Annotated in this window: 57 protein-coding genes, 2 pseudogenes and 1 riboswitch (2 of these 60 cut by a window edge); of the genes and pseudogenes, 34 read left to right on the forward strand and 25 right to left on the reverse strand. The window is 59.3% G+C overall.

All coding sequences use genetic code 11. From position 1 onward, the window contains the following. Positions 1-282, reverse strand: partial view of an Eco57I restriction-modification methylase domain-containing protein gene (locus H6M51_RS19070; RefSeq protein ID WP_185811408.1) — the 5' portion only. Its footprint begins 1,332 nt before the window's first position; 282 of the gene's 1,614 nt are visible here — the first part of the coding sequence; it begins with the start codon at positions 280-282; the stop codon falls past the left edge of the window. A gap of 11 nt (positions 283-293) precedes the next feature. Then, the gene (locus H6M51_RS19075) at positions 294-596 is read right to left on the reverse strand and encodes a HigA family addiction module antitoxin (protein WP_185811409.1); all 303 of its coding nucleotides are present in this window, start codon (positions 594-596) and stop codon (positions 294-296) included. A 460-nt stretch (positions 597-1,056) separates the two neighbouring features. Here H6M51_RS19075 and H6M51_RS19080 point away from each other — a divergent pair, with 460 nt between their 5' ends. From H6M51_RS19080 to H6M51_RS19095, 4 genes are all read left to right on the forward strand, one after another. Further along, positions 1,057-1,740, forward strand: coding sequence for an SOS response-associated peptidase (locus tag H6M51_RS19080; RefSeq protein WP_185811410.1), 684 nt, complete (start codon positions 1,057-1,059; stop codon positions 1,738-1,740). A gap of 24 nt (positions 1,741-1,764) precedes the next feature. Beyond that, positions 1,765-2,064, forward strand: a complete 300-nt coding sequence (locus H6M51_RS19085) for an I78 family peptidase inhibitor (RefSeq protein ID WP_246780578.1) — start codon at positions 1,765-1,767, stop codon at positions 2,062-2,064. 106 nt (positions 2,065-2,170) lie between these two features. Next, positions 2,171-2,512 carry a hypothetical protein gene (locus H6M51_RS19090; RefSeq protein ID WP_185811411.1) on the forward strand — a complete coding sequence of 114 codons (342 nt, stop codon included), beginning with the start codon at positions 2,171-2,173 and terminating at the stop codon, positions 2,510-2,512. A 568-nt stretch (positions 2,513-3,080) separates the two neighbouring features. Then, a complete protein-coding gene (locus tag H6M51_RS19095) occupies positions 3,081-3,245 on the forward strand; it encodes a hypothetical protein (protein WP_164855740.1) in 165 nt (54 codons plus the stop codon). 525 nt (positions 3,246-3,770) lie between these two features. On the opposite strand, the gene H6M51_RS19100 is transcribed toward H6M51_RS19095, so the two are convergent. The 3 genes from H6M51_RS19100 to H6M51_RS19110 all read right to left on the reverse strand — a co-directional run bounded on the left by H6M51_RS19100 (position 3,771) and on the right by H6M51_RS19110 (position 6,435). After that, on the reverse strand, positions 3,771-5,042 hold the full coding sequence (locus H6M51_RS19100) for a Y-family DNA polymerase (protein ID WP_185811412.1): 1,272 nt from the start codon (positions 5,040-5,042) through the stop codon (positions 3,771-3,773). After that, positions 5,039-5,470: a LexA family transcriptional regulator gene (locus H6M51_RS19105; protein WP_246301846.1), complete on the reverse strand. Its 432-nt coding sequence runs from the start codon at positions 5,468-5,470 to the stop codon at positions 5,039-5,041. Before H6M51_RS19105 ends, H6M51_RS19100 begins: the two co-directional genes overlap by 4 nt. A 125-nt stretch (positions 5,471-5,595) precedes the next feature. Next, positions 5,596-6,435 carry a hypothetical protein gene (locus H6M51_RS19110; protein ID WP_176951715.1) on the reverse strand — a complete coding sequence of 280 codons (840 nt, stop codon included), beginning with the start codon at positions 6,433-6,435 and terminating at the stop codon, positions 5,596-5,598. 162 nt (positions 6,436-6,597) lie between these two features. Between H6M51_RS19110 and H6M51_RS19115 the strand changes: the two genes are divergently transcribed. Further along, a complete protein-coding gene (locus H6M51_RS19115; RefSeq protein ID WP_176951714.1) occupies positions 6,598-6,945 on the forward strand; it encodes a hypothetical protein in 348 nt (115 codons plus the stop codon). Positions 6,946-7,409: 464 nt separating this feature from the next. On the opposite strand, the gene H6M51_RS19120 is transcribed toward H6M51_RS19115, so the two are convergent. After that, positions 7,410-7,871, reverse strand: coding sequence for a helix-turn-helix domain-containing protein (locus H6M51_RS19120; RefSeq protein WP_185811413.1), 462 nt, complete (start codon positions 7,869-7,871; stop codon positions 7,410-7,412). A 740-nt stretch (positions 7,872-8,611) separates the two neighbouring features. Between H6M51_RS19120 and H6M51_RS19125 the strand changes: the two genes are divergently transcribed. The 8 genes from H6M51_RS19125 to H6M51_RS19160 all read left to right on the forward strand — a co-directional run bounded on the left by H6M51_RS19125 (position 8,612) and on the right by H6M51_RS19160 (position 15,367). Beyond that, the gene (locus H6M51_RS19125) at positions 8,612-9,067 is read left to right on the forward strand and encodes a DUF3846 domain-containing protein (protein ID WP_185811414.1); all 456 of its coding nucleotides are present in this window, start codon (positions 8,612-8,614) and stop codon (positions 9,065-9,067) included. Beyond that, positions 9,064-10,062 carry a hypothetical protein gene (locus tag H6M51_RS19130; protein WP_246780579.1) on the forward strand — a complete coding sequence of 333 codons (999 nt, stop codon included), beginning with the start codon at positions 9,064-9,066 and terminating at the stop codon, positions 10,060-10,062. The genes H6M51_RS19125 and H6M51_RS19130 overlap by 4 nt, the downstream gene beginning before the upstream one ends. Positions 10,063-10,090: 28 nt before the next feature. After that, positions 10,091-10,327 (forward strand): hypothetical protein, encoded by a 237-nt coding sequence (locus H6M51_RS19135; protein WP_185811415.1) that lies wholly within the window; start codon positions 10,091-10,093, stop codon positions 10,325-10,327. Between the two features lie 49 nt (positions 10,328-10,376). Then, positions 10,377-10,682, forward strand: coding sequence for a hypothetical protein (locus H6M51_RS19140; protein ID WP_185811416.1), 306 nt, complete (start codon positions 10,377-10,379; stop codon positions 10,680-10,682). A gap of 628 nt (positions 10,683-11,310) precedes the next feature. Continuing rightward, a complete protein-coding gene (locus H6M51_RS19145; RefSeq protein ID WP_185811417.1) occupies positions 11,311-12,915 on the forward strand; it encodes an RcgA family putative transporter in 1,605 nt (534 codons plus the stop codon). Next, a complete protein-coding gene (locus H6M51_RS19150) occupies positions 12,905-13,921 on the forward strand; it encodes a S9 family peptidase (RefSeq protein WP_185811418.1) in 1,017 nt (338 codons plus the stop codon). The genes H6M51_RS19145 and H6M51_RS19150 overlap by 11 nt, the downstream gene beginning before the upstream one ends. A 321-nt stretch (positions 13,922-14,242) precedes the next feature. Then, positions 14,243-14,321, forward strand: a riboswitch (SAM riboswitch). Positions 14,322-14,820: 499 nt separating this feature from the next. Further along, positions 14,821-15,018, forward strand: a complete 198-nt coding sequence (locus H6M51_RS19155) for a hypothetical protein (RefSeq protein ID WP_052642493.1) — start codon at positions 14,821-14,823, stop codon at positions 15,016-15,018. Between the two features lie 175 nt (positions 15,019-15,193). Continuing rightward, positions 15,194-15,367, forward strand: a complete 174-nt coding sequence (locus H6M51_RS19160; RefSeq protein WP_185811419.1) for a hypothetical protein — start codon at positions 15,194-15,196, stop codon at positions 15,365-15,367. On the opposite strand, the gene ligD is transcribed toward H6M51_RS19160, so the two are convergent. Continuing rightward, positions 15,364-16,419 (reverse strand): non-homologous end-joining DNA ligase, encoded by a 1,056-nt coding sequence (ligD, locus tag H6M51_RS19165; protein WP_185811420.1) that lies wholly within the window; start codon positions 16,417-16,419, stop codon positions 15,364-15,366. The two genes, H6M51_RS19160 and ligD, sit on opposite strands and share 4 nt — an antisense overlap. Before the next feature lie 110 nt (positions 16,420-16,529). On the opposite strand from ligD, the gene H6M51_RS19170 reads away from it, so the two are divergent. Beyond that, a complete protein-coding gene (locus tag H6M51_RS19170) occupies positions 16,530-16,736 on the forward strand; it encodes a hypothetical protein (RefSeq protein WP_185811421.1) in 207 nt (68 codons plus the stop codon). A 312-nt stretch (positions 16,737-17,048) separates the two neighbouring features. Here the strand turns inward: H6M51_RS19170 and H6M51_RS19175 are convergent, their stop codons facing one another. Then, positions 17,049-17,576, reverse strand: coding sequence for a GNAT family N-acetyltransferase (locus tag H6M51_RS19175; RefSeq protein WP_185811422.1), 528 nt, complete (start codon positions 17,574-17,576; stop codon positions 17,049-17,051). A 311-nt stretch (positions 17,577-17,887) separates the two neighbouring features. Here H6M51_RS19175 and H6M51_RS19180 point away from each other — a divergent pair, with 311 nt between their 5' ends. After that, positions 17,888-19,222: a ParB/RepB/Spo0J family partition protein gene (locus H6M51_RS19180; RefSeq protein ID WP_185811423.1), complete on the forward strand. Its 1,335-nt coding sequence runs from the start codon at positions 17,888-17,890 to the stop codon at positions 19,220-19,222. Here H6M51_RS19180 and H6M51_RS19185 read toward each other — a convergent pair whose 3' ends face one another. Beyond that, positions 19,223-22,189 carry a Tn3 family transposase gene (locus tag H6M51_RS19185; protein WP_185811454.1) on the reverse strand — a complete coding sequence of 989 codons (2,967 nt, stop codon included), beginning with the start codon at positions 22,187-22,189 and terminating at the stop codon, positions 19,223-19,225. 165 nt (positions 22,190-22,354) lie between these two features. Here H6M51_RS19185 and H6M51_RS19190 point away from each other — a divergent pair, with 165 nt between their 5' ends. After that, on the forward strand, positions 22,355-22,936 hold the full coding sequence (locus H6M51_RS19190; RefSeq protein WP_024897959.1) for a recombinase family protein: 582 nt from the start codon (positions 22,355-22,357) through the stop codon (positions 22,934-22,936). A gap of 52 nt (positions 22,937-22,988) precedes the next feature. Next, positions 22,989-24,095 (forward strand): annotated as a pseudogene (locus H6M51_RS19195) (Tn3 family transposase); the annotation flags it as partial. Positions 24,096-24,115: 20 nt separating this feature from the next. Here H6M51_RS19195 and H6M51_RS19200 read toward each other — a convergent pair. From H6M51_RS19200 to H6M51_RS19240, 9 genes are all read right to left on the reverse strand, one after another. Beyond that, positions 24,116-24,316 carry a hypothetical protein gene (locus tag H6M51_RS19200; protein ID WP_185811424.1) on the reverse strand — a complete coding sequence of 67 codons (201 nt, stop codon included), beginning with the start codon at positions 24,314-24,316 and terminating at the stop codon, positions 24,116-24,118. A 24-nt stretch (positions 24,317-24,340) separates the two neighbouring features. Next, complete coding sequence (locus H6M51_RS19205) at positions 24,341-25,486, reverse strand: site-specific integrase (protein ID WP_185811425.1); 1,146 nt, start codon at positions 25,484-25,486, stop codon at positions 24,341-24,343. After that, entirely contained in the window at positions 25,483-25,890 is a 408-nt protein-coding gene (locus H6M51_RS19210; RefSeq protein ID WP_185811426.1) for a type II toxin-antitoxin system VapC family toxin, read from the reverse strand. The genes H6M51_RS19205 and H6M51_RS19210 overlap by 4 nt, the downstream gene beginning before the upstream one ends. Beyond that, the gene (locus H6M51_RS19215; protein WP_185811427.1) at positions 25,887-26,144 is read right to left on the reverse strand and encodes a type II toxin-antitoxin system VapB family antitoxin; all 258 of its coding nucleotides are present in this window, start codon (positions 26,142-26,144) and stop codon (positions 25,887-25,889) included. The genes H6M51_RS19210 and H6M51_RS19215 overlap by 4 nt, the downstream gene beginning before the upstream one ends. A gap of 390 nt (positions 26,145-26,534) precedes the next feature. Further along, on the reverse strand, positions 26,535-26,903 hold the full coding sequence (locus tag H6M51_RS19220; RefSeq protein ID WP_185811428.1) for a hypothetical protein: 369 nt from the start codon (positions 26,901-26,903) through the stop codon (positions 26,535-26,537). Further along, positions 26,900-27,178, reverse strand: coding sequence for a DUF6904 family protein (locus H6M51_RS19225; protein WP_185811429.1), 279 nt, complete (start codon positions 27,176-27,178; stop codon positions 26,900-26,902). The genes H6M51_RS19220 and H6M51_RS19225 overlap by 4 nt, the downstream gene beginning before the upstream one ends. Before the next feature lie 37 nt (positions 27,179-27,215). Then, positions 27,216-27,638: a type II toxin-antitoxin system VapC family toxin gene (locus tag H6M51_RS19230; RefSeq protein ID WP_159953008.1), complete on the reverse strand. Its 423-nt coding sequence runs from the start codon at positions 27,636-27,638 to the stop codon at positions 27,216-27,218. Next, positions 27,635-27,901, reverse strand: a complete 267-nt coding sequence (locus H6M51_RS19235) for a type II toxin-antitoxin system Phd/YefM family antitoxin (protein ID WP_136543707.1) — start codon at positions 27,899-27,901, stop codon at positions 27,635-27,637. Before H6M51_RS19235 ends, H6M51_RS19230 begins: the two co-directional genes overlap by 4 nt. 87 nt (positions 27,902-27,988) lie before the next feature. Then, positions 27,989-29,122 (reverse strand): site-specific integrase, encoded by a 1,134-nt coding sequence (locus tag H6M51_RS19240; RefSeq protein WP_136543691.1) that lies wholly within the window; start codon positions 29,120-29,122, stop codon positions 27,989-27,991. A gap of 125 nt (positions 29,123-29,247) precedes the next feature. On the opposite strand from H6M51_RS19240, the gene H6M51_RS19245 reads away from it, so the two are divergent. Continuing rightward, positions 29,248-30,207, forward strand: coding sequence for a DUF1403 family protein (locus H6M51_RS19245; protein WP_136543689.1), 960 nt, complete (start codon positions 29,248-29,250; stop codon positions 30,205-30,207). 2 nt (positions 30,208-30,209) lie between these two features. Then, entirely contained in the window at positions 30,210-30,899 is a 690-nt protein-coding gene (locus tag H6M51_RS19250; protein WP_136543705.1) for an SMC-Scp complex subunit ScpB, read from the forward strand. A gap of 378 nt (positions 30,900-31,277) precedes the next feature. Here H6M51_RS19250 and H6M51_RS19255 read toward each other — a convergent pair whose 3' ends face one another. Further along, complete coding sequence (locus H6M51_RS19255; RefSeq protein ID WP_246780581.1) at positions 31,278-31,940, reverse strand: TniQ family protein; 663 nt, start codon at positions 31,938-31,940, stop codon at positions 31,278-31,280. Positions 31,941-31,995: 55 nt separating this feature from the next. Between H6M51_RS19255 and H6M51_RS19260 the strand changes: the two are divergent. Next, positions 31,996-32,715: pseudogene (locus H6M51_RS19260) on the forward strand (DUF3291 domain-containing protein). Between the two features lie 517 nt (positions 32,716-33,232). Continuing rightward, positions 33,233-35,749 (forward strand): protein translocase subunit SecD, encoded by a 2,517-nt coding sequence (secD, locus tag H6M51_RS19265; RefSeq protein WP_185811430.1) that lies wholly within the window; start codon positions 33,233-33,235, stop codon positions 35,747-35,749. Between the two features lie 39 nt (positions 35,750-35,788). Here the strand turns inward: secD and H6M51_RS19270 are convergent, their stop codons facing one another. Further along, on the reverse strand, positions 35,789-36,049 hold the full coding sequence (locus H6M51_RS19270; RefSeq protein ID WP_082510970.1) for a helix-turn-helix domain-containing protein: 261 nt from the start codon (positions 36,047-36,049) through the stop codon (positions 35,789-35,791). Positions 36,050-36,158: 109 nt separating this feature from the next. Here H6M51_RS19270 and H6M51_RS19275 point away from each other — a divergent pair, with 109 nt between their 5' ends. Genes H6M51_RS19275 through mnhG form a run of 6 tightly spaced genes read left to right on the forward strand, consistent with a single transcriptional unit; the run spans position 36,159 to position 42,174 of the window. Continuing rightward, positions 36,159-39,080, forward strand: coding sequence for a monovalent cation/H+ antiporter subunit A (locus tag H6M51_RS19275; protein WP_185811455.1), 2,922 nt, complete (start codon positions 36,159-36,161; stop codon positions 39,078-39,080). Further along, on the forward strand, positions 39,080-39,412 hold the full coding sequence (locus H6M51_RS19280) for a Na+/H+ antiporter subunit C (RefSeq protein WP_062278240.1): 333 nt from the start codon (positions 39,080-39,082) through the stop codon (positions 39,410-39,412). The genes H6M51_RS19275 and H6M51_RS19280 overlap by 1 nt, the downstream gene beginning before the upstream one ends. After that, entirely contained in the window at positions 39,412-41,046 is a 1,635-nt protein-coding gene (locus H6M51_RS19285; protein WP_185811431.1) for a monovalent cation/H+ antiporter subunit D, read from the forward strand. Before H6M51_RS19280 ends, H6M51_RS19285 begins: the two co-directional genes overlap by 1 nt. Beyond that, positions 41,043-41,519, forward strand: coding sequence for a Na+/H+ antiporter subunit E (locus H6M51_RS19290; RefSeq protein ID WP_062278236.1), 477 nt, complete (start codon positions 41,043-41,045; stop codon positions 41,517-41,519). Before H6M51_RS19285 ends, H6M51_RS19290 begins: the two co-directional genes overlap by 4 nt. Further along, entirely contained in the window at positions 41,516-41,797 is a 282-nt protein-coding gene (locus H6M51_RS19295) for a K+/H+ antiporter subunit F (RefSeq protein WP_062278234.1), read from the forward strand. The genes H6M51_RS19290 and H6M51_RS19295 overlap by 4 nt, the downstream gene beginning before the upstream one ends. Beyond that, positions 41,794-42,174, forward strand: coding sequence for a monovalent cation/H(+) antiporter subunit G (gene mnhG / locus H6M51_RS19300; RefSeq protein WP_062278232.1), 381 nt, complete (start codon positions 41,794-41,796; stop codon positions 42,172-42,174). Before H6M51_RS19295 ends, mnhG begins: the two co-directional genes overlap by 4 nt. 383 nt (positions 42,175-42,557) lie before the next feature. Here mnhG and H6M51_RS19305 read toward each other — a convergent pair whose 3' ends face one another. The 4 genes from H6M51_RS19305 to H6M51_RS19320 form a co-directional block, all read right to left on the reverse strand. Beyond that, the gene (locus H6M51_RS19305; RefSeq protein WP_185811432.1) at positions 42,558-44,918 is read right to left on the reverse strand and encodes a hypothetical protein; all 2,361 of its coding nucleotides are present in this window, start codon (positions 44,916-44,918) and stop codon (positions 42,558-42,560) included. A 146-nt stretch (positions 44,919-45,064) separates the two neighbouring features. Next, positions 45,065-45,643, reverse strand: coding sequence for a PIN domain-containing protein (locus H6M51_RS19310; protein WP_185811433.1), 579 nt, complete (start codon positions 45,641-45,643; stop codon positions 45,065-45,067). Then, on the reverse strand, positions 45,633-46,079 hold the full coding sequence (locus H6M51_RS19315; protein ID WP_062284952.1) for a hypothetical protein: 447 nt from the start codon (positions 46,077-46,079) through the stop codon (positions 45,633-45,635). The genes H6M51_RS19310 and H6M51_RS19315 overlap by 11 nt, the downstream gene beginning before the upstream one ends. Before the next feature lie 180 nt (positions 46,080-46,259). Beyond that, on the reverse strand, positions 46,260-47,720 hold the full coding sequence (locus tag H6M51_RS19320; RefSeq protein WP_185811434.1) for an FAD/NAD(P)-binding protein: 1,461 nt from the start codon (positions 47,718-47,720) through the stop codon (positions 46,260-46,262). A 140-nt stretch (positions 47,721-47,860) separates the two neighbouring features. Between H6M51_RS19320 and H6M51_RS19325 the strand changes: the two genes are divergently transcribed. Together H6M51_RS19325 and H6M51_RS19330 are read left to right on the forward strand one after the other, a co-directional pair. After that, positions 47,861-48,415 carry a flavin reductase family protein gene (locus H6M51_RS19325; RefSeq protein WP_062284955.1) on the forward strand — a complete coding sequence of 185 codons (555 nt, stop codon included), beginning with the start codon at positions 47,861-47,863 and terminating at the stop codon, positions 48,413-48,415. Between the two features lie 96 nt (positions 48,416-48,511). Then, on the forward strand, positions 48,512-49,324 hold the full coding sequence (locus H6M51_RS19330) for a hypothetical protein (RefSeq protein ID WP_156378744.1): 813 nt from the start codon (positions 48,512-48,514) through the stop codon (positions 49,322-49,324). Here the strand turns inward: H6M51_RS19330 and H6M51_RS19335 are convergent. Further along, positions 49,300-49,746, reverse strand: a complete 447-nt coding sequence (locus tag H6M51_RS19335; protein WP_062284960.1) for an Rrf2 family transcriptional regulator — start codon at positions 49,744-49,746, stop codon at positions 49,300-49,302. The two genes, H6M51_RS19330 and H6M51_RS19335, sit on opposite strands and share 25 nt — an antisense overlap. 261 nt (positions 49,747-50,007) lie before the next feature. Between H6M51_RS19335 and H6M51_RS19340 the strand changes: the two genes are divergently transcribed. The 5 genes from H6M51_RS19340 to H6M51_RS19360 form a co-directional block, all read left to right on the forward strand. After that, positions 50,008-51,360: an LLM class flavin-dependent oxidoreductase gene (locus tag H6M51_RS19340; RefSeq protein ID WP_185811435.1), complete on the forward strand. Its 1,353-nt coding sequence runs from the start codon at positions 50,008-50,010 to the stop codon at positions 51,358-51,360. A gap of 11 nt (positions 51,361-51,371) precedes the next feature. Beyond that, positions 51,372-52,211 (forward strand): ABC transporter permease, encoded by an 840-nt coding sequence (locus H6M51_RS19345; RefSeq protein ID WP_185811436.1) that lies wholly within the window; start codon positions 51,372-51,374, stop codon positions 52,209-52,211. 47 nt (positions 52,212-52,258) lie between these two features. After that, positions 52,259-53,236, forward strand: coding sequence for an ABC transporter substrate-binding protein (locus tag H6M51_RS19350; RefSeq protein ID WP_062284967.1), 978 nt, complete (start codon positions 52,259-52,261; stop codon positions 53,234-53,236). A gap of 2 nt (positions 53,237-53,238) precedes the next feature. Beyond that, positions 53,239-54,012: an ABC transporter ATP-binding protein gene (locus H6M51_RS19355; RefSeq protein ID WP_062284970.1), complete on the forward strand. Its 774-nt coding sequence runs from the start codon at positions 53,239-53,241 to the stop codon at positions 54,010-54,012. A gap of 252 nt (positions 54,013-54,264) precedes the next feature. After that, positions 54,265-55,074, forward strand: the 5' portion of a protein-coding gene (locus tag H6M51_RS19360) for a sulfurtransferase/chromate resistance protein (RefSeq protein WP_185811437.1). Its footprint extends 9 nt past the window's final position; the window shows 810 of its 819 coding nt (coding positions 1-810); its start codon is at positions 54,265-54,267; its stop codon lies off the right edge, out of view.

Consider the following 55,074-nt stretch of genomic DNA (forward strand, 5'->3'; position numbering starts at 1 on the left):
CACCATCGTCTGCACGATAGGAGCTGGTGTATAAGTCGCGCCGTGCTCGCGGCGTGTTTCCGAAGAGCGTAACGTAGAGAAGATATCTCCAAGAGGATCCTTCCCCGCGCGGATCAGGTCTTTCAACAGAGTAACTACCGCACCTTTGGGCGCAACGCCGGCTTCCTTCACGAGCGCGAGTTCCCCCGCGGTCAGTGAGCCGCCCGCGTTTTCTGCCCCCAGCGCGAGTGCCGCTGCGACCAGCTCGCTTTCGCTGTTGAAGATAGTCTGTAAGTCGGTCATGCCAATTGCCCTTACGCCGGCTTCGCTTGCGCGCGCAGTGTTTTATCTTGGAAGGGAAGGACATTTATCTCGCCTTCCCTTTGTCGTGCTTCGGCAATATCAAAGCTGTTTTGCATCCCCATCAGCCTCTCCATTGAAAGGCCAAAGGCTTTCTCGATACGCAGCGCCATTTCCGTAGAAAGGTGCGCGCGACCATTGAGCAGCTTCGATAGGGCCGGTCGCGTTACACCGAGCGCAGACGCCGCCTCTGTAACCGACAACCCACGGGCCTCGATGATCTCACCTTTGACGACGCTACCCGGATGTGCCGGCATCTTCGGTTTTAGTCTGGCTGACGTTCTAATCGCCGCCTCCCACAAGTCGACTCGTCGAAATTGTGTATTCCGTAATGCTACGGATTACAATCCAATTCCCCTTTCGTTCTAAATGATATGCGAGCACTCCTGAACCAGCCGCGCCTGTTGTTTTAACCAGTCCCGTGATTCATAGTTTTCGGGATCGAGAGGAGAGGGGGATGCCGACATTGGTCCAACAGCTGAATGGAGGTCTGGCTTGAGGAATGTCTTGATCGTTTTCCTCATGGCAGGATGCACCTGGATGGGCTGGCGGTTAGCAGACGTCGAGCGCCAAAGGTACGCGTTGGTGACTGGCATTTGCGACATAGAACAAGCGCAGCCACGCTCACTGGATTGCCTTGCGACTGCTGAACCTCGTGTAAGCTGGCTGTGGAACCTGTATTACGGCATTTTGGGCTCAGCGGCTTAGGACATCGACATGTGCGGTAGGTTCACCAACACAATGACCTGGGCGGAGATTCACGCCCTCTACAATATCCATGCGGAGAACCCGCCTCCGTCGAACATGCCGCCGCGGTACAACATCGCGCCGACACAGAACGTCCATTTCGCCCACAAGGACAAAGCCGGCGACCTCGAAATCGACTACGGACGCTGGTGGCTCGTGCCCTTCTTCGCCAAGGAATTGCCGAAGGCCGCGATGTTCAATGCGAGGATCGAGACCGTCGACACTTCAGGGGCATTCCGCGAACCCTTCAAGTCGAAGCGCTGCCTCATCCCGGCTGATGGCTATTTCGAATGGACCACAAGCGAAAAGGACGGCAAGAAAGACCCATGGCTGTTGCAGCTCCCTGACGGAAAGCCTTTCTCCTTCGCCGGACTATGGGCGCATAACGACAAGCTAGGTGTCACCAGCTGCACGATCATCACAGCGCCAGCCGTTGACCACATTGCGCACATTCATACGCGAATGCCCGTCATGCTGGATCCATCGGCCTATGAGCCCTGGTTGGATGCCTCTGTTCAGGGTGCTGACGCGAAAGCCTTCCTTCTTGAAAACCAGATCGACAGTCAGCTTGAGTTTTACCGTGTCGGCCGGGAGGTGAATTCGTCTCGCTATGATGGCAGCGACACGAAAAAGCCAATCCTGAACTCCTTGTAGGAGCTTCAGAACAAGGAGAGTCCGATGAGATCGCCGTTCTATCCCATACCGATGCTTTTTGCCGGAATGACTTTGGTCGTATCCGGCTGCAATGCGGATGGTGCCTCGACCTCCATGGCGGCAGGACAATGCAAGTCCGAAGCCGCGCAGGGGCTGGTCGGCAAGCAAAAACCGACAGATGCAGAGGCGATGCAGCTGACCGGCTCTAAGACGGTTCGCCAGATCCAACCCGGCGATATGGTGACCCAGGACTTTAGAGAGGATCGGCTGACGATCGAGACGGATCCCGCATCCAGCATTGTTGTTCGAGCCACCTGCGGCTGATTGAGCTGTGCCAGTCATGGTAACTACTGGTTAACCAAGAGGGCAGTCGCCCCCGTAGAATCGGGGGGCTTTTGCGTTAGCTTCGGGGGCCGGTACGGAGCTATCTATGGGACAGAGCTTTTCTGCTTATCTGAGCACTGCGCAGACAGTCAGATCAGTGAGGCAGATACACACAATCACCACCGCAATATGCGAAGATCCCTATGCATCAGAGCATTTAAAGCGCACTAGCGCGGCTTTGACGCGAAAGCTGGAACAAGTCATTGACCGGCCGATTGCGAGCGCTGCCTTCCTCGCCTCCATCTGGCGTGATTTTCGCGGCCTCAACACGCTCCTGGAGAGGGAATACGGCAGGCTGAACCTCCTTCTGCCCAAGGGTGAAACCGAGCCTATGGATGATTGGCGGTTCCTTAAAGAAAAAGGGCCAGCGGAAAGCCGCGGCCCTTAAGGTGTGGGGGTCAATAACCTCCAGAGGGGAACAGCCGACGCGCGGCCTGGGAGGAGGGGTGCGCACGTCAACTACCCACCCATATGGGTCCCCGTCACATGGCCCGCAAGGCGACTAGTCGGAGTTTCGGTACGGACTTCCTTTTGTTGCCTTCCCGTTTGGATCCTGTTCAGCCTGAGAAAGCCGCTGCAACAGGGCGTCGATGCGGCCGTCATTCGGTATCGGCTGATGATTGGCCTGTGCCGCCTTGCGAACCATGTCGCTACAGGCGAGCTGCCTGAATACGTGAGATCTATCTGTCATCGCTGCCCCTCCGCCGCCAGAACGCCGTGAGGAGTCTCAGGTTCCGATCTGAAGTGATGGAGAGATACGGAGAGGTAAAATCTCTCTCAACATCAACCATTACACCGACAAGGGAGGGTCCGCGTCAATGATGAGCGGTTCCCCCAATTTCGCCGCTGCGCAACGAAATCGGCTCCCCCACGCCCCGCAGGCCGCCTCCGGCGGTCATTGACCCGAACCTCCCTCGTCGATCCCGAACCTTTGTTTTCATTCAAAGGAGCCGACGATGACCACTTACGACCACATCAACGAACTGCGCGCCGAACTTGCAGCGTCAATCGACCAGGCCGAGCGTCAGCAGATCGCAGCCGAGCTGGCGGCGGCCGAAGCGAAGCTTGCCGAAGAAGAGGCCGCATTCGATGCGCTGATCAGCGCCGAGCCGCCCCACTAGGGCGGCTCTTTTCAATGCCGGCGCCTTGGGTATTGTCGCGCTATGGTCAAGCGCGTCTTTCTATTCTCAGGAATAGCCGTCTGCCTGTTTGCAGTCGGCTTCTGGTACTTTGTAGCGAGCCTCAGTTGTGGTCTGGACGGCGCGGGCGGATGTAGCAACCTTCCCCCGGCGCCATGGAAATATCCGGATGCCCTCGCCTACTCCCTGCCGTTCTTAGGCTTGGGCATTGTGTTTATCCTGGCGAGCCGGCGTTTTCGGTAACTAACCACGATCTATAAGAACGCCGATCCTCAGGAGGCAGGGAAACCGCGCCTCACAATGATCTGCCCCCTTCCGGTCGCACCCAATCGCGAGGGCGCGCTTGAGGTCGACGAACTGACAGCTGGCGCCGTATTTCTTCACCAATGCTTTCCGATCAAGCACGGCGTAACGGTCGCAGCGCCGGCACTCGACGTCGATCTTTTCCGCTCGGTAGTCCTTCAGCCGAGGCAGGCTCATCCAAATCCCTCGCTTCTTCTTCGTTTTCTAGCGCGCCATGGCTACGGGCAGTTCTTTGATATTCGTGGTGTAGCGCGGCGATCGACGGTCAAACTTGGTTTGCCAGTCGCGCTTGATGCCGGCCGAGGCCGGGATAAGCGAGCCACGCCCGAATTTCCCATTGACCGCATCCAGGGCGGTCATCAGCCGTTGCGACTGGTCACGGTCCCGCGCATCGAACAGGGGCCGAGGCTGTGACGCCGCCCGCACCAGATCGTTCATGATGATTCCGGCCTTTGCGTAGCGATGGCCGTCCCTGAAGATCTTGCGCGCTCCGCTCTGAGCAGCCCGGATCAGATCAAAAGTATCGTTCGAAGCCTCGGGAAAATGGACTGTCGTTTGAGCAGAGTGCGGTTTGTCCTTCGAGTTGAAGCGCGACGTATGCATGAAGACCGCCATATGTGTCGCCTCGAGGCCATGCCGTCGCAGCTTCTCTCCCGCCCTCATCGCATAGGCCGCGACTGCCTCGAGCATTCCGGCCAGATCCGTAACCGGCGTTCCAAAGGATCGGGTTACGGCGCAGCCCTTCCGTTGTGGCGGCACGTCTTCGAGCGGCAGGCATGAAATGCCCTGCAGCTCCAGAACCGTCCTCTCCCCCACCACGCTCAGAAGATTGCGGGCGAGCCGCGCATCAACACGCGCCAAGTCGCCGGCTGTTTCGATACCCAGGCCGAATAGCTTTCGCTCTGATGCCGATCCGACGCCCCAAACCTCCCCAACCTCGACGCGATCGAGCCAGCTTTGCCGAACGGCTGCATCTGTCAGATCGCAGACGCCGCCAAGCTCAGAGTTCTTCTTGGCAACGTGGTTTGCGAACTTCGCCAGTGTCTTGCTCGGGCCAATGCCGACACAGGTCGGGATCCCGGTCCATTGCTGAACTGTGGACCGAAGATCGCGGCCGAAGGCGACGCGATCGGCGGGCCTGATGTCGGTCATATCCAAAAAGCTTTCATCGATCGAATAGACCTCAACATCCGGAGACCATTGCCGATAGATCGCATTCAGCCTGGCGCTCATGTCGCCATAAAGGGTGTAGTTGCTGGAATAGACCGCCACATCATTGTCACGACAGAGATCGCGGATCTTGAAGTAGGGTTCGCCCATGCCAATGCCGAGCGCCTTGGCCTCCGCCGTCCTGGCAACGGCGCATCCGTCGTTGTTGGACAGAACAATCACCGGCCGCTTTGCGATGGCAGGGTCAAAGACGCGCTCGCAGGAGCAATAGAATGAGTTGCCGTCAATCAGTGCAAATGAGGTCATCCCTGCTTCCTCGGTCGCAGCCAATGGACGTTGCAAAGTGCGACACCCCAGATCTCGACTTCTGCGATCTCTGGAAGGTCGAACAGCGGCATGTCCGAATTCTCAAACATCAGCCGCGGCCGACCGCCCGTCATGCGCAGCCGCTTCAATGATCGCTCGCCGTGCACGGTCGCCACGACAATATCGCCATCGACCGGCCGCACGCTTCGGTCGACCACGATCAGATCCCCATGGAAGATCCCGGCGTCTCGCATCGAATTGCCGTCGACCTTCCACAAGAAGGTTGCCGGCGGGTTCCGGATCAGGAGCTTGGTAAGGTCGATGGACTCTTCAATGTAGTCATCTGCGGGTGATGGAAAGCCGGCGCATAACCCGTGGAGCATGAGAGGCACATAGATTTCTGCCTCGATTTTCAGGCCGGCGAGCATTCAATTGGATCCTTTCACGACTGGTAGCGAAAGGAACAAACAGGGAACACATGGGGCGTCAAAAATCAAGGTAGAAGATTACGCGATCCTAATCGAAGGCTTCGCTTCAAAAGCGAGTGGGGGGACTAATCTCGTTTTCTGTCGCCGCCATCTGCCATCGGATCGTAACCATGCTTGGTCCAATGGTCGTTCTGATCACGCAGCAAATCATAAGATCCTTCAACGACAAACTCGAAATGCGGAGCCTGATCTGGCCTGCGGACTGCCTCCCATAGATGGCCGCTGAGGGCATCTGCAGCTCTTATCTGCGCCTTGGATCGCCACTCATCGTCCCGGGCGCGATCAAAACTCCCTACCATGAGCGCGAGCTCATACAATAACCCTCGAGCGTGAACATATGGAATAAAGCGAAGGTAATGGAGGTTGAGTTCAACGCGTGCTGACCGCTCGCCTGTCGACTTTTGTCGAGCCAGGAGCATTCCGGCTCCCAGCGTCACCTGAAAACTGCCGACCTCGCAGGAGTTGTACCATACGGCGTAGGTCCGCCCGATGTCTGGTGCATCGTAGCCGCGAGCATCAGTGCTTGGCAGCTCTTCGATGGCCCATGGATCCGCGAGGTGCTTATTCAGCAACGCTGCGAACCATCGAAAATCGTGAAACAGAACTTCATGCTCAGGCCGTATCCACGATGAGATAGCGCCACCTCCAGCAAGGCTTTCCGGCTGTCGATGTTGCGGGACATGTCGAGGTCCTTCAAGCAGGGCTAAGACGCCCGAATAGTCCGTGTGAACGACTCTCGCCTCGACGGTATCTAGCCTGCTTTCGATGTGCATAAGTGCGATCGCACCGATTGCTGCAATGACGCCGATTGTCATCCAGAGGTCAGAGATCCCGAAGAAACTCTTCACTACGGATGCAGCAGCCACTGCCGCACCGATACCGAGATAAAACTTAAATCGTCCCACTTCGCGATCCCCCGCCTCTTGCTGAAGAGTTTTAGGGAGGGTTCCGCAGACTGTCCATGCGCAGGTTGTGCTTGTGAAAGCGCAGATTTGCACCTAACGCGAGTTCAAGCCGAGTGGTAGGCTAGAGGGCATTGTCACGATGGAGAGAATGGAGCTCGCGCCATGGCTGACGAAGTAGAAGATCTTTCAAGAACCCTGATCTGGACGGTGGGTATGATCACTCAAGCCGATCCAGACGATCTCAGGCGTGTATCAAGGGCATATCGAGAAGCGCAGGATCTTGTTTCCCAGATCCCGAAGAATGAAGAAGGCGCGCGTCCTCGCATCGTCGCTTGTTTTCACCGCTCAGACGAGTATCGAGCCGCAGACGATATCGCCTGCGTCGGATGGATCCTGACGGCGATCCAGGAGCGCGTGAACGAAGGCGATTTGCCCGACTGGCGGAAACTGCGAACCGTCGTGAAGAAGGCAGTGAAACTGCTACCGGATTCGACACGCACGCTTCACTGAATCCGGTCGCTGCCTTTCCTGACGACAGGATCGTCGATGCCAATCACCTCTGGCGCGTTCGGAGCGTCCAAAAGGTGCTCAAACCCTTCCCACGTTGCCTTGTCCTCAACCCAGCGGAACGGTTTTGCCGGGGGAAGTTGGCCCCGGCTTCCGCTTCGCGGCGCTATGCTAAGCCTCCTGCGGCTTCCCTTTTTCCGTCAAAACCGTGTCGAGAATTCCCGCTTTCCCGCCCCTGAAGGAGGGGCGGCGCTATGCTGAAAGCTCCGATGTTCTTCATTGTCTTTCTCGGATCTCGGACTGGCGCCGATCGATCCGAGCGATGTTTTCGCCAGATCGGCCGGAGAAGGACGCCGCATGAGCGCCGGCTGTTCGCCAAAGGCGGCCGGCGCGCGGCGGAAACCAAATCCATCCCACTGAGGAAAAGTTATGGCGCGGCTTTCGCCGCGCCGATAACGACGATCCGCCTACTTCTCCTTCGTTGTCAGATGCGGGAGAACGACGCGAATTACTTCCAGGCCTCTCGTATCCAGCTTGCGCAGTTCGTTGAACGTGAGCCGTAGCAATCTCGTATGCTCTTTGTCTTTGCCGAACAAGTGAGGAGCCGCATGTTCCAGCAGATCCTCCGGATGAGCCCCGAGAGCTTCGCAGGCATGAACAAGACGACTGACCGTTAGCTTTGACTGCCCTGTTTCATAGCGCGCATAGGTTCGGGACCCGATACCAAGAAGCTTGGCAAACTTCTGGACGGAGAGCCTGCGGTTGGTCCGATGCACTCTAAGGGCCTCGGCAATTCGGGTTTCCAGCTCTTCAGCAAGGAGCACGCGACCATTTTGGGGCTTACGGTAGGTCGGCTTTTCAAGCGCTGGATCATGCACCTCCATGAGCCCGAGGGTGTCGACCCAATTTTCGAAGACAGGACCTGCCATGGCACTCCTAACGTATCCACCAAACGTTGCGTCCATCTAATCCGGACCGCAACCGCTAAGGAAGACCTAAAGTGTACTTTGGTGATCAAATTTGGCGCATCGCTGACGCGACCCCGCTCTATGCCTGCGGCACGGAGCCAGCCAAAAAGCTGTCTCCGCCCAAAGGGGTAGCGATCGGTTGCGCTTGCGGCTTCGCCGCTAACGTAGCGAAAACTCGCGCCACATTGGATCGACTTAGGCTGTTTACATGCGTGATTGATCAACCCATATTGCCCCCGGACGCAGGTAGGTCGTGGCAAGTCTCTAGCCCTTTCTTGTCGCGTACCAACGGAGGCCGCCCCGCCTCGTATCGGGGCGGCCTTTCCTTTTATGCCGATGCCAGGTTCCGGTTCTTCCGATGAGTCATTGCGCTCATGCGCCGTTCACAGAGAAGCAGTGACGCCGGAGGCGTCCATTTTGTCCCTTAGATGAGGGAAAGAGGAGCGCTGCCCCCTCTCCCTCACAAGGGGAAAAAACGGTTTCCCCGTCCTTCCTTCGCTTCGGGCCGAACCCTCGCTTCCGTGCAGGATCGCCGCTCACGCGACGCCCCTTCGGCTTTGCCTCGGGCGGGCGAACCCCCTCCGTTTTTATCCCCTTGCCACCCTCTCCCCCGCTGCTCCGCGCGAGCTCGGGAGCAGGAGCGGGGCTCCTGCCCACGAGGGCATGAGTAGACCGCTTCGCGGAACAGAAAGGGCTAGATAATGACGAGGAAAACGACCGTTTACGTTGTGGACCCCCACACTGAAACCATTCAGGCCGTGGATGTGGAAGCGCCCAGCGCGTTCTCCCAAACCTACACCTTGATTAATTGCCAGCTAGTCGAAGTTGTGCCGTTCGATAGCAACCATGTTCTTATCGTCGATGAAGAGGGTTTGCGGGATGGCCTGACCGCCTTCACCATCTTTGACGGCTACCCGCAGCCATTGGCCGGAAAAATCGTCCTTACCAGTCTGGACGGGGCACACGTCCTTCCGCCGCAAATCAGCATCGAGGAAGCGGCCAACCGATTCAAATGTTGCAAGCCTGTCCTGGACCCTGTGTTTGCCCAACAGGACGAACATACGCCGAAAGGGGTCATTCTTGCCGGTGTGCTGATTGGATTTCAGACGCGCATCGAGCGCCGCACCCCGACCGTGATTAAGGGAGGCGTCCAATGATCGTTGCCGTTGTCGAGAACCGTACCCTCTCCATTCTCGCAGGAACCTTTGCCGCGACCATCGCGGCAAAGGACATCGAACATAGCTTCCATGCCCTCACCCATTTTCCGGAGCGGCGCACCGTCTCCGAACTTGAGGGGCTGGCAGAGCGCCTGAACGACTTTGCCGCCTACATGGTGGAGCTGTGGGAGCAAGCAAAACTGCCCCCGCCGGAAGCTGAACTAGAGGCGTTCGCCCGCCGTCATGTCGAGATCACCCGCAAATATTGGGCAGCGGAAGGCCGTTGCATGAACTGGTTTATCACCGGTCCTGCCCGCTTTCCCGTGGCCCGCAACGAAAAGCGGATGCGAGTTTCAGACGCCCGCCGTGCCGATATCTTGGCCCATATTGCGACCGCGAAAAAGGCGGCGAAGCGCAAGGCGTTTCCTCATGGGACCGATGATGAGCCGATCCGCTCCGGTGATCCTGCCGCTATGCAGCGCATTGCCTCGCGGATTGAAGACCTGGCCCTGTCCATCGACCGGATGAAACGGGCGAACGTCATCATTCGCCGGATGGAGAAGGATCAGGCAAGCGAAGCCGACATTCTGGCCCGCGTGGTCGCAGAAACCGGCATGGACGAAGAGAGGGCGGCGCGTGGCGTCCAGCTTGCCCCTTGGCAGAACCGGCGTGGGTTTTCCACCACCAACACCCGCGCAGAGCTTCGCCGGATGCAATCCCGCCTTGCTTCGCTTGCGGTCATGAAGAAGCGCGGCGACCGGGCCGAAGACATCGAGACCGAGGCGGGCGCCGTCACGGTCAAGGAAAATGCCGACATGGCGCGCATTCAGTTGCTCTTTCCCGGCAAGCCCGACGAGCAGACGCGGCGCACCCTCAAATCTCACGGGTTCCGCTGGTCCCCCTCACAAGGAGCATGGCAGCGCAACTTGAACGAGGCGGGACGCTATGCGGCCAAGTGCGTCTTGAAATCGATCAGCGGCGACAGCGCCGCTTGATCAGCCCGGAAACCAAAGGACCAGAACAATGAATCGCAAGAGCCAGCGCCGCGCCGTTGTGGTGTTTGATACGCCGTCCGGTCTGGGCGGAAGCCATACGGTCGAGGTTGTCGAGGAAATCGGAGACGATAAAGTCAGGGTGCGCGTCTGGTACGGACGCGCCACCGCGACTGGTTGGGAAGCATGGAAGGATTGGGACGGCTATCGGTTTGAGACAGACCGCGCCAGCCTGAAAAATGAGCGGACAATGCCGCTGTTCAAATAGCCCCCTGGGCCGCGCCATTGACGCGGCCCGCTCATCAGGAGGATCACCATTGAGCCGCTACACCGTAACCGTAAGAACAGACGAGGAAGCAGACGAAAACGCCGTGATCGGGTACGACCCGCCGTTACGCACCTTCTTTCTGCAGGCATTTCCAGACGAGGAAACCGATGAATATGCACTATGGTTTGGGACGCTTCTTGAGCAGCACCCGAGCCTTGAATCGATCATCGAAAGCGCTCGCCGTTTTGGCTACCAGGTGGAGGGACTGACGCAGGACGCCATAATCGCGATGACGAAGGAAGCGGGAACGCCGACACCGCCCAGCCTTGGGGAGCGGTTAGGATTGGTGCGCTGACAGTTGTCTGATGTAGTTACGGGGCTGGTTCGAATGAACTGGCCCCGTCGCCTTTTTGGCCATTGCGAACCTGGCCGCATCGAGCGGGCTGCGGTTCGCCCGAAGGGAGCCCTTGCCCCTCCCCTCGGCTCCCCTCCCGCCCGAGCTGACGGCACGGTTCCTCATGTCATTGAGGACGGCGAGCCCGAGGACTCGCCAGCATTCTCATCTCTTTGGCCGTCAGAGAGCTCTTTGTCGCAATTAAATAGCTCGTCAGATAGGCCAGCTTCAGACTGGCCTCTCCGGCACATTTAGGTTGGTACTTGAGGAGTGCCAGGCGTCCTGCTTTCGCACTTTTGGCGTCCTGAACCGCTGCGGAGTGCTGATCGATCAGTTCGCGGAGAGAAGGGGCATCATTCGTCGCACTACTTGCGGTTTCTGATTCAATGAACTTGGTCGCAGATATGCCCAACGGCTGCGTGGGGTCTTCGGTGGTTCTTGCGCCACGGGTCGAACGCGAACTGGATGACAAGAGTAGCATGGCAGATGCCTCACGGATCAAGTTGCATTGGAGGAGCTTTAAGACCATTGCACGAAACAGAAGGCACGATAGGATACGAAACGAAACGAAATCCGGACCCGCAAGTCATTGGAAAAAAACGGTAAGATTTTTGTCCCGCCGCCTAACGACGGGAGCGATTTCAAGGAACTGTTCAAGCAAATGGCCGCAGCTGGAGCCGGCCGACCTTTGGGCGATGACGGTTTTCCGCAAGGACCTTGGACGCCGGAATTGCTCGCTGATACCATTTCCAGGATCGACTCCAACCGTGCCGGAGTGGATCTTCGGACGGTCCAGCTCTGGTTTCAGGAGAACGACAAAGGCATCAGCACAGCCAACCTCCGCTGGCTGGCACGCATCTTCGGTTGCGGCGATCGCGAGGCAACCAATGAGTGGATGGCGGAGCTCAGCGCGGCGCAAGCGCGCTTGACCGCCAAGCGACGGGACAAAAAGAAAAGTGGTAGCCCGGCTACGACCGCGCTGCGTAACATGTCGGCGCCAGCCGAGGAAGAGATTCCACTAACCCCTGTCGTCTCGGTAGACCTACAACCCATGCCGGCCGAGCGACGTTCAAGCCTCGCCCTTAAGACCGAAGGGATGTTCTCTCACGAGGCGCACCTCAACTTGCCAGCCTCCATATTTGCCGGTTCGTCCGCTTTGGGGTTCCTGTCCTTCATCCTGGGGATCCACAGCATCACCTATACGCGGGCGGATGGGGTCGAGAAGCAGGTTGGGTTTCTCTGGGCACCGAACTGGACCTTCCTCTTCATGGTGCTGTTGCCGCTGTTCTTCGCGCTCGTGATCGAGCTTCTCGGCTTTTGGAAACAGGATGGCCGTCTGAGGTTTCTGTCGGAGGTCGATCGTCCGACTAGCGGCGACTCCTGGAGGCAGAATCTCAAGACCAATTCCCACACCTATTGGGCAGTCTTCGTCATCTGCATTTTGTTCGCAGGCGTGGTTCAATGGATCGGGGTGCAGCTTATCCCGCTGCTTGAACAAAAGCAGGATTTCGCGCCGAGCTGGGGGACGATCGGCATCATCCGGCCCGATGTTGTATCGACGCCGGCGGCCATCGTGTTTACCGCCCTCGCCTATCTCTACATGTCATTTAGCTTCTACCTGCTATTCGCTGGCCTGATCCTGCTTCACACAATCGTCCACGATCTATGGAAGCTGAAAAGAGAACCCAGGCTGCGGCCCGATCAGGAAACCACGACTAGCGATATCGGTTTAAGGGTCATGCGGGGCGTTTTCAGATGCACGGTTCTTGTCGTCCTCGCCGCCATCTGCATGAAGGCTCAAAGCGCCTATCTCGCCTCTCAAGGCCCCGATTTCGTAACATGGTTGGTGCGCGATGTGTGGGCAACGCTGACCGCTTACGATGATGGTGATCGCATCTTCGAATACAGGCTTCCGACCCACTACAGCAGCTTGCTCGTAACACTCTCGAGCTGCAGCGTCTTTGTGTACGGAGCAATCCGTATCGGTGACGACAACCGGCTCCGTGGGCCGCTGTGGAAGATGTCAGCCGTTATCGTTCTGCTATTCGCGTCATATATGTTGATCGACGCGTTCGATGGGTTCTCGATCTTGCTGATCGTTACCGGACTGATCGCGACCTATGGCCTGCTCGATCCAGAATTCGGCCCGGGTTGGCGAGCCGGCGAGATAAGAAGCGACAGCCATGTTTCATAACTGGTTAGATCGGTGGGACGAAGGCCGCGCTCAGCGGGGCGAAGAGGCTAAGAAGGTCACGGATCTCATTCTGGACGCCGATCGCGCGTTCCCCGGAATGGGCGCGGTTGAAACGGTAGATGAGTTTTGCGCTCTTGCGGAAAGGGCCGCTGCTGATCCGGGATTCTTCGATCCGCCCGACACAGGTGACGATGCGTTTGAGCTGCGAGACGGCTTGCTTACATTCCCTTCCGACGTTCCAACCGATGTCGCTGAAAACAACCTTGCGTGGGCCCGGATCACCGAGAGCGGAAAACGCGATAAGGCAGTCGTGATATTCCATCACTGGAACGCCGAAAGCCGGAACCGGCAGATTGCCGGGTTCCTCTCCCGGCAAGGGATCACGGTTATCGAGATCGCCATGCCTTACCACTTGGAGCGCAAGCGCCCAGGCTCGCTCTATGCCGATTACATGCTCAGCGCCAATCTCGGCCGAACGGTGCAGGCCGTCAGACAGGCTGTATGGGACGGGCGTAAGCTTATCCGCTGGCTGAAGCGCGAGGGGTATCGGGATGTTTCCGTCCTCGGGATGAGTCTTGGTTCCTGGATAGCCGGACTGGTCGCGGCGCATGAGACCGCCGTTTCTCGGGCGTCGCTCTTCCTCACGGCCGGAAGCCTTGCCGAAATGGTATGGACCGGGCGCGCAACCCGATCGATCCGGAAGAGCCTCGAGCCGCATCTTACCCTTGCCCAGCTGCAACGAGCGTGGGCACCACTCAATCTTGAAAACCATGTAGACAAGCTGGCGCGGCCAAGCCTCGAAATTCATGTCATCCTAGCATCGAGGGACACGGTTGTTTTGCCGGACCTGTCAGAACGCCTGCTAAAGCGGCTGCAGAATGCCGGAGCCAGAGTAAGCGTGCTGCGGCTGAATTGCGGGCACTACTCTCTTGGGCGGCCACCCTACATCTTGGGAGCCGGATGGAGCCTGAAGCGGTTTCTGTTGAAGGAAGGCTGCGCCATGTAGGCGTCGTCTCGCAGCAGATGAGTGCCCTACAAACACAAAAGCGGGGACACATTGGAAAAAACCTTGCGGGATCGGTTGTCAGACGGCGGGCCATGCGACAAGGATATGGTACCCGCTCCAAACGGGTTCGGAAGCGCCGAGAAGAGGGGAATCGGCTTTGGATGCCGCTCCTTTCTTCTCGACTTCGCGATTTACAGTACAGCCCAGCCGGTTTGGACCCGCCTAGTCGATGGGTGTGGAAGCCATCGCGTCTACAAATCACGCACCTGAAACCAAACCAAACCCCGTTAATTGACGCAAGACCCGCGAAGGCGTAAGGCAGCCTTATCCCGTGGTGATTTGGCCGGTCGGCTTGCAGCCACGTTAAACAAGTGGCTAAATAGACTGGGTTTACGAAACCGGTCCGTTCTCGCGACCGGTTTTTTTGTGTTCGAAATCCGGTGCGTTTGAGCGCCGCATCGAGCGGCACCCAACCGCAATGAGGGGAGCCCCCTTCGGCCCCTCCCCTCAAACTCCCCTTCCCCCTCACGACGGACGCGCCCCGCAAGCGGGACGGCTCACTGAGGCTTGTTGTCGTTTCCGGCTAGGAGCGTCGACGCGAGCTCAACCACCGCTGCAGCATCACGGCGATGGAGATCCGACCTGGCGGCCGGATCACGATTTGCCGGTTGAAGGCGAAGACGACGGCCGGGGCTACGAAGGCCGCGTTTTCAGGCCGCTCCTTAGTGGCCGTACGTAATCTAATGCTGCGCACGATACGTCAGGCCCCGCCTTGGCGTGCAACCCTAAAGGGTTCTCCTCTCCACTTCGCTCCGTTGCGATCGCTGCGCGATGCACTCGGCGGTTCCAGCCGTATTCGAGCTTCGCGATTACGCACAACCACTAAGGAGGAACCTCTGATGAAAACGCTCGTAACCTTCTGCCAGAAAACCGGCCGTCGCCTTCGCCAGTTCATCAACCGGCAAATCGCGAAGTTGTCCCACAAGGGCCAACTTCGGTTCTCCATCGCCGTGATGCTTCCGCTCATCGCCAAGGTCGAGTTCAGCTATCAAGTCGAGCTTAACAGCAAGGCCGGAAACGACAACAAGCCTCAGTGAGGAACGGCCGCACCCTGCCCTGCAGGGTGCGGCCTATCCGTCGTGATCCCGTACCTGCGGCCTTGCACGCGCCCGCAGGAAGCATATTTGCTGGAAGATGACAGACTGTCCAAAAGCGCCACCCGAAAAGGGTGAAAGCCGCCATATCGTATGTCAGATGGCGGTGGAGACGGTTTTGCAGGACCTGGTAGAGGACGCCTCGCGCCAAGGATGGGAGGAGACAGAAGTCCTCTCCGCCATTATCGAGGTTGCTGACAACCTCATGCTGGCGGCGGCTGCCAATCGCGATCTCGACCTGCTCATCGCTGCTCTACGCAGAAACATGCCTCCGCCCAATCTCGCCGGTTAGGGCTCACCGACATCGAGTGAATATACTGCGCCGGCGTCTTCAGGATCGCGAAGTCCCTTGAATGATGCATGTCGCAGCTTTTTATCGGACGTCCATCCCCGGAAGTCGATTTCAGCGATGAGCGCTGGCGCTGTCGCGATCCGGGCCTTCTCTTTGAAGCGGATCACCGGCTTGTTCGTTTTAAGCTTGTCGAGCTGCTGTCGCAACGCTCGCGCTTGCTGATGTTTAAAGCCAGTTCCGACACTTCCAACATACACATATTCACCTCCTCTGAGAGCGCCGAGAAGGAGGCTTCCAAAGCCATCTGGCATAGCTGACGACAGTTCGTAGCCGAGGATAGCAAAGCTTTCGCGCTGGACGCATTTGATCTTAATCCAGTCGCCAGTCTTGCCCGGTCTGTAGGGGCGATCACGATGCTTGCCGATGATGCCTTCCAGGCCCAGCGCGCAAGCGTGTTCGATCAGCCTTTCGGGATCCTCGTTGATTTCCTCTGACAAGCGGATCGCGCCTGTGGCCTCATCAAGCAGATCCTCAAGGATGTGCCGCCGTGCGGCGAATTCTAGCTTACGCAGATCATGCCCGTCGAGGTACATGAGATCGAACGCGAACATGAGCGCGGTTCCAGCCGGTTGCTTTCCGGTCCGGCCGCCAAGCGAGCCCTGCAGCAGCCCGAAGTCTGATCGCCCCATATCGTCGAGCATGACGGCTTCACCATCGAGGATGAAAGTCGCCGGACCAAGAGCGGCCGCCGCTGACGCAATGGCCGGGAATCTCGCCGTCCAGTCAAAGCCGCCGCGTGTCAGGATCCTCACCTTGGATAGCTCCCGGTGGACAGAAATCCGATAGCCGTCCCACTTGATATCGTAAGACCATTCGGGCCCTTTCGGCGGGCGGTTCCTCAAGACAGCTAGGCAAGGTTCGACACGATCCGGCATAGGATCGAACAGGAGCCGCGGCTGCTCTGGGTCGCGGGGTCTCAGGCGTCCGCTTCGCAGCGGCGCCTTATCTTCCGTCAGAAGCGGTTTCGGCGGCTTTCGCGGTCCTTTTACCATTCCGCCATTTCAGCAGAGACAGCTTAACAACCCGCTTAGGAAGCCTCTGGACCTCAGTCCGCTTGCTCCATAGGGTTTTGGTGCCCGGAAACGACGTAGGACAGGCACTGGTGGATCAGGCAACCGCCCAGGAGCTACTGAAGCTCATTCACAGTATCGCAGATCCTTGCGAGGATATCATCGCCAAGGCTGGCGATCTCGCCGGCGATCCGTCCCAACCGCCAGAGATCCAGCAAGCCTCTGCTGACCTGGCTGCGACTGTTGAGCAGCTCTTTCAGATCGCCCACTACATTATGAACGCTACGCCTAAGCTCTAAAAGCAAGGAACGGTTTTGGCGGGGGAAGTCGGTCCCGGCTTCCGCTTCGCGGCGCTATGCTAAGCCTCCTGCGGCTTCCCTTTTTCCGTCAAAACCGTGTCGAGAATTCCCGCTTTCCCGCCCCTGAAGGAGGGGCGGCGCTATGCTGAAAGCTCCGATGTTCTTCATTGTCTTTCTCGGATCTCGGACTGGCGCCGATCGATCCGAGCGAGGCGGCTCGCCGCCGCTATCGACACTTCAAATCAAGTCGAAATGGAGAGCTGCCCGAGGAGCGGAGCGCTCATCACTCGGAGCGCAGCGGGCAGATCTCGATCACGATACTGTCTTGAACTTCAACCGCATCTCTTTCGCCATTTCAAATCCCATGCCGCGGTACAGCTTCTCCCCGGCGTCTGACGAATGAAGGACGATCGTCGTGCAGCCGATATCCTTCAGATGTTCGACAGCGAGGGCCATCAGCTTTTTGGCAATCCCTTGGCCTCGGTATGCCGGATCGGTGTACACGGTCCAGATGTAGCCATGGAGCATGTGTTCCTGCTTCAGGACGGCAGGGTATGGCACCATGTGGAGCTGACAGCTTACTGAGCCGGCCGGCTTGTCGCCGTCCATGGCTATGAAGCTCGCCAACTTTCTTTCGGATCGACCATGTTCGAGAAACGAACGCGCGACCTGGTCTGCATCAGTTCGCAGGTACTCTGGTGGCGTGCCGTAGCTTTCCCATATTGCGAAGTAGTGAGCGATCACGATGTGGTCGTGTTCCGCAGATGCGAGAACGTATTGCAAAGCCTTGATCCTTCTGCGGAGAGCCGCCCAGGGGCGGCTCACATCAAAATCGCGCATCCGCGAAGCGGATGCTCATCTCAAGTTCTCTCTGTCCGCTCTTACGATAGGACGCCGATCGCGCCAATGGGCAAGCGCGCGAGCGCTGTCGCTCGTCAGGAAAAACGGCTTTCGCCGTCACGCCGGCAAACCTTCCGTTTTTCCTTCCTCCCGCCCCATGACCCGATCCGCATCCTAACGGGAGCGGGCTACGCCCTCCCCCTTCGTTCCGCCGGATGTGGGGGCACATCCTTCGTGAACGAAGGCAGAGGCTTCGCCCACTAGCGGGGCTTGCTCCCAAGGGAAACGGGAAAACACTGGAGCAAGAGACCATGAGCGACATCATCGCGGTAGCATTGAACAAGCTGGACGCCGACCCGAAGAACGTCCGCAAGACCTATACCAAGGAGAGCATCGAGAGCCTGTCGGCGTCGATCCTCGCCAATGGCGTCATCCAAAACCTTGTGGTGCGCAAGGCACCGAAGGGCCGATATCTCGTGACGGCTGGCGGTCGCCGCCTCGCCGCTCTCAATCTTCTGTCTGAGCGGGGCGAGATCGCTTCTGATTACGCTGTGAATGTCATCGTTCGGGAGGCGGGTGACGCAACCGAACTGAGCTTAACTGAGAACGTGATGCGGGAGGCAATGCACCCCGCCGACCAATTCGAGGCCTTCAAAGCCTTGTTCGATGAGGGCAAGTCCATCAAGGACATCGCCGCCCGATTTGGGACAACCGAGATCATTGTCAGTCGCCGTCTTGCGCTGGCAAAGGTTTCCCCTGTCCTGTTCGCGGCGTTCCGCGCCGAGGACATGACCTTTGAGCAGCTTGCCGCCTTCACCATCACTGACGATCACGTTCGACAGGAAGAGGTCTGGAATGCCCTTCCATCATGGGATCGAAGCGCCAACACGATCAAGCGGCGCCTCGCAGCGGATGAAGTCCCCGCAAGCGACAAGCGGCTCACCCTGATCGGTGGGATAGAAGCTTATGAGGCGGCTGGCGGTCCAGTGCGCCGGGACCTGTTTGCCGAGCAGGGAGGCGGCTTTGCTTGCGATAGCGGATTGCTGGAAAAGCTGGTTGCCGAGAAGTTAGAAGCCGAGGCCGAAACCGTAAAGGCCGAAGGTTGGAAATGGGTTGAGTGGTGTGCTCAGCAGCCGGATAACATCTATCAGATGGGCCGGGTTTATCCTCAGCGCATTGACCTCAGCGACGAGGATCAAGCCAAGCTTGACGCTCTGACTGAGCGGTATGACGAACTGGCGGCGCAGATCGATGCAGATCAGGAGGATGAGGCAGCCGAGGCCGCTTTGTCTGCTGTTGAGCAGGAAATCGCCGTCCTGCAGAAGCGCGAGGAAGCCTATAGGGACGAAGACCTCGCAATGTCGGGGGCAATCATTACCATCGACCATTGGGGCAAGCTGTCCGTGCTGAGAGGCCTCGTCCGCGACGAGGACAAGAAGAAGGCCGAGGCCACGGAAGGGAAGCAAGGCGGGGCGACCGAGGAAGCTGACGGCTCTTCGAAATCTACGGGGCTGACCCATTCAGCGGCTTTAATCGAGGACCTGACCGCTCAGAAGACGGCGGCGCTTCGTGTCGAGCTGGCGAACAATCCTGGCGTCACGACACGAAAGTGTTGGATCTGTCCGACTTTTGAGAACGTATGGTGATCACGCTGCGAGGATAGATGTTTCGCGCCGCAATGGCCTGAGATCAACGCCGTCTGTTGGGGTCCAGATATAATCGCCGGTGAGACTGATGTGCTGCCAGCCGAGTGGGGTAATGTGTTTGATGATGTCAAGCGGCGTGGGAATGCCATCTCGGTTGAGCTCGGCGAACGCCGGTTCGAGATAGAGTGTGTTCCAGTAGACGATGGCGTTGATTAGCAGGTTCAGTCCAGATGCTCGGTAGAACTGGCTCTCGAAAGTCCGGTCGCGCAATTCTCCGAGGCGATTGAAGAACAGTGCGCGGGCCAAGGTGTTCTGGGATTCGCTCTTGTTGAGGCCGACCGTCGCGTTCCTGCGCATTTCGGGGTTCTGCCACCACTGGGGCAGAAAGATGGACCGATTGATGCGACCGAGATCGCGTAGCGCCAACGCCAGTCCGTTCTGGCGTGGGAATGCGGACAGCTTCGCCAACACCGTCGAAGGCCGAACCTGCCCGGAACGGATCGTCGTGACCAGCCGCAGGATGTCGTTCCAGTTTGCCTTGATCCGCTCGACGTTGATGTGCTCGCCAACGAGCGGCGCCAGGTTTTCGGGAGGCGCGTCGCCCGGGAAGAGATAGAGCTTGCGATCCTTGAGACCGCGCAGCCGAGGCACAATCTGGAAACCAACGAGATGGCAAAGGGCGAAGCTCATATCGCTTACCCCGCCGGTATCGACATAGTGGGTTTCGATGGCGAGATCGCTGCCATGATAGAGCAGTCCATCGAGGACATAGATGGCTTCGCTCGCATTGGCATTCATGGCGATGATGTAGAAAGCGCCGTACTGGTCAGAGGTGAACCGGTAGAATTTGGCGCCGGGGTTGGGACCATAGCGGCCGTTGAGGTCGCCGATCGCCTCGGCGTGTCCGCCCGCCGGAAAATACTGGCCATCGGAGGATGACGTTGTTCCATCGCCCCACAAGCTTGCCAGAGGCAATTGCCTCTGGGCGTTGACGAGAATGGCGTGCGCGGCCGTGTAACCTTCCTCGCGAATATGCCAGTCGTGCGCCCAGGCGAGTTGGCGCATCGTAATGCCGGGGGAAACGTCCGCCATTCTCGTGAGACCGAGATTGATGCCGTCCGCCAGGATGGCGGTGAGGAGCGCAAGCTTGTTGTCGGCCGTCCGACCGCTGCGCAAATGGGTAAAGGCGTTCGAAAATTCCGTTCGGGCGTCAACCTCGAGCAAAAGGTCAGTGATGCGGATCGCAGGCAGACGGCTTTCCACCTTTAGCTTCAGCGACTTGGCGATGTCCGGAAACATAGCCTTGTGCGGCGTGACGCTAAACCCCGCCCCGGTCAGTTCTACATCGTCGAGCTCGCCGGCTGCGGCCAGACGCGAGAGGTCAGCCAGTCCATCGTTCAGCAGCTGGCGCTGTTGGCGAAGATACGTCTCGACATCGGTATCAACGGCGATTGGAAGCGGTCCTTCCTCACGCATCAGCTCGAATGTCGGCGTGGGAATGAGAAAGCTTTCGAAAGACTGGAAGCGTTTGGCTCCTTCCACCCAGACATCGCCCGCATCGAGCCGGCGCTTCAATTCGCTGAACAGGCAAAGCTCATAAGCCCTGCGATCAATCTTTCCATCTTTGAGTATGAGAGGCATCCAGCCCTTCGGCGCAAAGGAGATCGGTGCCTTGTCGGGTATGGTCCTTTTGCCCGTACGATATAGACCCGCGACCACGGATAGCGCCCGCAAGAGGTTCGCCGCCACGGCGTGACCGCGGAACACGAGCGTGGAGAGAAACTGTGGCGCCAGTTTCCTGATCGTCGGATAGCGCTGGAGCATTTCGATTTTACCGTCGATAACATCCGGCGCGATCAGCGTATCGACCGCCTGGACACTGGTTGTAAAAGCTGGCCATTGGATGACCCGATCAAGCGCTTTGGCCATGTCCTCACCCTTCTCTCTGGCCTCGATGATCGCATGGCAGACTTTCGAAACGTCCTTCAACGGCTTCTGCACTTCCCGAACGGATCGGGTGACGCGAGCAGCCGCCTGGTTATTGGCTCGCCGCGTCAGGATGCCCATGAGTTTCTTGAACATGTCGATCGCGCAATCGGTGAGATGGCGGGAAAGGTGGAGCACTGTCGCAGCCAGGACAGCATGTCGGCGTTCGGTGTTAAGGTCGCGCAGATGCTGCGCGCTTATTCGCGTCCCCTCTGCAGCAAATTCGTCAAAGACCTTGGCCGGAATGCGATCCATCAACGTCGTCGGCAGGTTCAGAGACCGGAGAAAGCGAATGCGCTCGGCAATTCTGTCGAGGTTGACGGCGGCTGGCGACAATGCCGGTGTTCTCGCCCAGGCAAGGATGGTCACGCTTGTCCCCTCACGCGGATCGAGAAGCTTGTCCAGATCGAGCTTTTGGCCTTCTGAGATCCCGCCGGCCAAGGCCCGATGAGCAATACGAATGCCGCGCCTGATCGCCACATGAATGATGGCTTCGAGCGCCGGCCGCGCTGGCAAGAGGATTCTCCTGCGTCGTAGTTCTTCCACCACCATATCCGCCAATACATCGGCCTGGCGCAGGGTTTGCGCGGCAGGTGTCAGCCAGCCTGTGAGTGCCCGCACGTCCGAAGGCACAAACGGACGCATCTTCATTCTGTCGAAAAGCAGGGCCAGATGCTCGCGCCGCGTCTGCGGGCGCTCGAAATAACGATCGATCTCATGTTGATCGACGCCGATCTGCCGCGCCAGAAATCGTAAGACGCCAGCCGGCAGGACCTCGCCATCCGCAAGCGGTCGGCCCGGATATCGTAGCGTGGCCAGAACACAGGCGAGGCCCAGCCTATTCGAGGTCTTGTTCTGTCGCATGATCAGGTCGAGATCCGATCGATCCAGCGTGTAATGTTTGGCGATCTCCCTTTCGTCATCCGGGATGATCGTCGCCTGTTGCCACCATGCCTCGCTCAGTAGTGCTCTTCGCGCCATTCTCTGATCTTCCCGTTTCGTTGCGGAGAGTGCAGCGAACCGGAAAATGCGTGTCCGACAAACGAACGTTTCGCGGCATCCACAAGTTTTGTCCGCAAACCTTGTCATGAAACGGCAAATCGGACAATGTCCGAATTCAACGGAAAAACGGACAAACCACGTCTCATGACCTCTATCGGCTATGCAAGGGTCTCCACCGGCGAGCAGGACACCGCCCTGCAACTCGACGCTTTGCGCAAAGCAGGTTGTGAAAGGCTGTTCGAGGATAAGGCATCCGGCGTGAAGACTGACCGGCCCGGATTGGCTGAGGCGATCCGCTACGTTCGCGACGGCGATACGCTCACAGTCTGGAAGCTCGACCGCCTCGGCCGGTCGATGAAGCACCTTATCGAGATCATCACCGAACTGGAGGCCAAAGGCGTCGGCTTCCGATCCATCACCGAAAACATCGACACCACGACATCCGGCGGTCGCCTGGTATTCCACCTGTTCGGCGCGCTGGCACAGTTCGAGCGCGATCTGATCCGGGAACGAACACGTGCCGGTCTGCAAGCCGCAGAGGAACGCGGCCGACGCGGTGGCCGACAAGTCGTCGTAACCCCGGAGAAACTTGCCAAAGCCCGCCAGCATCTGGCGGCCGGTTTGAACGTCCGGGAAGCCGCCGCCCGCGTGAAAATCGGGAAAACCGCCCTCTACGAAGCTCTCAGGGCCGAAAAAGCAACGACATCCACGGTTAAACCAACCTGAATTCCGGATACGTTCTTAAAAGTCGGACAGATTCTCCACTTTCGTGTCGTGACGCCGTATGGCCGGAGCCTCCAAGGGGATCAGCGCCCATCAGATCGGATGGATGCGCATGTTCCATGCCCGCACGGAAACCTATCGCGCAGCGCAGGCATGTGTGACCGACGCCCATGCGCGTCATCCCCACGCCCAGCTCTGGGGAACAGGGACGACCGCATCATCTGATGGTCAGTTCTTCCGGGCCAGTGATCGTGCCGCCAAACGCGGTGATATCAACCTGCATTATGGCAGCGAGCCAGGCTCGAAATTTTACAGCCACCTTTCCGATCAGTACGGCTATTTCAGCATTCTGCCGATCAGCCCGACCGAGAGCGAGGCAGCCTATGTTCTCGACGGCCTGTTCGACCACGACACCATCCTGGAGATCGAGGAGCACTTTACCGATACCGGAGGTGCGAGCGATCATGTATTTGCCCTCTTCACTCTGATCGGAAAGCGTTTTGCGCCTCGGCTGCGCAATCTCAAGGACCGGAAGTTCCATACTTTCGAAAAGGCCGACTCATATCCAGCACTGGCCAACCATATCGGCGCGCCGATCAATACCGCCCTCATTCTGGAACACTGGGATGACCTTCTCCATCTGGCGGCATCAATCACGACACGCTCTGTTGCGCCCTCAATGATCCTCAAAAAGCTGGCGGCATCCTCGAAACCGAGCCAGTTGGCGAAAGCCCTGCGTGAGCTCGGGCGCATCGAGCGATCCCTGTTTATGATCGAATGGTATTCCAACCCGGCACTTCGCCGGCGATGTCAAGCCGGTCTTAACAAAGGAGAATCCGCCCACAAGCTCAAGCGGGCCGTTTTCTTCCATGAGCGCGGCGAAATCCGCGACCGATCGTTCGAAAGTCAGGCATTCCGTGCCTCGGGCCTCAACCTTGTCGTCAGCGCCATCGTCCACTGGAATACCGTTTATCTCAGCCGTGCCGTAGCCCATCTGCGTCAAAGTGGTCGAACTATCCCCGACATATTGCTCAAGCATGTCTCGCCACTCAGCTGGGAGCACATAAATCTCACCGGCATCTATTCCTGGGACACCGAGCAGCAGATGCCCGAAGGCTTCAGGCCATTGCGACTTCCTGGAAGAATCCTCCGCGCTGCATGACGTTCCCGCTCCGTTCGGTCTTAGCGTACGATTTCGAGCAGCTCTTGTTCTGACCCCTTTAAGCAGATATGCTGCAGTTCATCGGCATCACCGCCTGAGGCGTAGAACAGCCCTATCGCTGCCGTCATGAGCTTTTCCCGCGTGTCTGAGGCGAGACCCGCCTCCTGCGAACGGTCTAGCGCTGTCAATCGCTCTACGATCCGGTTCTGCAGTTCACTCATTTGGTGCTCCGTGTCTCGAGGTCGCTACTCGATCAGTCTGGCAGCGCGACCACTGCGTCGTTGTGCGTGGTTGTAGTATTGTGATGCCTGCTGAACGGATCGATGCCGCGACTGCTCCATTGCCTCGGGGAGAGGAATGCCCCGATTGGCAGCTTCGGTCAAATAGCCGGAGCGCAGGCCATGGGCAGAAAACTCCGCAGGATCGAGCCCCGCCAATTCGACGCGGTGCTTGACGATGTCATTGATTGCCTTTGGATCTAATGGACGGCGCGATACATTGCCCCAACGATCAACCGCCCTGAAGATGCTGCCCTTCTCGATTCTCGCCGCTTCGATCCACGCGCTAAGGGCCTCCACTGGGCGACCGGTGAGGTAGACGACTTCGTCGTTTTCGGCGCCACTGGTTTTGGTGCGTCCGAGATGAATAGAAAGGGAAAGCAGGGGAGGGGCTCCGTCGATCTGGATCGGCTCTTCCACCTGCAGCTGCTCTGTCCTAAGGCCTGCGATCTCACTGCGGCGCCGGCCACCTGACGCGAAAGCCACCATAAGGATCGCCTTATCTCTGACGTCACGAAGGTTGTCTGTCCGACAGGTGCCAATCAGCTTCGATAAGATATCGCCCGTGACAGCTTTGACGCTTTTGCGCGTCCTCGGTCGGGGCGTTGCGCGAACTGCAAGACGGATGGCAGACCTGAGTGCCGGCGAGGCGAAGCTGCCACCAAGCCCGCGCCATTTTGTCAGCGTCGACCAGGTGGCCAGTCTCCGGCGCACGGTGTCTGGTGCATGCGGTCCTGTCTTCCGCAGAAAACCCTGATGCCGTAACTTGTCCTCGATAGTTGCCGGCATTCCGTGTTCCGGATCCGCCAGACGCTTTTCCGCATCCCAAAGATGGTGAGCAACGAATTTGAGAAGGAGCGCTTCAGGAGCAGGCCAGGGAAGCGACCGACCGGTGGCTGCCAACGACCAAGCCTGCAGATAGGCCATATCGGAGGCAAGCGCACGGAGAGTGTTTGCACCCATCCCTTCGTTGACCAGATGGCGGAGTGTCTCGATATCTTGGTCGGTTAGAAGCTCGGCGAGTTCGTCACGTCGCTCCATCGGCAGGACAGCCGCGATGGTGTCGAGCTTATCGAGGCGATGGGCGAGTGCCGTTTCGCGTGGACCGGTCATGTCGTGGAAGAGGCCGGATGGAGCTTCAGATCTGTCTGGCTGAAATCCCGTCCCTTGAACAGAAGGGGAGCCTTGGCAAGGGTCGCCACCGCGTAGGAAAAGCAATCGCCCATGTTGAGGCCGGCCGGATGGCGCCCTTTGCCAAAACGCTCGAAGGCCTGTTCAGCCGCCTGGTAATGTTTTGAATCAAAGGCGACCGAAGTGACATTTGGCGCACCGAAAAAACGGGAGACGATGTCGGCCGGGTTGGAAAACCGCTTGGTGGTCAGCACCAGTCTCGTTTCGAACAGTGTCGGCCAACCGATGAGGATGGAGGGTTCCTCCCTCAACACCGCCTTGAAGGTGTCAGCTTCGGCCTCGTCGAGCATGATGGCGATCAGAACCGAGGTATCGAGGGCGATCACTTCGGCAACCCGTTCTCGTCATAAAGATCGTCATGAGCTGACGTGGTGCCGGCAGGAACGGTGCGCCGACCATCAGCAGCGAGTTCCCAGACGGCATCGAGCGGATGGACACTGCTCTGCTGGCGAAGCTCGATGTCGTAGCGCTCAAGTGCGATCTCGACGAGCTTGTTGATTGGCTGGCCGGTACGGCGCGCCATCGCATGCGCTAGGTCGCGTGCCTTTGTGCTGCGAACGGAAAGTTGTGGTTCGGACATGGGTGCCTCGCTTCGTTCTGCGGGCAATATAGGCCGTTGCGGCCCAGATGGCAAGGAACGGATGCTAGATGGCTAATCTACGATAAGAGATACTTATCGGAGGTTACAAACTCCGCACGCTTTTATGGGAGGTAAAGAACTGTAATGCAGATATAGCTTTCGCTTAACGAATCATTTACCATAAATTCAATGCCTTACGATTTTGCAAAATTGCCCATCCAGAGCCTGCTGCGGCCGATCTCCGAGGCAGCGGTCGTGTGGCTTTTAGCTCCCGATTTCAATTGAAGCGCTAAGCGAAAAACTTTGTCTTCAGCTTTGGGCTTGCGGTTTCAACGGAGGGTGGGGAAAGGGAACTCATCCGGTTGATATCACTATCGGTGTGCCAGTGATTTACCACCGAGGATCGGGCCATTCCGCGTTTTCCCAAGTTGCGAACTCTGTTGCTGAAATCAGGTTCTTCTCACCGTTCTTCAGTCGCATGGCGAAGAGGCGGTCGTACATGGGATCAAAGCTGGAAAGTAACTGGGCGAAGCCTGCTTTTCTTTGTGCTTTCGTCCATGAGCAGTAAAGCCCCCCGCGGCTGTTCATCATGTCGATGACTGCCGGCTGCGCTGGATCAAGGCGCTGCCAGAGACCAATGATGTTCTCGGACTGTGCGCCAAAATCGTCACGTAGCGCATCTTCGATGACGGCCTCCAGGGCGTAGGTGATCGCTTGGGTCTTGGCGGTATGGCTGAGAAACGCGAGGGATTGTCTCAACAGCCTCTGCTGCAGCAGAAGAACTGGCCAGAGGATCTGGACACCGTATCGAACACCGATTTCTTCAAATGCTGAGGCGGCTCGATAATCTCACGTTGCCGCTCAAGGGCTTTGCGCACATCGTAGGCTAGGCCCAGAAACGAGCCTTCCTTGTCGATAATAACCGGTGAGCGGTCATTCACCTCGTGGACGACCTCGTGCAGCCAGGTCAGGGACGTGTGGTCTCCGACGAGCAGGATGCCAGCGTGGTTTTTGAGCAAGCTGTAGGAGAGCATGCAGCCTAGCCCTTTCCACCGACAAACATAGGGTTGATCAAGCCGCCCATGGATTGATTATATCAACTCCGAAGCCTTCAAAATCCTTGGTGTTGCGTGTCGCAAGCGTCAATTGGTGAGCGACGGCAGTGGCTGCAATCAGCCCGTCCATTGAGGCAAGCCCACGACCGCTTCGCTTGGCAAGCGCCATGAGATCGCCCCAGGCCAGGGCAACTGGTCCTTCCACTGGAATAATCCGATTTTCGAAGCGCTGAGGCAGATCATGCGCGAGCCACTCGCCCAAGGCATCGCGTTTTCGTCCGCTATCCATCAATGCGACGCCGCGTCTAATTTCAGCAATCGAAACGATGCTGATGAAGGTGCGGTCTTCGTCCAACCCGTGAATCCATCTCAGAACACCTTCATCTGGGCTAGGTTTTGTAACTTCCGACAGCACATTCGTATCGAGCAGCAGTCTCATAACGACAAGTCACGCGGCTCGTCATGTTGACGTTGAAGATCAAGATCCGCTCCACGCATAGGCGATGCCAGCAGAAATTCCGCAAGCGATCCCCTGCGCCCAGTCTTCTTCTGCCACTCATCCGCAGAAACGACGACCACGCTTGGCTTTCCATTGCGTGTAATCGTCTGAGGTGCCAATTGCGCGCGCTCCATGACCTCCGAGAGCTTCGCCTTCGCGCCAGCGACCGTCCAGCTTTTATCGTCGTGTGTTGATGTCTGCATCGCTTCACCTGTAACCAAAATGACTATGGTGACTATAGTGCGATAGCGGGTTTTCTGCAAGCACCTGAACGGCAGGGGAAGAGATAGCTAAAGCCCGGATGCCTTGGTCAAATTGACCCGGAAGCGATCACGTCGCCGTTGATATCTGCGTGTCATCTCTGCTGATGCGTGCCCAAGCTGCTTCTGTACATAGCGCTCGTCGACTTCAGCGGAGGAGGCCAAGCCCGCGCGGAGGGAATGGCCGGAGAACTTGAAGGCGCGTTCACTTTCGCTCAGATCACCGCGAACGCCTGCGGCCATTGCGGCCCTTTTCACAAGCCGAGCGACCTCCTTGTCGTTCAGCCGCTCCGACCCGACAGCCTTCCCTTGCCCCGTCACCCGCCGAAAAAGGGGGCCATAAGCAAGCCTAGCGAACTTGATCCAGGTCTCGATTGCAGCAACCGGGCAGGTCGCATCTGCCGAGCCGCGGCCGACCTCGACCTCTCGCCATCCGGCTTTACCGCGAAGGGTAATAAGCATGCCCTTGTCGACGATCTCAATCCAACCGCGACCGTCCTCAGTCTGGTCGGACTTCAGATCGAGGCCGACGATCTCGGAGCGCCGAAGACCTCCAGCAAAGCCGATGAGCAACATCGCCCGATCCCGCAGGCCACGCAGAGAGCCGCGATCAAGTGTCTCGACCATGGCGACGATGTCTTCAGCCATCACCGCTTCCTTCTGGACCGGTGGCTTGGCGTGGCTGTTGCGAATGCCGGCCATCACGGTGGCGATATGCCGGTCCTTGCGATCGAGCAAGAGGCCACGCTGGGCATAGTTCCAAGAGAGCGAGGAGAGGCGTCGTTCGATGGTCGAGACTGAGTTCGCGGTTACACCCCGTTCAGCCGTGCCGGAAGCGCAGGCGGTAATGTAAAGCCCAACGGTTTGCGGATGCGGGGGCAGGGGACTGAGGTTCGACCGCCGGCACCAAGCTGAAAAATGCTTCCAGTCGGCGGCGTAGGCTTTGCGCGTATTGGCGGAACTGGCGGCTTCAACATAACCCCGGGCGCGATCAGCAAGGCTTGCAAGATGGGCGGGCGGCTGGTCCTGACCAGCGAGAGAGGGGAAAGGGCTTTCGCCCGAGACTTCCGGCGCGCAAACATCACGCCCAGGCGCAGTGCTGAGAGACGGCGCTGAGGTGTCGTTGACGGAATATTCACTGGTTTGTGCGACTTTCTGGACCATTCTCCATATGAAGTACAAAACGTCCGATAATGCAAGATTATCGGACATAAAGCACGAGCGACAAGCTGTGCGGCTTGGCGGGAAATCGATAGCACAAACCGCGCATCTCGATTATGCTCTGGTGCATGAATTTGCGCCACCGCTCCCCGCTTGCCACTCCGATCGCGCCGGCGGCCGTGCCTCTTCTGCCGGCCTGGGCGACCGCGCGCCACCATGATATGAGCGAGGCGGATGCCGCCTTTGCCGCCGGCATCGCCCTGAAATCGCTGGACGATCTGGTGCGCGCCGGACCCGCCTGGGCCGGCTGCTGGCGCCAGCGGCTGGCGCTGAAATGCGCGCAAGCCGCCGCGCAGCTGGTCGGTCGCAACGAGGGCGAACACGCGTTGCGTGATGCGCTTTTGCTCACTGCCGCCGGCGACGATCCGGGACCGGCCGGCGCAATGGTTTTGGCCTTCCAAAGGCTGGCGGCGAAGAAGCGGCCAATCGGCAGCAGGTTTTTGGAGGACCTGGCGGCACTGATCGGGTTGCGCCGCGACGGCTTCGACGAAATCGCCGATCTGTTCGATGCCGCGCTGCAGTCGCCGCGCGCCGTCCCGTTCGCCGTTGCTGATCTGGTCGCCAAAATCTGCGCTGCCCGGTCCGACGCCGAAATTCTCGCCTGGTGGCTGGCCGACCGGCTGCTGGCGGAAAAGCTCGGCTGGGCGTGTGGCGTGCCACTGCTGATGGGCGAACGCTACGGCGCGGCGTTCAAGACGATCGGCGGCCGGGGACGGGTGCGGTCCGGCGAGCCCGCTTTCCCGCGGGCGGTGTGCCTGGCGCTGGTCGCGGCCACGACCGAGGCGCTGCGGCACGCCAACGACATCGGCCGGCGCGCCGAGACATTGCTGGCGGTGGCGCCGAAGCTGAGGACCAAGGGCGCCGGCGTCGTCATCGAAAAGCTGCTCGACGAGGATGCCGTGGCGGCTTCCGCCCCCGGCAGCCATCTCTCCCGCTGGGCCTCAACGCGGCTGTTTGAGCGGCTGACCAGTTTTGGCGCTGTGCGCGAACTCTCCGGGCGCACCTCGTTCCGAATATTTGGGCTGTGACCATGGCCGGAGGGAGCGCAACAAAGGAAGGAAGAAAGAGCGCGAGGAAGTCCGAGGAGGCTGTCCTGTTTGATCGCGAGCTCGAGGATCTGCCGCCGGATCTGCGTTGGCGCGAATGGATGCTCAGGGCGGAAGCCGTGATCTTCGCTGCCAGCGAACCGGTCAGCCGCGAGGTCTTGGCGCGCGTGGTCGGTCAATCCTGCAGCATCGAGCTTTTGATCGACGACCTCAGGGAGGAACTGCGGTCCCGCCCCTATGATATCGTCGCGGTCGCCGGCGGCTGGCAGCACCGCACCCGCACGGCTTATGGTTCGGCGATCCGTACGTCGCAGGCTCCGACGCGCAGCATGGCCGCATCGCTATCCGAGAACGAGGCCGCAGTGCTGGCGGCGATCGCCTATTTGCAGCCGGTGACCCGCGGCGAGCTATCAAAAATGTTCGGCAGGGAGGTGAGCCGTGACACGATTGCCAGTTTGCGCGACGCCGGCTTTCTCGGCTCCGGCCCGCGCAGCCCGACGCCCGGCGCGCCCTACACCTATGTGACGACCAGGCATTTCCTGTCGGTGTTCGGCTTGGAAACCCTGCGCGAACTCCCCGATCTCGAGCGGCTCGAGGATGCCGGGCTGCTCAGCCGGCAGGCGCTCGAGGAAACTGCGATCGCTGAGTCTGAGAGCGACGTTCTGGAGGGATGACTGACTAGGTCTCGCGGTCTTCTTTACGTTCCAATCAGCTCCGGTGGAAGGCGACAGCCGGGGCTTGGGCTCATTCTGGCATAGGCGCGGAGCAAGTCTGGAAGCTTTATTCTCGGTTCGTTGTCCTCAGAGGCAGTCGGCCGTCCTCTTGTTCGGCCGAGAGCGTTTCCAAGCAGCTCGATCCAGGCGCGGTGGTCAGTCGTCGGAGGAATCAGCCGTGCAGACGGCGCTCTCTGCAGTCCTTTTCGTCATCCGTCGTATTGTCCTCCTGGCATTCACTCGGGCAATTGAGAAGTTCGGCAGAGTAGGCCCGTGCCCCCGCCGACAGATTGGCGAGGAGCATCGTCGAGTAGTAGCCACCAGCAAAACGGGGTATGCTCAAGAGCCGGCGAATAAGCACAGGGCCGGAGGGGGAGCGGGCGATTGCTTCCAGGCTGCAGATATCGTCGATGCATCGGTCGAGCGTTCTGGTCGCGGGACTGAGGTAAGGAATCGGTGCGCGGCGCAAGTCATAGCCGCATGCGACACAATAATGTGCGGCACGAGTTCGCCTTGGTCGAAGACCGTAATGCGGTCGAGGCAGGACGGACATCGGTCGCGCAAACGACAGCCATGCTCTGTGCAAGAAACTCGTGTCGCCAGCCGCCATCGACGCCGAAAATAGGGTTGTGCGTCTTCGGCCAGGCAGCGGCAGCAGAACTGCAGCCATGATGAACTGTCGCGATGTCCGTTATTACGCAACGGCAGCAAGAGCTGTTTCGGCAGATCCTGCGACACGGTCATCGCCGCGAGCTGATCGGGCGCGACGCCGGTTTTGGCATACAGCAGCGTTCCGATGTCGGCCGGCAGCCTGAGATCGAGGGCTGCCGACCACATGCCGGGATTAAGCCCGAGCACACGCGCGAAGGAGCGAGGGGCTACCCCGTTGGCATAGGCAAGCCGGTGCAGCCAGCTCGATAGCAACTCGTCGAGCTGTGGCGCGACGGTGACGGGCGAGCTATGTGCGGCCCCTGTCGTGTTTCGCTCCACTAGCAGCGCCAATAAGGATCAATTAGACTGATTGCTAGTCGGCATTGGGGAAAGCAGACGAGGAAGCATGCATCACCTGGCCATCTATAACTTCAACAAATTTCGCGTTCGCTCGGACGAGCCAGTGAATCAGGATTTCCACGACAGGAACGAGGTGAATTTCCGTGCGGCCGAGGTCAGCAGAGGTTTCATAGCGCGTTCGGGTTATGAGGGAGAGGAAGGGCCGGCCAGTTGGGGGCCTCAGGTATTCCCGCGCTTCTATATCGAAAATGAGGATGGCTGGGCTCCATCGTCACTTTCATTATGGCGTGACCTGCCGTCACTGTTCGCCTTCTCCTACTCGGGCATTCATATTCAGGCCATGAAAAATGCTCGGGATTGATCTGATCGACATACATGGCCACCTTACGTCTTTTAGTGGGTGCCTGAAGGCCATGTCCCGGATTGGCAGGAAGGCGTCGACCGCCTGGAACACCTGCATGACCATGGCCCCTCCTCAGTCGCCTTTGATTTCAAGAAATCTTTCGATCCTTTTGGGAACTCAACGTCGGTAGATGGAGCCGCAGTCCAACGTCTGAAAGGAGAGAATGTCTCTGCTCAGGCCCCCATTGCAGTGCACAGAAGGTGGGCTGCTTGTCTGCTACGGTCCGAGAGCGGAATTATGCTCCGTTATACGCCCTCATTTCAGACCTTCAAATCACCATCGCTGTTCCTCGGAAGCCGACGTTGCCGATACGCGTTTTGCCCATCAGTTGAATCGCGGCTAGAAAAACTTTCCAGGATATGAGATTGCTCTGGTTAAAGGATGTCCATGGAAGTCAATGACATGAGGCCTCGCTCGCCATTTTGGCAGGGAACGCACCTCTCGGTCGTCATAGCAAGCCTGTTCGCGTCGCTGCTTCTGTTGTCCGGCGGCGACGTGTTCGGTCGCTTCCATGCCGGGCTTTCGTCTGATGCTGCCATATCGCGGTCCGATGCAGGACATGCAACGGCTGGCGCCCGAGGTGAGACCCGCTTTTTGGTTTCGTCCGAGCAGTCCTCGCGACCGAAGCTCAGGCCGACCCCAGGCGGTGACGGCTGCCTTGCGCCCGATATCCAAGCCTTGCGGATCTGCCGTTACAGCCATGTCACGCTGCATGTTTCCGGAGACCGTCCGCGCCCACACGCGCCACTGCCATACCGGTCGCGCGCACCGCCATCCATCCAGCAAACCGCCTGATCGTTTCGCCGCCATCGCTTCGATGGCTCGACCCGTTTGTGCCACGGCCCATCATGGCTGCGGTCACAACATGCTGGATTTTTAAATGAAGAACTCGCTTACGAAGGTGATGGGCTATCTGCTCGTCATCGTGCTCGGTCTGCTCGTCGCTTTGCCGAACGTGTTGCCCGATTCCACCCTGTCCCGTCTCCCCTCCTGGCTTCCACACGAACGTGTATCCCTGGGTCTCGACCTGCGCGGCGGGTCGCATCTCGTATTGGAAGTTGATCGTCCCGCCTTGGTGGACGAATGGCTGCAGAGCTTCTCCCAAGAGGCCCGCTCCACCCTGGTCGAAGCGCGTGTTCAGACACGCAGCGTCCGTCGTGATGGCGATGCCGTTGCGATCGTACTCGCCGATCCCGCACAGATGGCGGCCGCAACCGAGGCGCTTTCGGTTCTCAACAACCCCGCCGTTACGCTCGCAGGGGCCGGCGCTCCGGAACTGGCCGTCACCACGTCGGGCGCGGATACGCTTCGGATGGTACCCACAGAACAGGGCATTAGGGCCCGGATGAGCCATGCTGTCGAGCAGAGCCTCGAAGTTATCCGGCAGCGTGTCGACCAGGTTGGTGTCGCAGAACCCACCATCCAGCGGGTTGGAGCCGATCGCGTTCTCGTTCAACTGCCTGGCGAACAGGATCCATTACGCCTGCGCGCCCTCCTCGGCACCACCGCCAAGATGAGCTTCCATCTGCTTGGGGAGCCAGGGGCGCCTGGGGTCAAGGCGCTTGAGGACGACAGCGGCCGGAGCTACCCGGTCCAGACAACCGTGCTGCTTGCGGGCGATCGTCTGGTCGATGCCCGGGTGCAATTCGATCAACAAGGCGGCCAGCCCATCGTCTCGTTCCGCTTCGATAGCGTTGGTGCAACCCGATTTGCCCAGATCACGCGCGACAATGTCGGTCGACCCTTCGCTATCGTGCTCGATGACAAGGTGCTCAGCGCACCCGTGATCAGAGAGCCGATCACCGGCGGGGCGGGGCAGATTTCCGGGGAGTTTTCCGTCGATGAGGCCAACACCCTGTCGGCGCTTCTGAGGGCCGGCGCGCTGCCTGCCAAGCTGACAGTCATTGAAGAGCGCACCGTCGGGGCAGATCTCGGAGGTGATGCTATCGAGATGGGCATCGTGTCTGGACTGGCGGGCTTCGGTCTTGTCGTCGCCTTTATCCTTGCCCTCTACGGCACCTGGGGCCTGCTTGCGGTTCTGGCTTTGTCGCTGAATGTTGTGCTGACCTTTGCAGGGCTGACCTTGGTCGGGGCAACGCTGACCTTGCCCGGTATTGCGGGCATCGTGCTGGGCATCGGTCTGGCGGTCGACGCGAATGTTTTGATCAACGAACGCATCCGGGAGGAAGTCGGAAAGGGACGGGGGGCTTTCGCCGCCATCGACCATGGCTTCGCCAAGGCCTATTCCACGATCATCGATAGCAATGTCACGGCCCTCATTGCGACAGTCCTGCTCTTCTGGTTCGGTTCGGGTCCCGTGCGTGGCTTTGCCGTCACCATGGGCCTCGGCATTGCCATTTCCATGTTCACGGCCGTTTCGGTCGTGCGTGTCGCTATGGTCGCCATCGCCCGCCGTTACAAGCTGAAGACGATCACGATCAAGCCGCTCCTGCCCTTCAAGCTGATCAAGGACGGTACGAAGATCGACTTTATGAAAGTCCGGCTCTTCGGCATCGCCGTCTCGGCCTTCCTGTCGATCTCGTCGATCATCCTGTTCATCACTCCCGGGCTCAACTACGGCGTCGATTTCAAGGGCGGGATCCAGCTTGAACTCTCGACGACCGGTCCTGCAGACCTGGCAGGTCTGCGTTCCGGTTTGGAAGGCCTGAACCTCGGGGAAGTCGCCCTTCAGGAGTTCGGCGACAGCAATCACGTCATGCTGCGCCTCGAGCGTCAGCCAGGCGGCGAGCAGGCGCAGACCGATGCAGTCTCGAAGGTTCGCGAGACGATCCAGACGATCGATCCCTCGGCCAAGATCGAACGAACCGAAGTGGTCGGGCCGAAGGTGAGCGGCGAACTCGCGACAGCGGGTCTGACCTCCGTCATCCTCGCGTCGCTCGCGATGCTCGTCTATATCTGGGTGCGGTTCGACTGGCCCTTCGCCGTCGGAGCGATCGCGACGCTCATCCTCGACGTTACGAAGACGATCGGCTTCTTCGCTTTGACCGGCCTCGACTTCAATCTGACGGCGATCGCAGCCCTACTCACGCTGGTGGGTTACTCAGTCAATGACAAGGTGGTGGTTTACGACCGCATGCGTGAGAACATGCGGCTCTACAAGACCATGCCCTTCCGCGACCTGATCAATTTATCGATCAACGAAACACTCGCGCGAAGCATCTACACTTCGGCGACCGCCTTCCTCGCCATGCTACCAATGGCGATCTGGGGTGGCAGCGCGGTGGAGAGCTTTGCGGTGCCCATGGTTTTCGGCATCTTCATTGCCGCGTCTTCGTCGGTGTTCATCGCAGCGCCGATCCTGCTTTTCCTCGGCGATTGGCGGACGCGACGGAAGATCCAACTGGCAGGCAATCTGTCGGAACAGCAGGCTGCTTGAACCATCTGGGCGGGTCCGGGCAACAGGGCCCGCCTTGGCTCACGTCGTGGCGGATGAACAGCAGCAAAGGCCGGGGCAACCATCTGCATTGGTGAAACGCAGGCCGGCTTTCTCGAAAGCGAGCCGCAATTGAGCCTCCGTCGAGCGGTGCATGCCGTGACGCTGGCCTTCGAAGTCGCGGATCGTGCTGCGGGAGACAAGTGAATGGGCCGCCAGGTCTTCCTGGGTCCAACCGAGATAACCGCGTGCCGCACGACACAACGCGGGCGAAAAAACTGGGTCTGTTTGGGGTTGATCCATACGTGAACTTGCCTACATTGGGTGATATCGCCCATTTAGGTCGAATTTTTATAATTTCTAGTCCGTTGCATTGTTCTCGGTCTCATCATTGAAAGGAACTGGATTTGGGATAACGCTCGATGCTTCGATCCTTTTGCTGCTGGTCCTTGTGCTCCCGTTTGTGGGGAGCTTCGCCTCGGCCTTCATTCTGAAGACGACTTCACGCGACCTGCCGGTCTTTGTCGCAGGCACCACTACGCTACTGGCCCTGATCCTTTCGGCATCAACCTATCCCTTCGTCACCCACAACGGCGTGTTGCGGTTCAACGCAGAGTGGCTGCCGCAGTTCGGACTGGATTTTTCTCTGCGGCTCGATGGTTTCGCCTGGATTTTCGCCATGCTGGTCACGTCGATCGGCTTTCTCGTCATCCTCTATGCCCGATATTACATGGGCAAGGACGACCCAATCCCGCGCTTTTTCTCGTTCCTGCTCGCCTTTATGGGCGCAATGCTTGGCATCATCGTCTCCGGCAACGTCATCCTGTTGTCTGTTTTCTGGGAACTCACCAGCATCTTCTCCTTCCTGCTGATCAGCTACTGGCACACCAGTGCTGCAGCCCGCGACGGGGCGCGTATGGCGCTGACGATCACCGGGATCGGCGGGTTCTGCCTGCTAATCGGTATGTTGCTTCTCGGCAAGATCGTCGGCAGCTATGACCTCGACAAGATCCTCGCCTCCGGTCAGCTCATCCGCGAGCATCCGCTTTATCTGCCAACACTGGTCTTCATCCTGCTCGGCGCGCTGACGAAGAGTGCCCAGTTTCCCTTCCATTTCTGGCTGCCGAACGCGATGGCAGCTCCCACACCCGTCTCCGCCTTTCTGCATTCCGCCACCATGGTGAAGGCAGGCGTATTCCTGCTTGTGCGTTTTTGGCCCGTGCTCTCGGGCACCTATGAATGGTTCCTGCTCGTCGGCCTCGCCGGCATCACGACACTTTTGCTCGGCGCTTACCTCGCGATGTTCCAGCGCGACCTGAAAGGGCTGCTCGCCTATTCCACCATCAGCCATCTCGGCCTCATTACCACGCTTCTGAGCCTTGGCAGCCCGCTCTCGACGGTGGCGGCGATCTTCCACATGCTCAATCATGCGACGTTCAAGGCATCACTCTTCATGGCCGCTGGGATCATCGATCATGAGACGGGCACGCGAGACATGCAGCGGCTGAGCGGCCTTTACCGCTACTTCCCGGCCACCGCGACACTTGCGATGGTCGCGAGCGCTGCCATGGCGGGTGTGCCCCTTTTGAATGGCTTTCTGTCCAAGGAAATGTTCTTCGCCGAAGCCGTCGAGACCCATGCCAACTCCTGGCTCGACGTCATCCTTCCCTATGTTGCGACGCTTGCCGGTATCTTCAGCGTGGTCTACTCGCTGCGCTTCATCCATACGGTATTTTTCGGTCCGCCTCCCGTCGACCTGCCCAAGCAGACACCGCATGAGCCGCCGCGCTGGATGCGCGCCCCCATCGAGATCCTCGTCGTCGTCTGCCTCGTCGTCGGGATCGTTCCGGCGATCTCCATCGGGCCGTTCCTGCAGACAGCAGTCGAAAGTGTGCTTGGCGACCGGACGCCGGAATACAGCCTCAGCATCTGGCATGGGTTCAATGTCCCGCTCCTGATGAGCCTCGTGGCTCTTGTCGGCGGCTTCCTCCTCTACATGGCCATACGGGGCTACCTGTCCCGGTGCGAAGATGGTCCGCCCTATCTGCGCCAACTTAAGGGCCAGCGTCTGTTCGAACGCGTCCTGGTCACCGTTTCCTGGCGCTGGGCGCGCCTGGCGGAGAGCCGGCTCGGCACCCGCAATCTGCAGCCGCAACTCAGATGGATTGTCGTTACCGGCTTCCTCGCCGCAACCCTGCCGCTTTACCTCTCGGGTTTCGAGCGACGGCCGATTAGCTTCTCGGCCGTTGATCCCTCCTTCGGCCTGTTGTGGGTAATCGGCATGGCTCTGGCAATCGGCGCAGCGGTCTCGGCCAAGTATCACCGTCTGGCCGCGCTCATCATGCTCGGCGGCGTCGGTCTGATCGTCTGCATGACCTTCATCTGGCTGTCTGCGCCCGACCTCGCCATCACGCAGCTCCTGGTCGAAATCGTCACCACGGTCCTGATCTTGCTCGGCCTGCGCTGGCTCCCGAAGCGCAGCCCCGACAGGGGTGAGGTGATCACCCTGCAGAGCCGCTTCCGACGTTTCCGCGATCTCACGCTCGCGATCCTCTGCGGGGTCGGCATGTCGGCGGTGGCGTTTACGGTTATGACGATGCCCGTGCCGGATGCGATTGCCAACTACTTCCTGCAAAATGCCTATGCCGAAGGCGGCGGACGGAATGTCGTCAACGTCATCCTCGTGGATTTCCGCGCCTTCGATACGCTCGGTGAAATCACCGTTCTCGGTATTGTGGGCCTGACGGTCTACGGTCTGCTACGCCGCTTCCGCCCGGCCGAAGACAGCATGGAGCTGCCCGAGCAGCAGGTGACGCAGAACCGCTTCGATGCGGACCAGCCGGAGCGCTCTCCGGGAGACATGATGCGCGACTATCTGCTCGTGCCCTCAGTGCTGATGCAGTGGCTGTTCCCGGTCATCATCACAATGGCGGTCTACCTCTTTATGCGCGGGCACGACATGCCGGGCGGGGGGTTCTCGGCAGGTCTTACCCTTTCGATAGCCTTCCTGTTGCAGTATCTCGCCGGAGGCACGCGTTGGGCTGAAGATCGCATCCGTATCCTGCCGCTCCGATGGATGGGCGCCGGCATCCTGACGGCCGCTGCTACCGGCGTCGGTGCTTGGCTTCTCGGCTATCCCTTTCTCACATCGCACTTCCGCTATCTGGAGGTCCCGCTGATCGGCAAGGTCCCGGCGGCAACGGCATTGCTCTTCGACCTCGGAGTCTTTGCCTTGGTCGTCGGCGCAACGGTCCTCATTCTCGTGGCACTGGCCCACCAGTCGATCCGTATCAATCGCCTGCGGGCACTCGAAGCCAAGGGGGAGAAACGCTGATGGAAATCGTTCTTTCTCTCGCCATCGGCATGATGACCACTTGCGGCGTCTGGCTGATCCTGCGGCCGCGCACCTATCAGGTGATCATTGGTCTGTCGCTTCTATCCTACGCGGTCAATTTGTTCATCTTCGGCGTCGGCGGCGTGAAGAGTAACATGCCGCCTATACTCGAAGACGGTGTGATCTCGACGAGCCTCAGCGATCCCGTGCCTCAGGCGCTGGTCCTGACCGCAATCGTCATCGGCTTCGCCACTACCGCACTCTTCCTCGTCGTATTGCTCGCCGCTCGCGGCCTCACTGGCAACGACCACGTCGACGGGAGGAACGAGTGATGTTCAGTTGGAGCCAGCACCTAATCGTCACGCCGATCCTGCTGCCGATGGTGACGGCAGCCCTTCTGTTGTTCATCGACGAACGCAACCGCACTTCAAAGGCCATGGTGAGCCTCGCCGCAGTCGTGCTCCTGTTGTCGAATGCCATCATCCTGTTCATGGTGGAAAGTGGCCCGAACAGCTTTGAAAACGTCTATCTGCTCGGCAATTGGGCCGCACCCTTCGGCATCGTGCTCGTCATCGACGGTTTGTCGGCGATGATGCTGCTCTTAACCGCGATCCTCGCACTTGCCGCACTCGTGTTCTCTCTTGGCAAATGGCATGCGGTCGGGGCGCATTTCCACAGCCTGTTCCAGTTGCTTCTCGTCGGCGTCAACGGCGCTCTGCTGACCGGTGATCTCTTCAACCTCTTCGTCTTCTTTGAGGTCATGCTCGCCGCATCCTACGGACTGTTGCTCCACGGCACCGGGACGCTTCGGGTCAAATCCGGCCTTCACTACATCGCCGTCAATCTGGTCGCTGCCCTGTTCTTCCTCATCGGCGTGAGCCTGATCTACGGCACCGCAGGCACGCTCAACATGGCAGACCTTGCCTTGCGCATGCCCGACATGGAGGCGGATCGGCTGATCCTCATGGAGGCGGGTGCGGCAGTGCTCGGCGTTGCCTTTCTCATCAAGGTCGGCATGTGGCCGCTCTGCTTCTGGCTGCCCACTGCCTATAGTGCGGCCTCAGCCCCCGTGGCCGGCATGTTTGCCATCCTCAGCAAGGTCGGCATTTACGTCATACTGCGCCTGACGATGCTGCTGTTCGGGGATGGGCCGTCTGCCGGCTTCGGCGCCGAGATCCTTCTCATCGGCGGCATGGCGACGCTCATCTTCGGGACGATTGGTGTGCTCGCATCGCAGGCCCTCGGCCGTCTTGCGGGTTACTCGGTGCTGGTCTCCTCCGGGACGCTCCTGATGGTGCTCGGCATCAACGACGGCGTGGTGTCCTCTGGCGCGCTGCTTTACCTTGTCAGCTCCACCCTGACGATCAGCGCTTTCTTCATGCTAATCGAACTCGTTGAGCGCGGACAGGACGCGGGCGCCAATGTCCTGGCCGTCACCATGGAAGCCTATGGCGATGGTGAGGAGGCCTACATCGAAGACGGGGAGGGAACCGCCATGCCCGGCACCATGGCCATCCTCGGCATCTGTTTTGCCGCCTGTGGCATCCTGCTTGCCGGACTGCCGCCACTTTCCGGCTTCATCTCGAAATTCGCCATGCTGTCGGCGATGCTGGGGACCGGCTCGATCGGCACCACGCCGGATCCGGCAGTCTGGGCATTGATCGTGCTCGTTATCCTGTCCGGTCTCGCGGCGCTGATATCCATGACTCGCAATGGCATCCGCACATTCTGGGGCTCGATCGAAGGTGCCGTGCCGCGGGTGCTGGTTGTCGAACTCATCCCCGTGATGCTGCTCCTGTCCTTGACGTTTGCTCTCACCATCCTGGCTGGCCCCGCCATGACCTACATGGACACCACCATCAGGACACTCTCCAATCCGGCAGCCTATGTCGATGCAGTCCGCAATGCCTATGTCGTAGAGGGAGTGGCATCGTCGGATGCAGAGAATGCAGGAGGTGCGCCATGATACCCCATCCTCTCTTAAGCTTGTCGCTCCTCGTGATGTGGCTGCTGCTCAACGATTTTACGGTCGGGCACCTAATCCTCGGATCTGTTGTTGCGGTCTTCGGTGGCTGGGCTATGGCCTCGCTCCGGCCCAATAAGCCGTTGATCAAAAGGTCGTATTTGATCCCGAAGCTTTTTTGGCGGGTCTTCGTCGATATCGTTAGGTCCAACTTTGCCGTCGCCTCGCTCATTCTGCGCGGCAAGCGCCAGAAGCACATGTCCGGCTTCATCTCCATTCCCCTGCGCATTGAGCACCCGACGGCACTCGCCATTATGGCCGTCATCCTGACCAGCACCCCGGGTTCCGCCTGGCTTGCCTATGACCGTCGCCGCAAGACAGTGCTCATTCACGTGCTCGACCTGATCGATGAGGAAGCCTGGGTGAACAACATCAGGGATCGATACGAAAGCCTGCTTCTGGAGATCGTCGAATGAGCGTCATCATTCTGTACACTACCGTCTCGATCGCCAAGGTGCTGTTGGCATTGGCGCTGATGATTGCGGTTCTGCGCATCTTCATCGGCCCGCGCGCCCAGGACCGCATCGTCGCGCTCGACGCTTCCTACATTATCGCCATGCTGCTGCTCGTGACCTTCGGGATCGGCAGCGGACGCAGCGTGTATTTCGAGGCGGCCTTGGTCATCGGCCTTCTCGGCTTCGTCTCGACGGTGGCGCTTGCCAAGTTCCTGATGCGCGGGGAGGTCATCGAATGACGACATTGCCTGTCGCCGACCTTCCCATCTGGGTCGTCATCCTCGTCTCTGGCCTGCTGCTGATCGGCTCGATTCTCACGCTGCTAGGTGCGATCGGCCTTTTGCGCCTGCCAACTTTCTACGAACGCATCCACGCTCCGACGCTCGGAACGAGCTGGGGCGTCGGCGCAATTATGCTGGCCTCTATCGTGTATTTCTCGATCGTCGGCTCCCGCGCCGTGCTGCATGAGATCCTTATCGGCATCTTCGTCACGCTGACCACGCCAATCACTTTGATCCTGTTGGCGAGAGCTGCCTTGCACCGTGATCGCTCCGAGGGGGACCCATCTGTTCCGAAGGAGGTTTTGCCAAAGGAGATCCCTGATGCCGAAGCTTGAAGATACGGGCAGAACGGCAATCAACTCCGCCTGAAGTCGTCAAGCTCGGAGGCGGCGAGCCTTTACCCATCGCAGCTTTTCGTCTCATCCATTCGCTACCTTCGTTTTGTTCGGCCGAACTCAGACTATTGCGCCCTTCTCATCGATGTCCTGTGTCACCGTCCGTCTCACCAACGACGGACCGTCCGCTTTCGGCCCTCTTCCGGGCAGCCAATAATAGACCAGATGCTTGATCTGCCTCATTTATTTACCGCCTTCCACCGGAAACGATGGCGGGTCGTTGGTTCACATCTCTTCAAGGCGGAGACAACAGGCAGTGTCCGAGACGGGCGTTGATACTTTGTGCATCTGCCTCCAATCGGCTGAGCGACGCATCCGCCCCTCTACGCTGCCTCCCATACCTGGTTGAGGATCCGCGCCGCCAATGCTGCTTTGTCCTGCGGCAGAAAGCGCCCATAGTGTTGCTGCACGACGTCAGGCGTGTCCTGGATAGCATAACTTGCCTGCTCATAGGATCCTGTCTGCTTTAGAATGTGTGTGGCGAGCACGTCTCGGACATTGTGGGGGCCATGTGGTAGCAGACCCTTAATTGCGCCGCGGCCGGTATACGGATTGTATATGCCGTAGCGCTGAATCGCCAACCGCCAAGCCTCGTAAAATGTTGTCTGATTGTACGCTGCATCGATACTGGTCGTCTTGACGGTCTTGACGAAAAGCGTTCCCGGATCGGGTGCGCGCCCGAGCAGGACCTTCCTATGCCGCTCGATATAGGCATTGAGATAGGTGTAGAGATCAAGAAGATCCGGCAGCACCAGACGAAACGGCTTCTGCCCGAAAAAAGATGAGCCCGAGTTCTTGAACGCGTTGGACGGGATGAAGACCTCCCAACCACGCTCCCGTTCGTTCCATCGCAGTTCGCCACGCTTCATGTCTTCGAGCCGGCGTTCTGCCGTCGGGAATTGTCCGCGCGGGCAGACCAGCAACTGCCGAAGGTTTTTCTGCCTGAGGCCAAGATGTAAACCAAGCCTTAGCATCAGGAACGAACGGACGGCCTCAGCGGCTGCTCTCGGGTACCGGTGCTCATCGGGCATTCGCTTCAAGATCTCCTCGGTGATCTTGCGATACTCAGCGAGCGGGCTATCTGCCTCCAGTACGCACATGATAGGCTCGAACGGATCGCGGTGGACCCGCATCACGCGCTGGATTTCTTTTGATCGGTTGGCTGCATGGCGATGGAAGTCCTCGCACGCACCGTGCCAATCCTGACGAGCAGCTGCAATCTCGTTTGTGGTGATCAGCCCGTCGATCGGCTTCACGTTGCGCAACAGTTCGGGATGTTGGCGGATCCAGCCGACTTCAGCCCGCGTGAGGGCCATAGCCACCATCAGCATATCTTCCTCCCATTTGGTGAAGAAGCCGCGACGGCGCTCCCGCCATTGCAAATACCAGTCCCACACTCCGGCGAAGATCAGGAGACCGAAGGTGAGTTGGCTGAGCGGCACTCCTCGACCTTTGACAACCCCGTTCGGGGATGCTGCAAGTGCCCCAAACATCAGGCCGAGGTGTTCGATCTTCTGGCTGGCTGTCTCCTCATTCCAGACGCCATTCCTGCGGTAGCCTATCTCGGTTAGTGTCGACGTCTTGAAGCGGATCAGGTCTGCCATCTCCATCGCAAGCCGAGGGGGTGCATCGATGACACCGGAGAGCAGATCTGGATCCTCCAGCCCCTCGGTCGTAGGTCCTTCGTCGTCCTCATCTCGCCGCCAGCTAGAAGCCGCCAGTCGAGGAGTGAGCGCACTCCCGCCATATGTCACCCCAGGGAACCGGATCGCGTAGCGCTGCTTCGTCGCCGCTGCCTGGAAACGTCTGTAGTCCGTCGACCCTGAGATGATGACGCGCCTGACCCATTCCAGGATCTCTTCGCGCTTGGAAAAAGGCAGGCTGCCGAAGTCGTCGGGAAGATGCCAGCCTAGCCGGCGCCGCTCCGCGGGACTGATATCTTCTAAATCGTGGCCATATAGCGATCTGGACTGATGGGGCAGTTTCGCTTTGAAGTAGCCGTTTGGCAGGCCGTATCTGCGCTCGATACGGCCAAGTACGTCATAGCTGGCCACCGATCGAGGCACACGCTGGCCCTCAATCCACGACAGCAAGGTCTTCCTATCAAAGTTTTCGTCTATGCGAACGACAGCCCGGTGGAGTTGCCAGTAACTCTCGCCAAAGCGGCGCATCTGATAGGCGAGTGCATCGGCGAATGAACTCGGGTCTTCGTTCGCCTCAAACAATGGTTCTGGTTTGTCAGACACTGGTCTCGGCTTGGGGCCGGGGTGGTTAGGGGATGGCGGGCTCTCGACCCCTGCGACTTCTCGATGATGGCTCGTCGAGGAAGGTGCGACCCTTTTCCTGGCGCCGGCTTTCAGCATTGCATGCGGTCTTTTGCCTCTTGGAGCGTCGTCTTCCACAGGCGGCTCCTTCAGCCAGCGCATGATCGCATCCAACGCTGGTCGCAGTTGCTTCTTCAGCGTTGTCGTCAGGGCTTCATCGATTCCGCAATCATGTGCAATGTGCCGCCAGTCATAGCGATTGTTCGCGAGAGCGGGTGTCTTTCGAAAAGTGATCAAACCGATAAGGTACGGCCTTATGTTTTCTAAGACCCCATCCGGCGCCACGGGTGCGATACGGACATCGCAGTAGGTCAAAATCTTCTTCTGAAAATGATGTTTGGAAAGATCTTCGTTTGGCATGTGTCATTCCGCAGTTTCTCGGGGCCTCAGGCCGAGGGCGTGCGGAATTAGGGGCAGACAGTTAAAAGTCCGTAAAGCCGGCGAGGGCGACACGGTAAACCAGGGAAGTCGTCGGGCGTTCTCGGTAGTTCAAGGATGGCGCCAGCTCACTTCAATCCGGCTATGTTCCGGCGGAGCACTGCTGAAAACTTCTTCAACCCGCCTTGATCAAGCGCGTCGATGAACGCCTCAACCGATGGGACTGTCTTACGCAGATTATGCCTCGCACTTCTGACGCTGGAGATTAGCGCTTCCGGAAACGCCGTATGGAGATCGGCAAGAAAATCATCTGGCGACTTGCTGGTCACACCATGGGCGAGGAGGTTTTTCGCGGGAAAGTCTTTGACGTTCAAGGTGACGATGACGGAGGCTTTGCCGGCGATGGCTGCTGCGAGGACATGTCGATCGTCGGGATCCGGTAGCGTGAGATCCGCAATAAACGGGCGATGGTCTTCCACGACTGCCTCTGGGAGGACAGCGTTCATCCGATCGCGCGTGGCTTCCAGGCGTTCGATGGACAAGCCTGGTGTGTTGGCGGCGAGATTGCGCATCCACTCGTCATGTATATCATCGGTCCAGCGCGCCTCGACGAGGCCATCGAAAGCGCACTGGATCAGAATGTTGCGCAGGTGGAAGGGGTAGAGGACGCAGGCATCGTAGACCGCGACTGGCGGATTAGAGGCCATAGGTCTCGATCAGGTCCTCTGTGTCCTCGGCTAGCGCTTCCATCGCCGTTTGTCGTTTGTCGAGCTTCGACTTCAACGCGAGCACGTCCTTAAGGAGGGCGCGGCGGTGTTTGCCGACGTAGCGGAATGGCAACTCGCCCCGGTCCATACGTAAGACGACGAGCGGGCGGGAGATACCGAGGATGGCTGAAGCTTCGCTCGGGCTTAGTTCCTGGTCCTCGGCCAGCACGGCAACACGCTCTCCGCGCAGCATGTGCGCCAGAAGGGCTTCAACAGCTGCGGCGGCTGATGGCGGGATCGGGAGCGTCCGCTCCTTGCCACCTGCGCCACGAACGTGGAGTTCCAGCCTGTCGCCGGCAACAAACTTTGGTAGGGGCGCTGCCGTCTTTCGGTCGTGATCTGACAGTCTGGCGAAATGAACAATTTGGCTGGCCATGACGATATCTCCTTATCCGCCAATGTAGCGAACAAGGCCTCTAACTGCAATAACTGAAAGCTCGGAGTTGGTCGGAACGCTGGTTCGATTCACATCAACTGCGACGCTAAGACTTCTGCGCGCTTTCGGTTCGCATGTAATGCTGCCGTCAGCATCCACCAGGGAGCTGACGCCAGCCATTCACACCGTGGGGCTAATAACTATGGTCCTCGTTTCGCGGGCACAACAGCCGATAATCCGATCCACAAGGCTTGCAGCCTGTGCGGCAATTTCCGGGACGCCTGTCAGCTCACCGAATGCTGGGCGAGCGGGCGGTCCGGCGATAAAGAGCGTGGAGTTTGGGGTTCCGGCGGCGGTGATAGCGCGGCCTGCGATGTCGCAAGCGAGGCCGAGACCGAGCGGATCCGACCGGATGAAGCCATCCCGCTGCATGCCAAGCAGAAACCGCTGATGGGCCGCATAGTCCTGAAAATCAGGGCCAGTCGCCAGAAGGATGTGGCGGCAGCGAAACTCTGTTCTTCCTGCACGGGACTTTAACCCCGCAATGAGGCCTTGCTTGTCTTCAGTGATGGAGACGAGATCGCCGGTTTCCAGTCTGACCCGGCCAGTGTCGATGCCCAGCTCAAGGACGGCGGCCCCTTGAGGTGGCATGCGGTACCGATGAACATCGTACCATCGGCGGAGGCGCCTCAGGAACTTTTGTCGCTCGCGCATCGGCAGCGCTTGCCACAATGACGGTGCATGCTGACGCAGAGCATCGAACACGGACTGCCAGGGTATGCCCTGCGCCTGCGCATCGCTGATCGTCGCTCGCACCTTCGATAGAAGCTTTTTGGCCGACGTAAGGTCGGTGCTGCTGAAGTCACCAAAGGGTGAAAAGCCACCGCCGGCATGCGGTCTCGGCATAAGGCCTGTGCGGGAGAGAAGGCTGACGGTCCCGGTGTGGCCAAGGGCCTTCAGGCGGCAGAGCGCATCAATTGCGGTGAGACCGGAGCCGACGACGAGGACGGGATCGCACTTGCCGATTTCGTTGAAGCCATCGGCGGCAAGGACGTCCTTGATACGGCTCGTCGCCGAAGCACTCAGCCTGTCGACGGCAGGTGGTCTAGATGCAGGAGGATGCCCGGTCGCAAGGATCAGAATGTCGGCCATGACGATGGTGCCCTCAGCCCCGCATATCCGCCACTGCTCATTCTCTCGCTCGACAGCCCGAACGATATTGCGGATGTGTCGCACCGCGCCACTGTCGAGATGGGGCGCAAGTTGTGCCTGCATGAACCGTCCGAAATCTCTACGCCGAGCGAAGATGCCTTCCCGGGTCACGGCATCCGGATCGACGGTGAGCGTTCCGCTGGTCTGCAACCAGTTGAGGAAGGCGGATGGAGAGCCGGGGATGGCGCGCATTCTGTGTGCCGCGACATTCAGGCGGACATCGATGTTCCTGACATCATAGGCAAGGCCACAGCCTAGCTGCTCCCGGGGCTCGAAGACGGTCACCTCTTCGATGTCCCGAACCCCACGCTCCACCAGAAGCTTGGCAATAATCGCGCCCGTGTATCCGCCGCCGATGATTGCGACGCGAGAGCCGGGGCGCGGCATATGCGCCTGCAGTCTCGGGGACGACATCCTGATCTTCAACATGGCAGTCTTCCTTCCGGTTCGCGGGTGGCAGATCTGGGCATATTTTCTATAAAATATATGGAGATTAAAAACGCTTGTCTACTGCTTCGGTTCCTCGGCTGTTACCCATGCTTCCGATGCAGTCTTCACGGAGAGGTCAGATGAACGTTTTTGTCGCAAGCGAATTCAGCGAGCCCCGCCTTCGCCCAGTGCGCGATCGGGCAGTGTCTGATCGACCAGCCGACGCGGCTGGTTTGAAGGACGCCTTGAGAACACTGGGGGGCGGTGTCAGCGTGATCACGGCAGGTGAAGGTGCAGAGCGCTCGGGCGCCACGGTCACCTCTGCGACGGCTCTGTCCGTCGATCCCCCGCGTATGCTGGTGTCCCTCAACAGATCCTCTTCCACCTGGCCCGTCGTGGAGCGTTACCGCCACTTCGCGGTCAATGTGATTGGTGCGGCCCATCAGGATATTGCAAACCGCTTTGCGGGCGTTGGTGGATTGAAGGGACCCGAGCGCTATGTTGGAGCCGAATGGACGAGACTTGCCAGCGGAGCGCCAGTGCTGGAAGATGCGGTTGCAGCACTCGACTGCGAAGTTGAGGAGGCGATCGAGCGACACAGTCATGTCATCCTGATCGGTCGCGTCCTTTCGATACGCTTGAGCGGTGGGAGTTCACTCCTGTATCAGAATGGCAAATACCACGCAGTGACGTAACTCTGGCTTGAGTGGAGGAGGGTCTGTTTGATGGTGGTATCGACGGCTGATCGATTGCGACCCGTCCCGGTTGCGCTGACGCGGGAGGCCGATGTCTTGGCCGCACTCGATCGCTTGGGACCTTCGGCGACCAGTCGCAACCCGGACCCGGCCTCTATTTTGCCTGCAAGCGGTCTTCTCGCCATGTCGATCCCCGCGAGCTTTGGAGGCGCGGACATCTCGAACCTCATCGTCGCCGAAGCCGTCAGCCGCCTGACTACCTGGGATGCAGAGGCGGCTGAGAAACTGATCCGACATCTTGTGGCCTTGGAACTGGTCCGCACCAGCGGATCCACAGAACAGCGCAAGGCGATTTACGGACGCGTTGTGCTGGGCGATGTCTTCGACTTGAGCGCCCCTCGCGAGGGTGGTCCGCCACCGAGGCTCGTACAGTCGGGTCTGGCTTTCGCCTTGGACAATGGTGGGTCGGACTTCGAGACCAGTGCTGCGGACTGGCAAGTCATAAGGGCGTCTGGCGCCAGATCTGAACCGATGGCCGCCATTCTGGACAGCAAGCGCGTGTTATTGGGCGGCGAAGACGCATCACCGGAGTTAACCGTCCATCCCGATTACATTCTCTCCCTAGGTGTGAATGCGGACTGTCTGGCGCGACTGATGACGGCCTTTCTGATGGCTGCCGCAACCCGCGGGCAAGTTGGCGAGAAGACTCTGACCTCTGGGGCAGATCCTTCTGCCGCAATCGAACTCGAACTTCTGGACGCAATGATCCAGAAGGCAGCCTCCCTGATCGATGGCATTCAGGTGGACGACCCGCCAATCGACTTAGCGCAGATCGATCGGTTCTGCCTAGCACTGGACACGGCGCGTTTGCGCTGTGTCGGCGATCACTCGCCGGCGATCAGATTCTGATCGGGCTGTTCCGATGCAACGAATTGCGTGAGCGTCATGGTGTCGAGAACAGCGGCCATGGCATCGCGAACCTGCGTCATGGAAATCCGGATCTGGCATGATGCCGGGTCCCGGCAATCGTCGCAGGCTTCGAAGGCCGTACGACTGGCGCAGCGGATGGGCGCAAGTGGCCCGTCAAGGGCGCGGATGACCTGACCGATCATGATTTCATCGGCGGGTTTTGATAGCGCATAGCCGCCATTCGGCCCCTTCTTCGAGCGCAGGAAGCCGTTGTTGCGCAACTCCAGCAGGATCGTGTCGAGGAACTTCTTCGGAATATTGTTGCGCGTCGCGATGTCGGTGACGAACGCCGTCTGCCCGGGCTCCAGACCCGCCAGGTCGACCAGCGCTTTCAGACCATACTTGCCTTTATTGGTGAGCATTGCGAGATATCCGGCCGAAGGCCTCTGGGGTAATTTTGCTCATCGTACATAGTTTTTATAAACTAAGCGTTCAAGCCCGTTTCCAGGTCGGAGTGCTAAGGGCTCCAGCCTTTTGCTTCCGCGTCGCGGATGTCTCAGATCGGCGTCACATTCGAAAATCCATTCGCCGGGCGGCTGAATCTTTGCAATCCCATTTCTCTATGTAAATTATAGACAATGTAGGCTGACCTCATTCGATAATCGAGTGAAAGAGGACCAGCCATGACACGCAAGATCAGATTAGGCGCATTTCTTCCCGGTGGCGGACAGCATATCGCCTCCTGGCGACATCCGGATCAGCCGGTGGATGGCGCCGTCAGTTTCGAGTTTCACAAGCAGTTGGCTCTGACTGCGGAGAGGGGTCTGTTCGACGCCTACTTCTTGGCCGACGGTCTCGCCGTTGGGTTCGGCGGCGCAAGGGAAGGCGGCAATGCAAGGGTCGCCGGCTTTGAGCCCGTGACGCTGTTTTCGGCGCTTGCCCCGTTCACCACCCATCTCGGTTTCATCGCGACGGCGTCGACGACCTATGAGGAGCCTTACAACACGGCGCGCAAGTTCGCCTCGCTTGACCTGATCTCGGACGGCCGGGCCGGCTGGAACGTCGTCACGACGACAGGCGATGCCACGGCGCAGAACTTCAATCTCGACACGCAGCTCCCGCATGCTGACCGCTACAAGCGCGCCGCAGAGCATGTCGATGTCGTCAAGAAGCTCTGGGACAGTTTTGAGGACGATGCCTTCATCCGCGACAAGGAAACGGGTGTCTTCTTCGATCCCGGCAAGCTGCATGATGCCGCGCACAAGGGCGAGCACTTCAAGGTCAAGGGACCGCTCAATGTCTCACGCTCGCGCCAGGGGCATCCGGTCATCGTCCAGGCAGGCCAATCCGATGGCGGCCGTGGTCTGGCCGCTGCGACGGCAGAGGTGATCTTCACCGCCCACCAGCACATTGAGACGGCGCAGGAATTCTACCGCGACATCAAGAACCGAGCTCGCGGCCTGGGGCGCAACCCCGACCACGTGCTGATCATGCCCGGTGTCTCGCCCTTTGTTGGTCGCACCGAGGAAGAAGCGCGCGATAAATACGATCGCCTGACCTCTCTGATCCTGGAGGAAGACGGCATCGGCCTGCTCAACGGCCTGACGGGGGGCACGCTCGACCTCAAGGGATATGATCTCGACGGCCCGCTTCCGCCGGCTCCGCCGACAGAGGGTATGAAGAGCCGCCAGGCCCTGATCCGCCAGATCGCCGACGAGAACAATTTCTCGATCCGCCAGCTCTACCAGTGGGTCGCATCGGCACGCGGTCACTTCACCATTGTCGGAACGCCCGTGCAGATTGCCGACACGCTGCAGCAATGGTTCGAGAATGAAGCGGCTGACGGCTTCAATATCCTGCCGCCCTGGCTCCCGACAGGCCTCGACGATTTCGTCGATCTCGTCATCCCCGAGCTGCAACGCCGCGGGCTCTTCCGCACCGCCTATGAGGGCCGGACGCTCCGCGAAAACCTCGGCCTGCCGTTCCCGATCAACCGCTATGCCGCCGACCGTCAGGTCGTGCAGGCCGCCGAATGAGGAGGTCCACCATGTCCTACGAAGACATCCATCACGGAAGGGCCTATGGCCTTAACCTCGCCCCGGATGTGGAACCAGCGCCCCGCTGGCTAAGTCAGGCAACGGCAGCGATCACGCCATTCCTTGGTCGCTATGGTCTCGTGATCGCCTTCCTGATCCTCTGGCAGTATTCGTCGAAACTCGGCTGGGTGAATGCATCCGTCTTCCCGCCGCTCGATCAGATCATCGGCGCCTTGTGGAAGGCGGTCTCCTCGGGCGCCATCGTCGATGACATCGCGATCAGCCTGCAGCGCTCCGGCATTGCCTTTGTTGCCGCCGTTGGCCTTGGCATTCCGCTCGGCCTCTTCATGGGGCAGGTGCGCGCTGTCGAGCAGGCACTCGATCCGCTCTTGCAGTTCTTCCGCCAGACCTCGGCGCTCGCCCTTTATCCGGTCTTCATCCTGCTCCTCGGTCTGGGCGAAGCGTCGAAGGTGTTCGTCATCTTCTGGGCGACGCTCTTCCCAATCCTCCTGTCAACGATCGGTGGGGTGAAGGAGGTTGACAAGAAGCTTGTCGAGATGGCTCGCACTTACGGTGCTGGCTCTCTGCAGATCTTCCGTCGTGTCGTGCTTCCAGCCTCGGTGCCCGCGATTTTCGTTGGCCTTCGTCTTTCCGCGACGACTGCGCTGCTGCTCCTCATCGCAGCCGAGATGATCGGTGCCAACAAGGGCATCGGCTTCCAGGTGATGAATGCCCAATACAACTTCCAGATCCCGCTGATGTTCGCGGCGATCCTGCTTCTGGCGCTGCTCGGCCTCGCCGCGAACGCCGCCCTCGTCCTTCTGCAGCGGCGACTGTGCCGCTGGGCCTGACCAGACATCGCCGCATCTCTTCATTCTCGCCATCAAAGGAAACTCCCATGACCTTCCATTCCCGCAAGCTCGCTCTTTCCGCAGCACTCGCAATAGCCCTGTCGGGCACAGCCTTCGCCGCCGAAGAGGTCAAGTTCCGTTATCTCGCCAGCCAGGGTGGACTGTCCGCCCATGAGCTCGCCGCTGAACTCGGCTATTTCGATGGCACCGGCATCACCATCGAGAATGTCGGTTATGCCACGGGCGGCCCGGCCTCGCTCATTGCGCTCGCCTCCGGCGATGTCGAAATCGGCAGTGCTGCCACCTCGGCTGTTCTGAACTCGATCATCGGCGGCAACGACTTTGTCGCCGCCTATCCGTCAAACGGCATCAACGATGAGGTCCAATCGATCTTCTACGTGCTGGAAGACAGCCCCATCCGCGAGATCAAGGACATTGCCGGAAAGACCGTCGCACTGAACACGCTCGGTGCCCACCTCGACTACACGATCCGTGAGGCGCTGCATTCCGTCGGTTTGCCGTCTGATGCCGCCAACCAGATCGTCGTTCCTGGCCCGCAACTCGAACAGGTCCTGCGCTCGGGCCAGGTCGATGTATCGGCCTTCGGCTACTGGCAGACAACTTTTGAAGGTGCGGCGAAGCAGAAGGGTGGGCTCCGCGCGATCTTCGACGACACCGATGTTCTCGGAGAAATCGCCGGCGGTTTCATCGTGCTGCGCCGCGACTTCATCGAAAAGCATCCTGAAGCGGCGAAGGTCTTCGTCGAACAATCCGAACGCGCCCTCGACTATGCCCGCGAAAACCCGGAGGAGACCAAGAAGATCTTCGCCAAGGCACTGGCCGAGCGCGGCGAGAACCCCGATATCGCCCAGTTCTTCCGCGGCTATGGCGTGCGTCCCGGCGGCAAGGCAGTCGAGCGCGACCTGCAGTTCTGGATCGACGTTCTCGTCCGTGAAGGCAAGCTGAAGGAGGGCCAGCTCTCGGCCAACGAGATCCTCTATTCCACCGAGACGGCGAGCAATTGACCATGGCACTCGCTCAGTCCAACAGCATTCGCGGAGAAGTGACGGTCCGTCACCTCTCCAAGACCTACACCCTCAACGGAAAGCCGCTATCGGTCCTGAAGGATCTCAACCTCACCATCCGTTCGGGCGAAAGCTTGGCGATCGTGGGCGCAAGCGGCTCGGGCAAGACGACACTTCTGCGGATCTTGGCGGGACTCGAAGATGCGGACAGCGGTGATGTCCTGATCGACGGCCGTCGCATCCGCGGGGTCGGCACGGAACGGGCCGTCATCTTCCAGGAACCGCGTCTTCTCCCTTGGCTGACCGTCATCGACAACATCGGCTTCGGCCTCGAGACGAGAGGCCTCTCCCGCGACGAGGCGCACTTCATCTCGCAGCGCTACGTCGATCTTGTTGGCCTCAAGGGCTTTGAAACAGCATATCCGCGTCAGCTCTCGGGCGGTATGGCGCAACGTGTCGGGATCGCGCGGGCACTTGCCGTCCAGCCAGAAATCCTGCTCCTCGACGAACCGCTGGGTGCGCTGGATGCCATGACCAAAATCGGCATGCAGCAGGAACTGGCGCGGATTTGGAAAGAGGAGGACGTGACAACAGTGCTCGTCACCCACGATCTCGAAGAAGCGATCTTCCTTGCCGACCGGATCCTGATCCTGCCTCGAGAGAAGGGCGGGGAGCCCCGGCTGATCGACATCGACTTGCCCCGGCCGCGTGATCGCAGCGCGCCGGATTTCGTGCGCCAGCGAGAGGAACTGCTCGGGCTGTTTGGATTGCATTGAAATGCCTGAGCAGGAAGGAGGAGGCGCGTTCTTCGGCTGCGCTTCCCATCCCATCGATGTGGGCGGCGCTATAAAGCCGCCCGCGCGCGCTGTTGCGGCTGTGCCTTTATCGCTTGGAAGTGAGATGCGCCGGAGTCTGAGAATTGACAGACGCTAAATCTGCTTTAAACCGAAGTCATGGGGTTGCGATCGCCCCACGAGGCGTCATGCCAAAGAATCGCGTCCATCAACCCGGTTTACGGAGGACGCGCCATGCCGTCATTTCTTGAAATATCACCCGAAAAATTGAGCCGCCTTGTTGGTACGCCGAACGCCCCGGCGCTCATCGACGTGCGCACCGACGCGGATTTTGAGGCCGATCCATGGCTGATCCCCGGCTCTCGTCGCCGTTCTTATACAGATGTCGCATCCTGGGCTGGAGAGCTTATCAATGGCCCGGTTGTGGTCATATGCCAGAAGGGTAAGAAGCTCAGCCACGGTGTTGCGGCCTATTTGCGAACGGGAGGGACTGCTGCGGAAGTCCTTGAAGGCGGTTTCGACGCCTGGAAGGCCACAGCTCTGCCTTTGATACCGACGGCTCAGGTGCCGAAGCGCGATGCTCAGTGCCGGACGGTCTGGGTGACGCGCTCGCGGCCGAAGATTGATAGGATTGCCTGCCCCTGGCTGATCCGGCGCTTTATCGACCCCGGTGCAGTCTTTCTGTTTGTCGCGCCCGGCGAGGTGGTCGCCGTCGCAGAGCGGTTTGGCGCAACGCCATTCGATGTCGACGATGTGTTCTGGAGCCACCGGGGTGAGCTCTGCACTTTCGATGTGATGATCGAGGAGTTCGGACTTGCGGTTGCACCGCTCCTCCACCTGGCGACGATTGGCCGCGGTGCCGACACCGCGCGGCCGGATCTTGCGCCCGAGGTGGCGGGCCTGCTCGCCGCATCGCTCGGACTGTCGCGCATGTTCAACGACGACCTTCAACAACTCGAGGCCGGAATGACGCTCTACGACGCATTCTATCGCTGGTGCCGCGATGCAACCGGCGAAACACACGACTGGCCTACTGGAAAGAAA

Origin of the sequence: Rhizobium sp. AQ_MP, from assembly GCF_014237835.1 — a bacterium.
GTDB lineage: Bacteria > Pseudomonadota > Alphaproteobacteria > Rhizobiales > Rhizobiaceae > Allorhizobium.

What these genes read in the sequence shown, in the direction of transcription:
- H6M51_RS19075 (WP_185811409.1), bottom strand. Translation starts at nt 596, where the DNA reads ATGCCGGCACATCCGGGTAGCGTCGTCAAAGGTGAGATCATCGAGGCC.
- H6M51_RS19080 (WP_185811410.1), top strand. Translation starts at nt 1,057, where the DNA reads ATGTGCGGTAGGTTCACCAACACAATGACCTGGGCGGAGATTCACGCC.
- H6M51_RS19085 (WP_246780578.1), top strand. Translation starts at nt 1,765, where the DNA reads ATGAGATCGCCGTTCTATCCCATACCGATGCTTTTTGCCGGAATGACT.
- H6M51_RS19090 (WP_185811411.1), top strand. Translation starts at nt 2,171, where the DNA reads ATGGGACAGAGCTTTTCTGCTTATCTGAGCACTGCGCAGACAGTCAGA.
- H6M51_RS19095 (WP_164855740.1), top strand. Translation starts at nt 3,081, where the DNA reads ATGACCACTTACGACCACATCAACGAACTGCGCGCCGAACTTGCAGCG.
- H6M51_RS19100 (WP_185811412.1), bottom strand. Translation starts at nt 5,042, where the DNA reads ATGACCTCATTTGCACTGATTGACGGCAACTCATTCTATTGCTCCTGC.
- H6M51_RS19105 (WP_246301846.1), bottom strand. Translation starts at nt 5,470, where the DNA reads ATGCTCGCCGGCCTGAAAATCGAGGCAGAAATCTATGTGCCTCTCATG.
- H6M51_RS19115 (WP_176951714.1), top strand. Translation starts at nt 6,598, where the DNA reads ATGGCTGACGAAGTAGAAGATCTTTCAAGAACCCTGATCTGGACGGTG.
- H6M51_RS19120 (WP_185811413.1), bottom strand. Translation starts at nt 7,871, where the DNA reads ATGGCAGGTCCTGTCTTCGAAAATTGGGTCGACACCCTCGGGCTCATG.
- H6M51_RS19125 (WP_185811414.1), top strand. Translation starts at nt 8,612, where the DNA reads ATGACGAGGAAAACGACCGTTTACGTTGTGGACCCCCACACTGAAACC.
- H6M51_RS19130 (WP_246780579.1), top strand. Translation starts at nt 9,064, where the DNA reads ATGATCGTTGCCGTTGTCGAGAACCGTACCCTCTCCATTCTCGCAGGA.
- H6M51_RS19135 (WP_185811415.1), top strand. Translation starts at nt 10,091, where the DNA reads ATGAATCGCAAGAGCCAGCGCCGCGCCGTTGTGGTGTTTGATACGCCG.
- H6M51_RS19150 (WP_185811418.1), top strand. Translation starts at nt 12,905, where the DNA reads ATGTTTCATAACTGGTTAGATCGGTGGGACGAAGGCCGCGCTCAGCGG.
- H6M51_RS19155 (WP_052642493.1), top strand. Translation starts at nt 14,821, where the DNA reads ATGAAAACGCTCGTAACCTTCTGCCAGAAAACCGGCCGTCGCCTTCGC.
- ligD (WP_185811420.1), bottom strand. Translation starts at nt 16,419, where the DNA reads ATGGTAAAAGGACCGCGAAAGCCGCCGAAACCGCTTCTGACGGAAGAT.
- H6M51_RS19175 (WP_185811422.1), bottom strand. Translation starts at nt 17,576, where the DNA reads ATGCGCGATTTTGATGTGAGCCGCCCCTGGGCGGCTCTCCGCAGAAGG.
- H6M51_RS19180 (WP_185811423.1), top strand. Translation starts at nt 17,888, where the DNA reads ATGAGCGACATCATCGCGGTAGCATTGAACAAGCTGGACGCCGACCCG.
- H6M51_RS19185 (WP_185811454.1), bottom strand. Translation starts at nt 22,189, where the DNA reads ATGGCGCGAAGAGCACTACTGAGCGAGGCATGGTGGCAACAGGCGACG.
- H6M51_RS19190 (WP_024897959.1), top strand. Translation starts at nt 22,355, where the DNA reads ATGACCTCTATCGGCTATGCAAGGGTCTCCACCGGCGAGCAGGACACC.
- H6M51_RS19200 (WP_185811424.1), bottom strand. Translation starts at nt 24,316, where the DNA reads ATGAGTGAACTGCAGAACCGGATCGTAGAGCGATTGACAGCGCTAGAC.
- H6M51_RS19205 (WP_185811425.1), bottom strand. Translation starts at nt 25,486, where the DNA reads ATGACCGGTCCACGCGAAACGGCACTCGCCCATCGCCTCGATAAGCTC.
- H6M51_RS19215 (WP_185811427.1), bottom strand. Translation starts at nt 26,144, where the DNA reads ATGTCCGAACCACAACTTTCCGTTCGCAGCACAAAGGCACGCGACCTA.
- H6M51_RS19225 (WP_185811429.1), bottom strand. Translation starts at nt 27,178, where the DNA reads ATGCTCTCCTACAGCTTGCTCAAAAACCACGCTGGCATCCTGCTCGTC.
- H6M51_RS19230 (WP_159953008.1), bottom strand. Translation starts at nt 27,638, where the DNA reads ATGAGACTGCTGCTCGATACGAATGTGCTGTCGGAAGTTACAAAACCT.
- H6M51_RS19235 (WP_136543707.1), bottom strand. Translation starts at nt 27,901, where the DNA reads ATGCAGACATCAACACACGACGATAAAAGCTGGACGGTCGCTGGCGCG.
- H6M51_RS19240 (WP_136543691.1), bottom strand. Translation starts at nt 29,122, where the DNA reads ATGGTCCAGAAAGTCGCACAAACCAGTGAATATTCCGTCAACGACACC.
- H6M51_RS19245 (WP_136543689.1), top strand. Translation starts at nt 29,248, where the DNA reads ATGAATTTGCGCCACCGCTCCCCGCTTGCCACTCCGATCGCGCCGGCG.
- H6M51_RS19250 (WP_136543705.1), top strand. Translation starts at nt 30,210, where the DNA reads ATGGCCGGAGGGAGCGCAACAAAGGAAGGAAGAAAGAGCGCGAGGAAG.
- secD (WP_185811430.1), top strand. Translation starts at nt 33,233, where the DNA reads ATGAAGAACTCGCTTACGAAGGTGATGGGCTATCTGCTCGTCATCGTG.
- H6M51_RS19270 (WP_082510970.1), bottom strand. Translation starts at nt 36,049, where the DNA reads ATGGATCAACCCCAAACAGACCCAGTTTTTTCGCCCGCGTTGTGTCGT.
- H6M51_RS19280 (WP_062278240.1), top strand. Translation starts at nt 39,080, where the DNA reads ATGGAAATCGTTCTTTCTCTCGCCATCGGCATGATGACCACTTGCGGC.
- H6M51_RS19285 (WP_185811431.1), top strand. Translation starts at nt 39,412, where the DNA reads ATGTTCAGTTGGAGCCAGCACCTAATCGTCACGCCGATCCTGCTGCCG.
- H6M51_RS19290 (WP_062278236.1), top strand. Translation starts at nt 41,043, where the DNA reads ATGATACCCCATCCTCTCTTAAGCTTGTCGCTCCTCGTGATGTGGCTG.
- H6M51_RS19295 (WP_062278234.1), top strand. Translation starts at nt 41,516, where the DNA reads ATGAGCGTCATCATTCTGTACACTACCGTCTCGATCGCCAAGGTGCTG.
- mnhG (WP_062278232.1), top strand. Translation starts at nt 41,794, where the DNA reads ATGACGACATTGCCTGTCGCCGACCTTCCCATCTGGGTCGTCATCCTC.
- H6M51_RS19305 (WP_185811432.1), bottom strand. Translation starts at nt 44,918, where the DNA reads ATGCCAAACGAAGATCTTTCCAAACATCATTTTCAGAAGAAGATTTTG.
- H6M51_RS19310 (WP_185811433.1), bottom strand. Translation starts at nt 45,643, where the DNA reads ATGGCCTCTAATCCGCCAGTCGCGGTCTACGATGCCTGCGTCCTCTAC.
- H6M51_RS19315 (WP_062284952.1), bottom strand. Translation starts at nt 46,079, where the DNA reads ATGGCCAGCCAAATTGTTCATTTCGCCAGACTGTCAGATCACGACCGA.
- H6M51_RS19320 (WP_185811434.1), bottom strand. Translation starts at nt 47,720, where the DNA reads ATGTTGAAGATCAGGATGTCGTCCCCGAGACTGCAGGCGCATATGCCG.
- H6M51_RS19325 (WP_062284955.1), top strand. Translation starts at nt 47,861, where the DNA reads ATGAACGTTTTTGTCGCAAGCGAATTCAGCGAGCCCCGCCTTCGCCCA.
- H6M51_RS19335 (WP_062284960.1), bottom strand. Translation starts at nt 49,746, where the DNA reads ATGCTCACCAATAAAGGCAAGTATGGTCTGAAAGCGCTGGTCGACCTG.
- H6M51_RS19340 (WP_185811435.1), top strand. Translation starts at nt 50,008, where the DNA reads ATGACACGCAAGATCAGATTAGGCGCATTTCTTCCCGGTGGCGGACAG.
- H6M51_RS19345 (WP_185811436.1), top strand. Translation starts at nt 51,372, where the DNA reads ATGTCCTACGAAGACATCCATCACGGAAGGGCCTATGGCCTTAACCTC.
- H6M51_RS19350 (WP_062284967.1), top strand. Translation starts at nt 52,259, where the DNA reads ATGACCTTCCATTCCCGCAAGCTCGCTCTTTCCGCAGCACTCGCAATA.
- H6M51_RS19355 (WP_062284970.1), top strand. Translation starts at nt 53,239, where the DNA reads ATGGCACTCGCTCAGTCCAACAGCATTCGCGGAGAAGTGACGGTCCGT.